The following is a 40,534-nucleotide window of genomic DNA, read 5'->3' as shown; positions in this document are numbered from 1 at the left end:
TTTGGGGGCAGCTTTTTCTTATATTTACCTTGCTACGAATGTCGGTATTTGTCGGTAAGTCGATATATTCGAAAAATCGCTGATATAAATGGAGTTGCGCTGATATATTTGGGAAATCGCCGATATAATTTCAGTTGCGCTGATATATTTGAAAAATCGCTGATATAAATTGAATTACTTTTGTACTTTGTTAGAGTAGATGTTTAATGAGACGTTTTTTCTAAAATTTGTAAAGATATCTTTACTTATAGTTGGAAAATATTTATAATTAAAGTAAAGATATCTTTACTTTCGAAGGTGGAGCCTATGGGTGTAAAAAATAAAATTAAAGAATTAAGAAAGCAACATCATATAACACAAGTTGAAATGGCAAAGGCGATGCAGGTGACACGGCAGACAATCGTGGCGATTGAAAACCATCATTACAATCCGAGTCTAGAGTTATCCTTAAAAATCGCCAAATATTTTGGAGTGAAGGTGGAAGAAATATTTACGCTGGAGTTATGACAAGCTTCGTTTTCTTATTCATTATGTATCTTTGTGTAAATAAATATTTAGACAGGCCAGTAGTACATGTAAATGAGTTATTATATATTGCTATTTTTGGTCTATTAATAAGTATGGCATCGACGAGCGTGTTAGCAACAAGGAATAGATAGAAAAAGGGGAACTGGGATGGGATTACCGGTATTATGTGTCGCTACAGCTATTTTTGCTTTGTTTTGGGGAATGCAGAACTTCTCTCATAATCCAGTGCCGAGTATTTGTATTATGCTTGGTACTGTAGGTTTATCGTATTATTTATTAGTTTCAGCTCATTATCATAAAACAGCAACGAGCGTTGTTGTCGGAGCACTTATTTTATTTTGTGGTCGTGCTGTGCAAAAGGGGTTATTTTCGTAAAGGCTGTTTATACGAAGCGTATAAACAGCCTTTTGTATTTTTTTTACAAAACACTTGAAAGTTACGTAACGTCATCTTTTATAATGAAGGAGAAGAGGTGATGATAGTGATTTCAATTCAACAATTGACGAAAGAAACAGGGATAACAGTACGCACATTACGTTATTATGATCAAATAGATTTATTAAAGCCGAGTGGTAAAACAGAGGGTGGACATCGGTTATATAGTGAAGCGGACGTTATTCGTTTGCAACAAATTTTATTTTTAAAGGAAATGGGATTTTCGTTAAAAGAAACTGCGAATATGTTAGTAAAAGGTGAGTTGGATTTAAAGAATTCTCTTGAAAAACAACTTCGATTTGTACAGGAAGAACAAAAGAAATTTAATCGAATGGAGCGTGTTTTACAAGCGGTTGTTTATTCGGTAGATGTAGAGGGAGAGCTCGATTGGAAAGTTATGTTTGAATTAATTCAGCTTTCGAAACAGTCTCCTCGTATACGTGAAATATTCCAAAATGAAGTGTTTTCAAAGGAAGAACAAAAATTGCTTCAGAATTTGCCGAATATGAGTGAAGAAGATCCGAATGTTTTAGAGTGGGTAGATTTATTAAAGCAATTTCGCACTTTTATGAAAGATGGTAAAGAAGCTGCAAATGATGAGGTACAAGGGGCAACGAAGAGATTAATGCAGAAGTGTTTAGAAATGGCTAATGGTGACGAAGCGTTTTTAGATAAGTTATGGGAAGTTAGAAAATCGAAAGAAGATTCACAGAAAATGAGCATGTATCCAATCGAAGAAGAACTTTTATTATATATGGATGAAGCTTGTCGTATTTATGATGAAAAGGAGAAGGATAAATGAGTATGCTCGCAGAATATCGTTGGTATTTTTTAATTGGGGCAGAGATTGTATTTTGGTTATCGGCTATCGGTTTCTTTTTACTCCGTTACGGATTTCGTTTGAAAAAGACGAGTTTTATTATGGGGATTGTACTACTTATAAATGAAGTGTTTATTTTAATTTTAGGAGTAGTGGATTACTATCAAACAGGAAAGTTCTCTAACTTTCAAATCATTACTGTAATCATTTTATTGTATGCAGTCTTTTACGGGAAAAAGGATTTGAAGAAGCTTGATATATTTGCGCAAAAGCTAGTTGCGAAATGGCGGAATGAGCCGGCGCCTATTATAGAAGAACAGGTAGAATTAACAGGTATGGCTTATGCGAAGCAAGAAATAAAAAATTGGGTATTGCACCTTAGTTTGTTTGTTGTTGTGCATATTTTCTTTTTCTTTCTGTACGGTCTTGCCCCGGTTGAACAATGGCATAATTGGTTAGAAACGGGAATTGTTTTAAATAAAGCAGCGAGTCGGGTTAGCCAAGTTTGGGCGATTATACTTTTAGTGGATGCAGTTATTTCATTTTCATATGTTCTTTTTCCAAAGAAGGAGAAAGGGAACAAGAAGCTACTTTCTTAGGGGAAAGTAGCTTTTTTAGTATGCCAATAGTTTTGTATAGGAGAGGATGACAGTAGGAAAAAGAGCTGATTTTAAATGAAGTGGAATCTTAATCAGTGTGGTGCTTACTGTTTGTTCATGCGGAAGAAGATTTGATAAGGAAGGAAGTGTACTCTCCTTCCTTTTTCTATATATTGTCGAAAACTTTACCGAATATCTGTTCGTTTTTTTAGGTTTTTTATAGGCATTCGTGGTAAAATAATAATACAGATTTTTATGAGGAGGTCGGATTTTCTTGGAACGTCAATTTGAAATTGTCTCAGCGTATTCCCCGCAAGGTGATCAGCCGGTAGCTATAGAGAAGCTTGTAGAGGGAATTAATAGCGGAAAGAAAAAGCAAGTGTTGCTTGGAGCGACAGGAACGGGTAAGACATTTACGATTTCAAATGTCATTAAAGAAGTGCAAAAGCCAACACTTGTCATGGCTCATAATAAAACGTTAGCAGGACAGTTATATAGTGAGTTGAAGGACTTTTTCCCAAATAATGCAGTTGAATATTTTGTTAGTTATTACGATTATTATCAACCAGAAGCGTATGTGCCGCAAACAGATACGTTTATTGAAAAAGACGCACAGATTAATGATGAAATTGATAAATTGCGTCACTCGGCAACGTCTGCATTATTTGAACGGGATGATGTAATTATCGTTGCGAGTGTTTCGTGTATATATGGTTTAGGTTCTCCAGAAGAATACCGCGAGTTAGTTGTTTCACTTCGAGTTGGTATGGAGAAGGATCGCAATCAATTGCTTCGTGAACTTGTTGATGTGCAGTATGGACGTAATGATATTGATTTCAAGCGCGGTACATTCCGTGTGCGCGGAGATGTAGTTGAAATCTTCCCTGCATCACTTGACGAGCATTGTATCCGAATTGAGTTTTTCGGTGATGAAATTGATCGTATTCGCGAAGTAAATGCGTTAACAGGGGAAGTATTAGCAGAACGTGATCATGTAGCAATTTTCCCAGCATCTCACTTCGTTACACGTGAAGAAAAAATGAAGGTCGCTATTGAAAATATCGAAAAAGAACTAGAAGAGCGTTTAAAGGAATTAAATGATAACGGCAAGTTGTTAGAAGCGCAGCGTATAGAGCAGCGCACACGTTATGATTTAGAAATGATGCGCGAGATGGGCTTTTGTTCAGGTATTGAAAACTATTCCCGTCATTTAACACTCCGTCCAGCGGGGGCAACGCCGTATACGTTATTAGACTATTTCCCGAAAGATTTCTTAATCGTTATGGATGAGTCGCACGTATCAGTGCCGCAAGTAAGAGCGATGTATAACGGGGACCAAGCGCGTAAGCAAGTGCTTGTGGATCATGGATTCCGTCTGCCATCAGCTTTAGATAATAGACCGCTCACATTTGATGAGTTTGAAGAGAAAACGAATCAAGTTATTTACGTTTCAGCAACACCGGGACCGTACGAATTAGAGCAGTCGCCAGAAGTAATAGAACAAATTATTCGTCCAACAGGGCTTTTAGATCCGCCAATTGATATACGACCAATTGAAGGGCAGATTGACGATTTATTAGGAGAGATTCAAGATCGCATTGCAAAAAATGAACGTGTATTAATTACAACTTTAACGAAGAAGATGTCAGAGGATTTAACAGACTACTTAAAAGATGTAGGGATTAAGGTGAATTACCTGCATTCTGAAGTGAAAACATTAGAACGTATTGAAATTATTCGGGATCTTCGTCTTGGTAAGTTTGATGTTCTTGTCGGTATTAACTTATTACGAGAAGGGTTAGATATTCCAGAAGTATCACTTGTAGCTATTTTAGATGCTGATAAGGAAGGATTCTTGCGTTCAGAACGTTCATTAATTCAAACAATCGGTCGTGCAGCACGTAATGAAAACGGCCGCGTTATTATGTACGCAGATCGCATAACGAGATCGATGGAAATTGCGATTGAAGAAACGAAGCGTCGTCGTAGTATACAAGAAGCTTACAATGAAGAGCATGGTATTACGCCAAAAACGATTCAAAAAGGTGTGCGTGATGTAATTCGTGCAACGACAGCTGCTGAAGAAACAGAAACGTATGAAGCAACGCCAGCTAAGAAGATGACGAAAAAAGAGCGTGAAAAGACAATTGCGAAGATGGAAGCAGAAATGAAAGAAGCAGCAAAAGCGTTAGACTTCGAGCGTGCAGCTGAATTAAGAGATTTACTATTAGAATTAAAAGCGGAAGGGTGAAAAGAGTGAGTAAGAGCAAGGATTTTATCGTTGTAAAAGGTGCTAGAGCACATAACTTAAAAAATATTGATGTAACCATTCCGAGAAATCAGCTTGTCGTTGTAACGGGATTGTCTGGTTCGGGGAAATCATCATTAGCATTTGATACGATTTATGCAGAAGGGCAGCGTAGATACGTAGAATCGTTATCTGCGTATGCACGCCAGTTTTTAGGACAAATGGATAAACCGGATGTAGATACGATTGAAGGATTGTCACCAGCAATTTCAATCGATCAAAAAACGACGAGTCGTAATCCGCGTTCAACTGTTGGAACGGTAACGGAGATTTATGATTATTTACGTTTATTATTTGCGCGAATTGGTACGCCAATTTGTCCGAATCATGGCATTGAAATTACATCACAAACAGTAGAGCAGATGGTAGACCGCGTCCTTGAATATCCTGAACGTACGAAATTACAAGTGTTAGCTCCTATCGTTTCTGGCCGTAAAGGTGCACATGTGAAAGTACTTGAAGATATTAAGAAGCAAGGATATGTTCGTGTACGTGTTGATGGTGAAATGCTTGATGTGTCTGAAGATATTGCGTTAGATAAAAATAAGAAGCATTCCATTGAAGTTGTAATAGATCGTATTGTTGTAAAAGAAGGAATCGCAAGCCGTCTTGCGGATTCACTTGAAAGTGCATTAAAGCTTGGCGGGGGACGAGTGTTAATCGATGTTATGGGAGAAGAGGAACTTCTATTTAGTGAGCATCATGCTTGTCCGCATTGTGGTTTTTCAATCGGAGAATTAGAGCCGCGTATGTTCTCATTCAATAGTCCGTTCGGTGCATGTCCTTCTTGTGATGGACTTGGCTCAAAGCTAGAGGTAGATTTAGAACTTGTTATTCCGAACTGGGATTTATCATTAAATGAACATGCGATTGCGCCTTGGGAACCGACAAGTTCACAATATTACCCACAGCTTTTACAATCTGTATGTAATCACTACGGCGTTGATATGGATGTGCCTGTGAAAGATATACCGAAAGATTTATTTGATAAAGTGTTGTACGGAAGCGGTGAAGAGAAAGTTTATTTCCGCTATGTAAATGAATTTGGTCAAGTAAAGGAAAATGAGATTTTATTTGAAGGTGTTATTCCAAATATTGAACGTCGTTATCGCGAAACGAGTTCTGATTACATTCGTGAGCAAATGGAAAAGTATATGGCAGAACAAGCTTGTCCGAAGTGTAAAGGTGGACGTTTAAAACCTGAGAGTTTAGCTGTTTTCGTTGGCGGAAAAACGATTGCTGATGTAACGAAATATTCTGTTCAAGAAGTACAGGAATTCTTCTCAAGTGTGGAGCTAACAGAGAAACAACAAAAAATTGCTCATTTAATTTTAAGAGAAATTCAGGAGCGCGTTGGGTTCTTAGTGAACGTCGGTTTAGATTATTTAACGTTAAGTCGTGCCGCAGGAACTTTATCAGGTGGTGAGGCGCAACGTATTCGTTTAGCAACGCAAATTGGTTCTCGTCTTACTGGCGTACTTTACATTCTTGATGAGCCTTCTATCGGTTTGCATCAGCGCGATAACGATCGTCTTATTCGTACATTGCAAGAAATGCGTGATTTAGGTAATACGTTAATTGTTGTTGAGCATGATGAAGATACGATGATGGCAGCTGATTATTTACTTGATATCGGGCCTGGCGCAGGTATTCACGGTGGACAAGTCGTATCAGCAGGTACACCAGCTGAAGTGATGCAAGATGAGAATTCGCTAACAGGGAAGTATTTAAGCGGTAAAGAGTTTATTCCAGTTCCACTTGAAAGACGTAAAGGTGACGGACGAAAAGTGGAAATTGTCGGTGCAAAGGAGAATAACTTAAAGAACGCGAAAATGTCATTCCCGCTTGGTACGTTTGTAGCGGTAACAGGTGTATCTGGATCAGGTAAAAGTACGATGATTAATGAAGTACTATATAAATCGTTAGCGCAAAAGTTATATAAAGCGAAAGCGAAGCCAGGTACGCATAAAGAGATTAAAGGTCTTGAGCATTTAGATAAAGTAATCGATATTGATCAATCACCAATCGGTCGTACACCACGTTCTAACCCTGCGACTTATACAGGTGTGTTCGATGATATTCGTGATGTGTTTGCCCAAACGAATGAAGCGAAAGTGCGCGGATATCAAAAAGGACGTTTCAGCTTTAACGTAAAAGGTGGACGTTGTGAAGCATGCCGTGGTGATGGAATTATTAAAATCGAAATGCACTTCTTACCAGATGTATACGTGCCGTGTGAAGTTTGTCATGGTAAACGTTACAACCGTGAAACGTTAGAAGTGAAATATAAAGATAAGAACATTTCTGAAGTGTTAGGGATGACGATTGAAGATGGGGTAGAGTTCTTCGCTAATATCCCAAAAATTAAGCGTAAACTTCAAACGCTTGTAGATGTTGGACTTGGTTATATGAAATTAGGGCAACCAGCAACGACGTTATCTGGTGGTGAAGCACAGCGTGTGAAATTAGCTTCTGAATTACACCGTCGTTCTACAGGTCGTACATTATACATTTTAGATGAGCCAACGACTGGTTTACATGCGCATGATATCGCACGTCTGCTAGAAGTGTTGCAACGTCTTGTTGAGAGCGGTGAGACGGTACTTGTAATTGAACATAATTTAGATGTGATTAAAACAGCGGATTATATCGTTGACCTTGGACCAGAGGGCGGAGACAAAGGTGGACAAATCGTTGCTTCCGGAACGCCAGAGCAAGTAGTGAAAGAAGAGCGCTCGTATACAGGTAAGTATTTAAAAGAGATTTTAGATCGTGATAAAGCAAGAATGAAAGAGAGAATAAAAGAAGTAGAGTTATCACAATAAGTTTAGTAATAAAAACCGAGTTGAAATGACGCTCGGTTTTTATTGTATAGGGGGAGAAGATGGGGTTTTAAGAAATTTATAAGGTATCAAAATGGAATTGTAATGGAGGGGGATTATGTCAATTAATCATAAATCACTTGCCCAATTTATTGTAGAAGCGAAAAGAAGGACATATGCATCTCAGGGAGATGACGCATCGGTTCAGGCGTTATTAAACGGATCGAAACAACTTGAGTACAGTAGCGGTGATTATTTTTATCGAGATATTTATTTTGGTTCAGCTTTTTTTATTGGACAAGAAACTGTAGAGTTTGAGAATCGTCCCATTTGGTCAATGGTCTATTCAGGTGGTGTCACTAACCCAAACTCAGATTGGGATATCATGGGTCCAATTTATAACTTTCTTCGCCAAGCATTAAGGTCAGTTGATACGAATTCTATCTATCGTGGTCCAAATTACTATAAATCAGGTACATATATTTTCAAGAATGAGTATGAAGGCACTCTTGATTGTTTTCAAGGTAAAGAAATTATTCTCATAGGTGATGAAAAGGTGTATGAATTGAAATATAGCGGTGGAATAGTACGATAATTATTTTAATAGAACCACAATGTGAAAAGAGAAAAAGAAATACTTAAAGGGGAAAGAAGCAGAAAACGCGTTTCATAATGAAGTGAAAAAGGAGTGCTACATCTTCTATCAACACTGTAATGATGTACTATTAATAAAAGATGCAAGTGTATTAAGTATGGATGATATATTACGTGAAACAGATGATATGTATAAAGGCGATATTTACATTATAGATAAAGATTTCACTTGGACCTTTGTGAAAACGCATGAGCATAGATGGTGTGGGCCTTATTTCCCAAAGAAGTGTTAGTAGGTATACAAGCATGAAGAATCGAATAAATTGATATAAGTGTTTGTATCGTGCTTGCGTTTATTATTGATTAGCGTATGATGAAAGATATATGTTTAAAAGGATGTGTAAGAAAATGAGATGGATTGTATCACTTCTTGTAAATAGTGTTGTGTTAATCGCTGTATCGGGACTTTTAAAAGGGATTGCACCAGACGCGTTTTACGTAGCAAATATACAAACTGCAATTATTGCGAGTATTATTTTGGCTGTTTTAAATGTGTTCGTAAAACCGTTTTTAATTTTAATTACGCTACCAATTACTGTTGTAACTTTCGGTTTCTTCTTAATTGTTATTAATGCAATTACGTTAAAGATAGCAGATTCATTATTAGGAGACGCATTTAATATATCAGGTTTCGGTGTAGCGATTGTTGCGGCAATTTGTATTTCAATTTTTAATATGATTATTGAGAAGGCAATTGTGGAACCTTTATATGAAAAAAAGAGAAAATGACAAAAAGAAAAACATTTCATGATATGTATGAAATGTTTTTTTCTATTTATTAGAAACCGTATTTCTTGTTTCCAGAAAAAAATGGTACAATATCCGGTAGAATGGAATTTTACATCAAATGAGACTGAACCCGCAGCGGAGTGGAGGTTTATACATATGCCGAAAGTAAGGACAAAAGATTTAATTGAACAATTTCAATTGGAGTTAATAAGTGGTGAAGAAGGAATTCATCGTCCGATTGATACAAGTGATTTATCACGACCTGGTATTGAAATGGCAGGATTTTTTACATATTATCCAGCTGATCGCGTGCAGCTTCTTGGAAAGACGGAGCTGACGTTCTTTGACACGTTAACGTCAGAGCAAAAACAAGAGAGAATGAAAGCGCTTTGTACTGAGGAGACGCCATGTATTATTGTAACTCGTAATCAAGATGTACCAGATGAGTTGCTGCAAGCATCGCGTGAATCGGGCATGCCTTTATTACGTTCTTCTCAAACGACAACGAGATTATCAAGTCGTTTAACAAATTATTTAGAAGGTAAGTTAGCACCAACAACAGCTGTTCATGGTGTGTTAGTAGATATTTACGGCGTTGGCGTTTTAATTACAGGACAAAGTGGTGTCGGTAAAAGTGAGACAGCTCTTGAGCTTGTAAAACGTGGTCATCGCCTTGTTGCGGATGATAGTGTAGAAATTCGCCAAGAAGATGAAGACATGTTAGTTGGAAGCTCGCCAGATTTAATTGAGCATTTATTAGAAATTCGTGGTCTAGGCATTATTAACGTTATGACGTTATTCGGTGCAGGGGCAGTGCGAAATTATAAGCGTATTACACTTGTTATTAATCTTGAAATTTGGGATCAAAAGAAAAATTATGATCGCTTAGGTCTTGATGAAGAGAAGATGAAGATTATTGATACAGAACTTACGAAGATTACACTTCCAGTTCGTCCTGGTCGAAACTTAGCTGTTATTATTGAAGTGGCAGCGATGAACTTCCGTTTAAAACGTATGGGAGTCAATGCAGCACAGCAGTTCTCAGAACGATTAATGAGTGCGATTGAGTTAGGAAATCAGGAGTAAACATTGGAGAGGGAGGTCATACATATGCTGTTAGGTTCTGTACCACAGCTTGACCGCGTAGCTATCCAACTTGGACCGTTTCCTGTTTATTGGTACGGGATTATTATCGGTACAGGTGTGCTATTAGGTCTTTGGCTAGCAACTCGCGAAGGAGAAAGGCTAGGTATTCCAAAAGATACATTTGTTGACCTTGTATTAATTGCAGTACCGATCGCTATTCTATTTGCGAGAATGTACTATGTTATTTTTGAATGGGAATATTACGCGCAAAACCCGAGTCAAATTATTAATATTCGTCAAGGTGGCTTGGCGATTCATGGTGGCTTAATCGGGGCTGTTATTACAGGGATTCTTTTTGCGAAACGCCGCGGAGTTTCATTCTGGAAGTTGGCGGATATTGCTGCGCCAAGTATTTTACTAGGACAAGCAATTGGCCGATGGGGGAACTTTATGAACCAAGAGGCACATGGTGATGAAGTAACGAGACAGTTTTTAGAAGGCCTTCATTTACCGGATTTCATTATTAATCAAATGTATATTGATGGTGTGTATTACCACCCGACGTTTTTATATGAATCATTATGGAATTTCGCGGGGGTAATTTTACTACTTGCATTACGAAAAGTGAATTTACGACGCGGGGAGTTATTCTTCACATATTTAATTTGGTATTCAATAGGACGATTCTTCGTAGAAGGGTTACGTACAGATAGTTTAATGCTAGGACCACTTCGTATTGCACAAGTAATGTCAATTGGACTTGTTGTTATTTCTGTTATTTTCATTATTGTGAGACGAAAAATGGGGCAAGCTGATAAAAGATATTTAGAAAATTAGAGAAAAGTAGCATCTTATTATAAGATGCTGCTTCTTTCATATTCAGGAAAGAGAAAGGACTAAGGCAATGAAAATAAATACAGTGTTATTTGATTTAGATGGAACGTTAATTAATACAAATGAACTTATTATTTCTTCTTTTTTACATACTTTACATACATATTATCCAAATCAATATAAGCGTGAAGATGTATTGCCATTTATCGGTCCATCTTTACATGATACTTTCAGCAAGATTGATGAAAGTAAGGTTGAAGAGTTAATTACAAGCTATCGTCAATTTAACCATGATCATCATGATGAATTAGTAGAAGAATATGAAACTGTATATGAAACAGTTCAAGAGTTGAAGAAGCAAGGCTATAAGGTTGGTATTGTTACAACGAAAGCGAGACAAACCGTTGAAATGGGATTAAAGTTTTCAAAGCTTGATGAGTTCTTTGATGTTGTTGTGACAATTGATGATGTCGAGCATGTGAAACCACATCCAGAGCCACTTCAAAAAGCGCTTCAGTTATTAGATGCGAAACCGGAAGAAGCATTGATGGTTGGGGATAATCATCATGATATTGTTGGCGGACAAAATGCCGGTACGAAAACAGCTGCAGTTTCATGGACATTGAAAGGTAGAGCGTATTTAGAGGCTTATAAGCCAGACTTTATGCTAGATAAAATGAGTGATTTATTGCCGATTTTGTCCGACATGAATCGTTCGTAAAGATAAGTAGAGGAGCGAGTGAAGTGCGACGGACAACGCGCTATCCTGTTTCAGGAGAGAATTCATTATGGAATGTGTATAAAACAGTGTCTTTTTGGAAGGTAATGAAAAACTTTATGATTATCCAAATTGCACGTTATACACCTTTTTTATCGGTCAAGAATTGGTTATACCGCACATTTTTGCGGATGAAAGTAGGAAAGAAAACATCGTTTGCGCTTATGGTAATGCCAGACATTATGTTCCCGGAAAAGATAGCTGTGGGAGAAAATTCGATTATAGGCTATAATACAACGCTTTTAGCACATGAATATTTAATTCGAGAATATCGACTTGGAGAGATCGTTATAGGAAATGAAGTGATGATTGGAGCGAATACGACTATATTACCAGGTGTGAAAATTGGAGATGGTGCGATTGTTTCAGCTGGCACACTCGTTCATAAAGATGTACCAAGTGGTGCTTTCGTAGGTGGAAATCCAATGCGTGTTATTTATACAAAAGAAGAAATGGATGCTAGAGAAGGTTGATGCTAAAAATGTAACATTTCTCTTCTTTTTTAATGAATAAAAAGGAAATAATTGAGTATAATATACTGTTTTGTTTTTTACGGAATCGTTTATACTTATAGATAGAAGAATGTGTGAACGAAGAAAACAAAAAACTGGAGGATATATGGGGAAAAATCAAAGAATATATAAGGAGAACGGACAAGTTATCTCTTTTAATCAATTAGCGGACTTCTTTTATAAAAAAGGGATGAGGGCTTACAAAGGACAAAAATTGCAAGATGCAATTAAATATTTTCGAAGAGCGGCACAAAGTGAGAAGGAGCCGTTTATTTTATGTCAATTAGCAACAGTATTATCTGAGGCTGGTGAATATCAAGAGTCAAATCAAACCTTCTTTAAGCTTGTTAGATCTAATCCAGAACTTGAACAGTGTTATTATTTTATTGCAAATAATTATGCATATATGGGGCTATTTCAGCAGGCGAAGAAGTATGCGGATCGCTATTTAGAAGTTGCAGAAGAGAAGGAATTTGTTGAAGATACATTAGAATTACTTGAAATTATGGAAGAAGAAGCGATGGGTGCGGAAGAGATTGAGGATGAAGATGATTTAATTGTTATGCAGGAAGAAGCCAATCGTTATATTCGTAACGGACAATTGGAAGAAGCAATTGCTACATTAGAAATTGTTACGAAAGATTATCCGGAATTTTGGTCGGGGCATAATAATTTAGCGATTGCGCATTTTCAATCTGGTAATGTAGATAAGGCGCTGAAATTAACGGAAATGATTTTAGAGAAAAATCCTGGTAATATACATGCGCTTTGTAATACACTTATTTTTCTATATTCAATTGGAGAGCATAAACAAGTAGAGGCGTTAGCTGCTCAGTTAGTTTCGGTATATCCGATTTCGTTTGAACATCGTTTGAAACTTGGGACGACACTTGCAACAATTGGTCATTTCGAGCCTGCATATAAATGGTTCAAATTATTAAAGCGTCAAGGATACGAGGGAGACGTTAGTTTTTATTATTGGTTTGCATATTCTGCGTATATGGTAAAAGATCAGCAAGTAGCTGAAAAAATGTGGCAACATGTTGTAGAATTGCACCCTGATAAAAAGGGAAAAGAACCGTGGAATGCATTGAATTTAGTGGATGAAGGACAAAACGTGTTATTTGAAGAATTACGAAAATCATTTCAGCAAAGTGCGACGCTAGAGGAACAAATGCTAGCTTTATATTTAATGAATGAATTATCAACGCCAGAGAAGGTTGGATTCTTCTTTGATGTAACGCAGGCGAAGAATGGTGTTCCGATCGTATCGCAACTTGCAAAGTATTTCTTTTTACTGAATAGCCATAAGAGTATTCCAGCTGATTTACAGCAATTTGAACAGTGCGCGCGAATCGCGGATGCTTTATACAATTATACGAAAAAAGATGATGAATTAATCGAAGAGTGTTTACAATTTTGGTTTTGTACGTTCATACGTTTATATACATCTGGGGCAGTTTTTACAAATGTATACGGCTGGTCAGCTGCGGTTGAATATATCGTACGCAGTGAACAAGGAAATAAGATGACACAGTCGGAGCTCGGAGATGTGTATAATGTATCTGTAGCGACTGTTCGAAAGTATGTGCAAGCTGTTAAGCGTACGCACACATAGATAAGCAAATCATTGGGAAAAAAATGATGCGAACAGTATAATGAGGGTAACTTAATTGTGTAGGAATGGATAGGAGTGAATAGTGTGTCGGAAGAAAAAATTTATGATGTCATTATTATTGGTGCAGGACCAGCTGGTATGACAGCTGCAGTATATACATCTCGTGCGAATTTAAGCACATTAATGCTTGAGCGTGGTATTCCAGGCGGACAAATGGCAAATACAGAAGATGTAGAAAACTACCCAGGTTATGAGTCTATTTTAGGACCAGACTTATCAAATAAAATGTTCGAGCATGCGAAGAAATTTGGTGCTGAATATGCATACGGTGATGTGAAAGAAGTCATCGATGGTAAAGAATACAAAACAATTATTGCTGGCAAAAAAGAATATAAAGCACGTGCAATTATCGTTGCAAGTGGTGCAGAGTATAAAAAAATTGGTGTACCAGGTGAAACAGAACTTGGCGGCCGCGGTGTATCATATTGTGCGGTATGTGATGGCGCATTCTTTAAAGGTAAAGAACTTGTAGTTATTGGCGGCGGAGATTCTGCTGTTGAAGAGGGTGTGTTCTTAACACGCTTCGCATCAAAAGTAACGATCGTTCACCGCCGTGACACGCTTCGTGCACAGAAAATTTTACAAGATCGTGCTTTCCAAAACGAAAAAGTAGACTTCATTTGGAACCACACGATAAAAGAAATTAACGAAGCAAATGGTAAAGTAGGAAGTGTAACACTTGTAGATGTAAACAGTGGAGAAGAGAAAGAAGTCAAAACTGACGGCGTATTCGTATACATCGGTATGTTACCACTATCAAAACCATTTGTTGAACTAGGTATTACAAATGAAAATGGTTACCTTGAAACAAACGAGCGTATGGAAACGAAAGTTCCTGGTATTTTCGCAGCAGGTGATGTTCGTGAAAAAATGCTACGTCAAATTGTAACTGCAACAGGTGATGGTAGTATTGCAGCACAAAGTGCACAACATTACGTAGAAGAATTATTAGAAGAACTAAAAACTGTATCAGAAAAATAAGGGATAATATACCTTTTGAGAAGAAAGCTACCGATAGGAGCTTTCTTCTTTTTTTGTGTGAAAATGTCAAAGTTTTGTCAAAAAATATTGGGATTATAAGCTTTCTTATTGATATACTGGACTTTACGGAAAAAATCACTATAAGAAATGAGGAATTTATTCAGTATGGAATGGCGTAATATATATCGTGGATTTTGTATGGGCGTTAGTGATTTAATTCCTGGTGTGAGCGGCGGTACAATCGCTGTTGTGTTAGGGATTTATGAACAATTGCTTGCGGCAATTAGCGGATTCTTTAGTCGTGAATGGAAAAAACATTTAGGATTTTTAATTCCACTTGCAGCTGGTGTGGCAGCAGCGTTTTTAACGTTAAGTCACGTTATTAAATATTTACTTGCAAATCATTATGAACCGACTCAATTTTTCTTCCTCGGTTTAATTATTAGTATATTACCGATGTTAATGAGAGAAGCTGATGCAAAGTCATCGTTTAAAGGTAAGCACATTGTTTTATTAATAGTTGCAGCAATTCTTGTTGCGATTACAGCTTTCTTTAAACCAGATAAGACAGCAGACCCAATTACAACGTTAACAATTTTAAATGCAATTGGTTTATTTTTCGCAGGATGGATGGCTAGTATGGCGATGTTGCTTCCTGGAATTAGCGGATCGTTTATTTTATTAATTATTGGTGTGTATCCGACAGCAATTAATGCTTTAACTACACTCAACTTACCTTTAATCGCAGTTATTGGTGCTGGTGTTATGGTAGGGTTCGTTGTAAGTAGTAAAGGAATTAGTTTCTTATTAGATCGATATAAAAGTATGACATTTGCGGCAATTATTGGACTAGTTATCGGTTCGATTGTAATTGTGTTCCCTGGTATTCCAACTGGAGGATTTTCAATTATAAGTTCAATTATTACCTTTATTTTAGGATTTGCGATTGTTACTTATTTCGGTAAGAAGTAAGGGCTGGAGTCCCCTTGGCGATAAAAGTCGTTAAGGGGATTTTTCATGCTATTCACGGAAAGTCCAGGCATTTACATTGCTTGTTATAAAAAGCTTTTTTAAAATTGTTGAGTAGCAGTGCTTAGCGAAAGGGGGACTGGCTCCTTCGTTGTAGCAAACTGTTTTTGATAGTATAATGAAATGAGTATGCAGTGAGAAATTTGCTGCAAGTAGCTGAGGTGAAGAAACATGCAAAGAGTGACAAACTGTGTGTTAATTAGAGATAATGAAGTACTCTTACTCCAAAAACCTCGCCGGAATTGGTGGGTTGCACCAGGCGGGAAAATGGAGCGTGGTGAGACTGTAAGAGATTCCGTTGTTCGCGAGTATCGTGAAGAAACAGGTATTTATTTAAAGAACCCAGCGTTAAAGGGGGTCTTCACCTTTGTCATCCAAGAAGGTGATAAAGTTGTTTCTGAATGGATGATGTTCTCCTTTTTAGCGACAGATTTTGCAGGAGAAAACAAACTAGAGAGCGAAGAAGGCATCATTGGTTGGCATACATTTGATAAAATTGATGATTTAGCAATGGCACCAGGAGATTATCACATTATTGATTATTTAATTAAAGGAAATGGCATAATCTACGGTACATTTGTATATACCCCAGATTTTGAGTTGCTTTCATATCGATTAGATCCGAGTTAAACCGTCAAGGAGAGGATACGATGACAGAGAATAATGATATAAAAATGGTAATTATTACAGGAATGTCTGGAGCTGGAAAGACAGTAGCTTTACAAAGTTTTGAAGATTTAGGATATTTCTGTGTGGATAATTTACCACCGATGTTATTGCCGAAGTTTATTGAGCTTATGGCGGATTCAAAAGGAAAAATGAATAAAGTAGCACTTGGTATTGATTTACGTGGCCGAGAGTTTTTCGAACATTTATGGGAAGCGCTTGATGATTTATCAGAACGTACATGGATTATTCCTCATATTTTATTCTTAGATGCGAAAGATAGCACGCTTGTAACTCGTTATAAAGAAACGAGACGCTCGCATCCACTTGCACCAACTGGTCTGCCGTTAAAGGGAATCGAAGCAGAGCGTAATTTATTAACAGATATGAAGGCACGCGCGAATATTGTGCTTGATACATCGGATTTAAAACCGAAAGAATTACGTGAAAAAATTGTTCACCTATTTTCAACTGAAACTGAGCAAGCATTTCGTGTAAATGTTATGTCATTTGGATTTAAGTACGGTATTCCCATTGATGCAGATTTAGTATTTGATGTTCGTTTTTTACCAAATCCATATTACATTCCACATATGAAGCCATTAACAGGACTAGATGAAGAAGTTTCATCGTATGTGCTGAAATTTAATGAGACGCATAAGTTTTTAGAGAAATTGACTGATCTTATCACTTTCATGCTGCCTCATTATAAAAGAGAAGGCAAGAGTCAACTTGTAATTGCAATTGGATGTACAGGTGGACAGCATCGTTCTGTTACGCTTACAGAATACCTTGGGAAACATTTGAAACCAGAGTATAGCGTTCATGTATCTCATCGTGATGTGGAGAAGAGAAAGGGTCATTAAGGGATGAAAAAAGAGAGAAAACCTAAAATTGTTATTATGGGAGGCGGAACGGGACTTTCTGTTTTATTACGAGGATTAAAACAATATCCGGTTGATATTACAGCAGTTGTTACAATCGCTGATGATGGTGGCAGTTCAGGTAGATTACGTGATGAGCTAGAAATTCCACCCCCAGGTGACATTCGTAACGTACTTGTTGCGTTATCAGATGTAGAGCCACTGGTGGAAGCTTTATTTCAGCATCGTTTCACAACGGGAGATGGGCTGAAAGGTCATGCGTTAGGAAATTTATTATTGGCAGGTATGACCTCGATTACAGGAGACTTCTTCCATGCTATTACAGAAACGAGTAAAGTTTTAAATGTTAGAGGACGTGTATTACCAGCAGCGAATCAAAGTGCAGTACTACATGCGGAACTAGAAGACGGAGAAATTGTAACAGGTGAATCAAAGATTCCTTATTTCGGAAAGAAAATTAACCGTGTCTTTTTAACTCCAGAAGATGTAGAGCCGTTACATGAAACGTTGACTGAAATTAAACGAGCTGATTTACTTGTTTTCGGTCCAGGAAGTTTGTATACGAGTATATTACCGAATTTAGTTGTTAACAAAATTGGGGACGCTGTTCTTGCTGCAAAAGCGAAGAAGGTATATGTGTGTAATGTTATGACGCAAGCTGGTGAAACGATGGGATATACTGCGTTTGACCATGTGCAGGCGTTACATGATCATTTAGGTGAACCATTTATCGATACTGCAATTGTAAATAACCGTGATATTCCTTGTGAATTACGTCAGTTATATGAGGAAGAAATGTCGGTGCCAGTTGTAGTAGATGAAGAGCGTTTTACTGAAAACAATATTAATGTGATTCAAGATCAATTAGCGAAGTATGATGACCGTGTTGTAAGACACGATACATTAAAACTAGCTTCTATTTTATATTCACTGTTGTAGATGTGCGTTGCCTCGTTTGAGGTAACGCTCCTCATTTCATATAGGACAAGATTTTTGTTCCACAATAATCGTATAAGGAGGTGTTGACTGTGTCATTTGCATCAGAAACAAAGAAAGAGTTGACGAATCTGGAGATGAAGGAATGCTGTGAGAAAGCAGAATTATCAGCGTTACTTCGCATGAACGGATCGCTTTCTTTTTCAAATCGTCGTCTATCAATCGATATTCAAACGGAAAATGCGGCAATTGCAAGAAGGATTTATACGCTTTTGAAAAAAGGATATGACGTGACGGTAGAATTACTTGTTCGTAAAAAAATGCGATTGAAGAAAAACAATGTATATATCGTAAGGCTTGTTGAGAAGTCGCGCGAAATATTAGCTGATCTTCATATCGTTCGAGACGACTTTTCATTTATTCGAAATATATCACAAGAATTAATTGAGAAGAAATGTTGTAAACGATCGTATTTACGCGGTGCATTTTTAGCAGGTGGTTCAGTAAATAACCCAGAAACATCATCTTATCATTTAGAGATCTTTTCGTTATATAAGGAACATAATGATGCTATATGTGAACTGATGAACGGATTTGATTTAAATAGTAAGACGTTGGAAAGAAGAAAAGGGTACATTACGTATTTGAAAGAAGCAGAAAAGATTACAGAGTTTTTAAATATTATAGGTGCTCATAATGCACTTTTAAGATTTGAAGACATTCGAATCGTACGTGATATGCGTAATTCTGTAAATCGCTTAGTGAACTGCGAAACAGCTAATTTAAATAAAACAATTGGTGCAGCGCTAAGGCAGATTGAAAATATCCGTTATATTGATGAGACGGTTGGTCTTGATATATTGCCGGATAAACTACGAGAAATTGCGCAACTACGAAGAGATTATCAAGATGTAACATTGAAAGAGTTAGGTGAGATGGTATCCGGGGGGAAAATTAGTAAATCGGGTATTAATCATCGTTTGCGTAAAATCGATGATATTGCAGAGAAATTACGCGCGGGGGAAACGGTAGCAAAAAAATAAGAGGTTAAAGGGGAAATGGAGCTGTGGTTCAAAAAAGAGTTCAGGTTTCATTAAAAAACGGTTTACAAGCACGTCCGGCTGCGTTGTTTGTACAAGAGGCCAATCGCTTTCATGCAGATATTTTCATCGAAAAAGATGGGAAGACAGTAAATGCAAAGAGCATAATGGGGATTATGAGCTTAGCAATTGGAACTGGTAGCATGATAACAATTACAACAGAAGGTTCAGATGCAGAAGAAGCTTTAGAAGCATTAGCTGCATATGTACAATAAGAAGCTATCGCGTATGTGCGATAGCTTTTTTGTTGTTTGGGGCTTGTTGGTGGGGGTATGTGGGGTGTGCGTTCTTGTCGAGAATTGTCGGTAAGTCGATAAGTTGTGTCGAAACGTCGATATATTAAAATAATCGCCGATATAATTGGAGTTACGGTCGATATATTTGAAAAATCGCCGATATATTTCGGTTGATACTAGGTGGGGTATGCGGGCGGAGAACAGCATATAAAAAAAGCGCCCTGTTATAGGGCGCTTCTGCTTTAAATATCTATTAACGATTTGTAAAGATCTTATCGATTAAACCGTATTCTAAAGCTTTTTCTGCTGTCATGAAGTTGTCGCGGTCTGTGTCGCGTTGTAGTACTTCAAGTGGTTGACCTGTGCGGTCAGCAAGAATTTGGTTTAGTTTTTCACGTAAGAATAGGATACGTTTAGCAGCGATTTCGATTTCAGTCGCTTGACCTTGTGCACCACCAAGTGGTTGGTGAATCATTACTTCACTGTTTGGAAGTGCATAACGTTTTCCTTTTTCACCTGCTGCAAGTAAGAATGCACCCATAGATGCAGCCATACCGATACAGATTGTTGATACTTGCGGTTTAATAAACTGCATTGTATCGTAAATTGCCATACCTGCTGTGATAGAACCACCTGGACTATTGATGTATAGGTGAATATCTTTGTCTGGATCTTGAGATTCCAAGAATAAAAGCTGGGAAACGATTGAGTTAGCTACGTTGTCATCAATTGCGCTACCAAGCATAATGATGCGGTCTTTTAATAGTCGAGAGTAAATATCGTAAGCGCGTTCTCCACGATTTGTTTGTTCAATTACTGTAGGAATTAAATTCATCTGTTATTTCCTCCTTATAAAGCTTTCTTAGTCTTATAATACAATTATGGTCAATAAAGGTCAAACGAAACCACTTTAAATCAAAAAAATATGTAGTTGTACCATGAAATATTCGCTATGTTTTTGAAATTCCCTGCTTATGTATCTTCAACATCATAACCGAATTACATAAATTTAAACGTTATAAAAACTGTAGAAAAAAAGAAAAGAACGCCTTTTGACTGAAGCGTTCTTTCGATATCTATTCTTTTAAAAGATAGGTTACTTTATTTAAAATCTTTTCGATTTGTTTCGCGTTTTTACTATACATTTCGCTCGCTGATTTCGACTTTGTTTCTAGGGAAAATAGTTCGAGATCAGCATGACATTTTTTTAATGATGCTAATAATAAAGGTTTGTTTTGAGGAGAAGGCATTTGTAGTTTGTCATTATAAATGTCGATAGTCAGTTGTCCGTATGAATCAACTTGACCGAGAAAGACATTTTCGATAACAACACCGAGCTTTTCTAGTTCAGCATGTAGCCAAGCGCGGTTATGTCCACTTGCGGATAGCGGTTCATCTAAGACATTGCCATCCATAATAACAGTTTGTGGTTCTTTTTCGTTCGGCACTTTTAAACCGATGTCTTTTGCTGTGAGTGGTTGGCGATCTTTCTTTAATAATACATTTAATTCTCCGCTCGGTTCTAATACAGCAAATTCAACATCAGCTACGCTGAAAGCATCTTTTCCACGGAGAAGTTCCAGTAATTCGTCACTTGTATATTTTTCTTTCTTTAAATTATCTTCGAGTATCTTTCCATCTTTTATTAATACGGTAGATTTCCCTTCAAAGAAGTCCCGAGCTGTTTTGTTCTTTAAAGAAAGGATTCCTGTTAAAAAAGGTACCACAGCGAAAATGAGTATCGCAAAGACGCCGTGAAAAAATTTTGAATCGAGCCCTGTAGATACTTGGGCAGCGATGTCACCGATTGTCATTCCGGCTATGTATTCAAAAAAGGAGAGCTGAGAGATTTGTCTTTTCCCTAACCATTTCGTAATAGCGAATAAAATAATTAATATGAATACAGAGCGAAGAATGACAAGTGTCCATTCCGGCAGGTGAGACATAGTCATTTCCTCCAGTCTACTTAAAACCCTTTATATTGAGGTTCTTCACGTTCTAATACTGAAACTCTATTTTGTAAATCAGCGATGATGCTGTCCATTTCTAACATACATTCATGAAATACACGTTTTGATTCTGCGTCCTGTGAATGTAGTGAAAGGGAGCTTAAACTTGCTTGAGCGCCCCTTACACTAGCAAGGCAGGTTTTGACGCTAGCGATAACTGTCATACGAACACCTTATCCTTTCGGTTTGAATAGCAATGCTCCGATGAAGCCGAAAATAATAGCTGCGGATACACCGGCGCTTGTTACTTTAAACATGCCGGTAATAACGCCAACGATGCCATGTTTTGCGGCTTCCTCCATTGCGCCGTGAACGAGGGCATTACCAAAGCTTGTAATAGGTACGGTTGCCCCAGCTCCAGCGAAGTCAATTAATGGTTCATACAAATTGAATCCATCTAATATAGCTCCAGCAACAACGAGTGTTGCCATTGTATGAGCGGGCGTTAGCTTGCCGACATCAAACATAAGTTGGCCGATTACACATATGAGTCCGCCAATGACGAAAGCCCAGAAAAAAATCATTGCGTTGCACCTCCGAATTCAATTGAAACGGCGTGAGCGATGCACGGAATCGTTTCTTCTTGTTGGAATGTAAGTGGAGATAGTAAAGCGCCTGTCGCAACGACAAGTATTTTTTTGAACTCTCCTCTTTTCATTCGGTTTAATAAATGACCGTACACGACTGTTGCGGAACATCCTGGTCCGCTAGCCCCAGCTATGACAGGTTGCCCTTCTCTATAAATGAGTAGCCCGCAATCTTGAAACTGTTCGCTCGTTACTTTCGTTCCGTGTTTATGTAGTAAGTCATAAGCAATTTCACGTCCTACATGCCCGAGGTCACCGGTTACGATTAAATCGTAGTAAGAGGCGTCAATTTGACGTTCGCGTAAGTGAGCTTCAATTGTATCGACGGCGGCTGGAGCCATTGCGCCTCCCATATTAAACGGATCTGTTAATCCCATATCAACCACTTTTCCGATTGTTGCGGATGTTACCCTAGGGCCATGTCCAGTATCGCTTAAAATAGCGGCTCCTGCTCCAGTTACTGTCCACTGTGCGGTAGGTGGCTTTTGTCCACCATATTCGGTAGGGTAGCGGAACTGTTTTTCTACAGCGGTGTTATGGCTTGATGCCCCGGTTAATAAATATTTTGCGCCTTTTGCATTTACGATACTCGCCCCAAGTGCTAAACCTTCCATAGAAGTAGAACAAGCGCCGAATAATCCGAGATAAGGAGTGCCCAGTGTACGGCAAGCAAAGCTTGTAGGGGTAATTTGATTAATTAAATCTCCTGCGAGTACAAATTGGATATCATCTTTACGAAGTTCTGCTTTTTCAGTGGCGCGGCTACAAGCTTCTTCGAATAAAATTTTATGTGCTTTTTCATAGGAATCTTGTCCGAGCCATAAATCTTCATGAAGGATATCGAAGTCTTCTGGGATTTTTCCTTTTGCTTCAAACGGCCCGCCGACGACTCCTGTCGAAATAATAACTGGTTTGTTTTCAAATACCCACGTTCGGTGTCCTTGTAACATTTATAGCCCTCCCCATTGAACGAGAATCGTTTTAATAAGTGCGATGACGAAAGCTGAAAATACACCAAATAAAATAACGGAGCCGGCTAATTTAAACATGTTAGCTCCAACACCAAGGACAAATCCCTCTGTTCGGTGTTCGATGCATGCTGCGATAACAGAGTTACCAAATCCAGTGACAGGTACAGCTGTTCCAGCACCTGCAAATTGACCGAGACGATCATATACACCGAATCCAGTTAGTAACATCGAGATGAAAATAAGAGTTGCTACTGTTGGATTCCCTGCTGAGCGTTCAGTGAAATCGAAATACGTAATATAAAAAGTAGAAATGAGTTGCCCAATTAGGCAAATGAAACCACCAACGAAAAAGGCTTTTATACAGTTTTTTAAGACAGGACGCTTCGGTTCGCGTTCTTGCTCGAATTTTTTATATTCCTGTTGTACAGGGGTTAAGTTTTTATCTTTACTAGACATTTAAATCCTTCCTTTTCTATTCGAAAGCGTTAAGTGTTAGATTCCATTTCTGATCCGATAAGTTTTAACTGTTTTTTGATTTCATCTTTAGATATTTCTTTTTTCTTGATTCTGTTTTCAAGCTTTTCGAGTAACATAAAGATTTTTTTATCGGTGCTAACACGAACATCGAAAGTGGGATATTCGTCACTTAGTTGCTTTTGAAGTTTCTTGCGTAAAGGTTTTAACCCAAATCGTTCATGATGCTCAGGCTTAACTGCTATGTAGAGATCTAAATTTGAATTCACAGCTGCGCTCTTTATAATTTCATCCATAGCGAGAGCTCTTTTCTTCGCTCCCTGTGATATAGATTGATTAAAGGATTCCGTACTCGTCTTTGTTAATTTGGGACCTTTCTCTTTCTCTGTTCGTTTTGCTTCTTCTTTTTTTACCTTTTTATCTAATGGGCTGTGATCACAACCGGTAAAAGAACTAAATAGAAGTATAAATAACGCGGTAATGAGTCCGATCTTTCGCATAATCATCATTCCATTTCTATTGCAATATGTAATGTGATAGAAAAAGGATGACTGCATATCACCCTTTTTCTATTTCACAGCAAGACTGATTCGTTATTGCTGTGAGTATTGTGGTTCTTCTTGTTGGACTTCTTCAACACGTGGGTTTAAAGAATCGATAATTGTTTGTGTTTGCTGCGCAGCTGTTTGGAAAAGTTGCTTAGCTTGTTGGTTATCCGTATCAAGAGCGAATCCCTCTAAGCTAGCTTGTGCACTTTTTAATCCAGAAACAGTTTGCTTTAATTTCGTAATTACAGTCATTGAATGAAGCCCCCTTTGGAATATCAATTCAAAGATTATAATTTGTGAGTTGGAGTGAATTTATGATTGGGAATTTTAGGGATGAAGCATCTGAGCATTACAATTTTGTAATGAACATGTAAGGAAAAGCGATAGTGACAAAAACTTTTTTCTCCTAGAATAAAGAAGGTAAAATAAGTTAAAAGCATATTTTAAGGAGAGAAAAATGAAGAAATTATTATTGGGTTTAATTGGAGTTTTTATATTAGTTATTGGTGTGGCAAGTGTTTCTCATAATGAGATAACAGATAGATACAATCCGCTTGTGAAAGAGGACTTTGTATATGTAAAAGCGAAAGAATCTGGCCGACTATCCAAAATTGGAGAGGTAGCTGGGGATTATAAACTAATGGGTTATTATACTTCAGGTGAAGAGAGAGATGTTAAGTTTTATGCACCTCGTGGACTTAGAGAGGGAGCGTATGTAAAGGTTAAAACAAAAGGTGAATATATTGAAACATATCAAGAAGTACAGCCTAATGAAATTCCAAAAGAGATTAAAGAGAAACTAGATAAATAAGACCGTTAAGAATTGCCTCCTAAATATAGAAATTAGGGGGCTTTTTTATGTGAAAAATAGTGTATATATAAAGTGCAATCAAAGAGTTTTTATTGATTTAAATGGTTTTTATTGCTATTATTATGAAGAGAAAATGAAGTGTATTTTATAATCATGCGCCCATAGCTCAGTCGGATAGAGCGGTGGTTTCCGGTACCACGTCTGCCGGGGGTTCGAATCCCTCTGGGCGCGTCAAAAAGTCCTAACTTACGTTTTGTAGGTTAGGACTTTTTTTATTTCCCTCTTGTTATATCTGATAATAAGATTTACTATTAGTACTTGGTTATAATTAAATTCCGTTATTATTTTCTTTCAATATTATTCAAATTTCGGTTTTAAGTTGTAAATCTCATTAATACATATAAATTAATAATATTTTGGAATGGGTGTCTGTGATAGCATTCTCCTTTTACCAAACTTATTGTACAATAGAAACAAGGGGGAGATTAGTTTGAAGGCAAGTCTTTTACAAGAACAAAGCTTACGTTTGGCAATGACACAAGAGTTAAGGCAAGCGATTACAATGCTCCAGTATAATGTACAAGAATTATCGGAGTTTTTGTATGAGCAATCGTTAGAGAATCCCCTTATTGAGTTAGGTGGTTTTGAGAGGGAGAAGAAAAAGAGCTCTAACAACAGTAAAAGTACCAGCAAACAAGTCGAGAATCAGATGGAAATCTACAGTGTGGATTCTACAACGATTCAGCAACATTTATTAAATCAAATACAGTATTATAAAATAGAGGAAGAAGAGCGAAAAGTAGCTTCTTTCATTATTATGAACATGGATGGAAATGGGTATTTACAAGAAACGAACGAGGAGTTAGCAAATCTCCTTTCCGCACCGCTACATGTAGTTGACCGCTCTGTAGAGCTTGTCCAATCACTTGAGCCAGCAGGGGTAGGGGCGCGTAATATTCAGGAATGTCTAACCTTACAATTGAAGCGCTTACAAAGGCGGAATGGATTAGCAGAAGAGGTTGTAGAAGACCATTTCGCTTATTTCGTAAAGAAAGATTGGCGAAAGCTCGTTCAAATGCTGAAGTGTAGTAATGAGGAATTGCAATCGGCGGTGAACTGTATAACGTCATTACAACCAAAACCAGGTCTTGCGTTTTCTTCTGATAAACCACTTTATATTGTGCCTGATATGGCGGTGAAAAAAGATGGTGATCGTCTCGTTTTACAAATGAATGAGAGAAATATGCCGAGAATTGAAATTCATTCTGAATATAGTGCGCTTCTTAATAATAGTGAAAGTGAAGTAGCATCTTACGTTTCAGAAAAGTATCAGCATGTACAGTGGATTATGCGTAGTTTGAAACAGAGAAAACAAACGCTTTTGCAAGTGATGACCATTATTATGGAAAAACAACGTGATTTCTTCTGGAAAGGTCCGGAGTATTTAAAGCCACTTGCTTTAAAAGAAGTAGCAGAAGAGTTAAGCGTCCATGAATCGACAATTAGTCGGGCAACGCGAAATAAATATGTGCAAACACCACACGGTTTATTTGAGATGAAATCGTTCTTTAGTAATGCCGTTTCGACTACTGAAGATGAAGCGGTTTCTACAAAGCGTGTAAAACAATTTATTCAAACGCTTGTTGAGGCGGAGAATAAGAAAAAGCCACTTTCAGACCAAAAGATTTCAAAATTGTTAGAAGAAGAGCATGAAATCGTTATTTCTCGAAGAACAGTGGCGAAGTATAGGGAGCAAATGCACATCCCAGCGTCGTCATTACGAAAAACGATCGGATAGGTGAAGAAGATGAAAGTTGTACTGTATACAAAAAATGATTGTGGCCTTTGCGTGAAGGCGAAGCAAGTTTTACAGGAAGTACAATGTGAATATTCTTTTCAAATTGAGGAAATAGATATATATGAAGATAATGACCTTTTAGAAAAATATCACCTAATGATTCCGGTTGTAGAAATAGACGGAAAACAAGTAGAATATGGTAACATTCACAAAGGTGTCATAATAAACTATATAAAGAATGCAGTTAAGAGTTGAATAAGTTTCTATCTCCTGTTACAATAATACACGTAGCAGGGATTATTTTTTTAACCTATGTGGGACACAAAATGTCACTATGGGACGTAAAGTGACCACGAGGGAAAATGAACCGATGTAGTGAGGAGAAAAGATATGCGCTCATGGATTCAGAACACAAAAAAATTATTACCTGATCTGCTACCTGTTATGCAAACGAGAATGCAAATTCTTCAATACATTAGGCTTATGCAGCCAATTGGAAGAAGAAATTTATCAGCAAGTCTCGGTATGACAGAACGAGTATTGCGAAGTGAAGTTCAAGTTTTGAAAGAACAAAACTTAGTTCACGTCGCTTCTTCTGGAATGACTTTGACAGAAGAAGGAACAGCTTTAGTTCTTGCTTTGGAAGACTTTATGAAAGAAATTTCCGGGTTAAAGGTTTTAGAAAAGCAACTTAAGGAAACATTAGACTTGGATGAAGTTTTCGTTGTCCCTGGTGATAGTGATGAATCGCCTTGGGTCAAACTGGAGATGGGCCGTGCTTGTGTGACTTGTATAAAAGACCGTCTGACAGCGAATAATATCGTTGCTGTGGCTGGAGGAACTACGCTAGCTGCTGTTGCGGACATGATGCAGCTTGATTGCAAAGATTTACATATGCTATTTGTCCCAGCACGTGGTGGAATTGGAGAAGGCGTCGAGTTAGAAGCCAATACTATTTGTGCCAAGATGGCGCAAAATACGATGAGTAATTATCGCTTATTGTATGTTCCAGACCATGTTAGCAGCGAAGCATATGCGTCTATTGTGACAGAGCCTTCCGTGAAAGAAGTTCTTGAGTTGATTCGATCTTCCAATATCGTCATTCATGGAATAGGTGATGCGTTAACAATGGCACGTCGCAGAAATACTTCAGAAGCAGATTGGTTAAAGATTCAGGCAAGCGAAGCAGTTGGCGAAGCTTTCGGTTACTACTTTAATGAACAAGGAAATGTTGTTCATAAAGTAAGAACAGTTGGTATGCAACTAGAGGATTTACAAAATGTATCTCACGTTGTTGCAGTCGCTGGAGGTTCTTCAAAGGCAAAGGCAATACAGGCTGTAATTAAACAAGGGCACACTTCAATTCTAATTACAGATGAAGGTGCAGCAAAACAATTAACAAAGGGTATTACCCTTTAATATAATCCCCCAAGGAGGAAATTCAAATGACTAAAATTGGTATTAATGGATTTGGACGTATCGGACGTAACGTATTCCGCGCAGCACTTAACAACCCAGAGGTAGAAGTAGTAGCAATCAACGACTTAACAGATGCTAAAACTTTAGCTCACCTTTTAAAATATGACACAGTTCACGGAACTTTAAACGCAGAAGTATCTGCTAACGAAAGCAGCATCGTTGTTAACGGTAAAGAAATCAAAGTTATCGCTGAGCGTGACCCAGCACAATTACCATGGAGCGACTACGGAGTAGAAATCGTAGTAGAATCTACTGGTCGTTTCACTAAAAAAGCAGACGCTGAAAAACACTTAGGTGGATCAGTTAAAAAAGTTATCATCTCAGCTCCAGCTTCTGACGAAGATATCACTGTAGTTATGGGTGTTAACCACGAACAATACGATGCAGCTAGCCACAACGTAGTATCTAACGCTTCTTGTACTACAAACTGCTTAGCTCCATTTGCTAAAGTATTAAACGAAAAATTCGGCGTAAAACGCGGAATGATGACAACAATTCACTCTTACACTAACGACCAACAAATCTTAGACTTACCACACAAAGATTTACGTCGTGCTCGTGCAGCAGCTGAAAACATGATCCCAACATCTACTGGTGCAGCTAAAGCAGTAGCATTAGTATTACCAGAACTTAAAGGTAAATTAAACGGTGGCGCTGTACGTGTTCCAACTGCTAACGTTTCTCTAGTTGACCTAGTTGTTGAACTTGACAAAGAAGTAACAGTTGAAGAAGTAAATGCAGCATTCAAAGCAGCAGCTGAAGGCGAATTAAAAGGTATCCTTGGATACAGCGAAGAGCCATTAGTATCTATCGACTATAACGGATGTACAGCTTCTTCTACAATCGATGCATTATCTACAATGGTAATGGAAGGTAACATGGTTAAAGTACTTTCTTGGTACGATAACGAAACTGGTTACTCTAACCGCGTAGTAGACCTAGCAGCTTACATGACTTCAAAAGGTCTTTAATTCTTAATTATATAAGTTATCAATGACAAAACGAGGGAGAGGGTTTGTTCCCTCTCTCTCTTCTTTCGTTTTAAAAGCAAATGTGTTAAGCTTTTGAGTGGGTTTTGTCAATCCTAACTAGTAGTCGGAGGGAAATCCAATGAACAAAAAATCAATTCGTGACGTAGATTTAAAAGGTAAGCGTGTATTTTGCCGCGTTGACTTCAACGTACCTATGAAAGAAGGCAAAATTACAGATGAAACTCGTATCCGTGCAGCTCTTCCTACAATTCAATATTTAGTAGAGCAAGGTGCGAAAGTTATTTTAGCAAGCCACTTAGGCCGTCCAAAAGGTCAAGTAGTAGAAGAAATGCGTTTAACTCCAGTAGCAGCACGTTTAGGCGAGCTTCTTGGTAAAGACGTTAAAAAAGCAGACGAAGCATTCGGACCAGCTGTACAAGAAATGGTTGCAGCAATGAACGAAGGCGACGTATTAGTTCTTGAAAACGTACGTTTCTATGCGGGCGAAGAAAAGAACGATGCAGAACTTGCGAAAGAATTTGCAGCTCTTGCTGACATCTTCGTAAACGATGCATTCGGTGCAGCTCACCGTGCTCACGCTTCTACAGCAGGTATCGCGGACTACCTACCAGCAGTATCTGGTTTACTAATGGAAAAAGAGTTAGATGTTCTTGGAAAAGCACTTTCTAACCCAGATCGTCCATTCACAGCTATCATCGGTGGTGCGAAAGTAAAAGATAAAATCGGTGTAATTCGTCATCTATTAGACAAAGTAGATAACTTAATCATCGGTGGCGGACTTGCTTACACATTCGTTAAAGCTTTAGGTCATGAAATTGGTCTATCTCTATGTGAAGACGACAAGATTGAACTAGCTAAAGAATTTATGCAACTTGCAAAAGAAAAAGGCGTAAACTTCTACATGCCAGTTGATGTTGTAATCACTGAGGAATTCTCTGAAACTGCAACAACTAAAATCGTTAATATCGATTCTATCCCTTCTAACTGGGAAGGCGTGGACATCGGTCCTAAAACACGTGAAATTTATGCAGATGTAATTAAAAACTCTAAGCTTGTTGTATGGAATGGACCAATGGGTGTATTCGAAATGACTCCATTCGCAGAAGGTACAAAAGCAGTAGGACAAGCATTAGCAGATGCAGAAGGTACATACTCTGTTATCGGCGGTGGTGACTCTGCAGCAGCTGTTGAAAAATTCGGTATGGCTGATAAAATGAGCCACATTTCTACTGGCGGCGGTGCGTCATTAGAATTCATGGAAGGTAAAGAGCTTCCAGGTGTAGTTTGTCTTAACGACAAATAAGTAGCAGCCAAAGAAAAAGGACGGTGCAAAGCATGCGTAAACCAATTATCGCAGGTAACTGGAAAATGAATAAAACTCTATCTGAAGCAGTTAGCTTCGTAGAGGAAGTTAAAGGTCAAATCCCAGCAGCTTCAGCTGTTGATGCAGTAGTTTGCTCTCCAGCTCTATTCTTAGAGCGCCTTGTAGCAGCGACTGAAGGAACTGATTTACAAGTAGGTGCACAAAACATGCACTTCGAAAAAAATGGTGCATTCACTGGCGAAATTAGCCCAGTAGCACTTAGCGACTTAAAAGTAGGCTACGTAGTACTTGGCCACTCTGAGCGTCGTGAAATGTTTGCTGAAACAGATGAGTCAGTAAACAAAAAGACTATCGCAGCATTTGAACATGGTTTAACACCAATCGTATGTTGTGGTGAGACTTTAGAAGAGCGCGAAAGCGGAAAAACATTTGATCTAGTAGCAGGTCAAGTGACAAAAGCACTTGCAGGTTTAACTGAAGAGCAAGTTAAAGCAACTGTTATCGCTTATGAGCCAATCTGGGCTATCGGTACAGGTAAATCTTCTTCTTCTGCAGACGCAAACGAAGTATGTGCGCACATCCGTAAAGTTGTTGCAGAGGCTGTTTCTCCAGCTGCTGCAGAAGCTGTTCGTATTCAATACGGCGGTAGCGTAAAACCAGAAAACATTAAAGAGTACATGGCACAATCTGACATCGACGGCGCTTTAGTTGGCGGTGCTAGCTTAGAGCCTGCTTCGTTCTTAGGTCTTCTGGAGGCGGTAAAATGAGAAAGCCAACAGCTCTAATTATTCTTGACGGTTTCGGACTTCGTGAAGAAACTTACGGGAATGCTGTAGCACAAGCTAAGAAACCTAATTTTGATGGTTACTGGAACAAATTCCCTCACACAACGCTTACAGCTTGTGGTGAGGCAGTAGGTCTTCCAGAAGGTCAAATGGGTAACTCTGAGGTTGGTCACTTAAATATCGGTGCTGGCCGCATTGTATATCAAAGCTTAACACGCGTAAACGTTGCAATTCGTGAAGGTGAGTTCGACAAGAACGAAACGTTCCAAAGTGCAATTAAAAGCGTAAAAGAAAAAGGTACTGCACTTCATTTATTCGGTTTACTTTCTGACGGTGGTGTGCACAGTCACATGAACCACATGTTTGCTCTTCTTCGCTTAGCAGCTAAAGAAGGCGTTGAGAAAGTATACATTCATGCATTCTTAGATGGCCGCGATGTTGGACCAAAAACAGCACAAAGCTATATTGATGCGACAAATGAAGTAATTAAAGAAACAGGAGTAGGACAATTCGCGACTATCTCTGGTCGTTATTACTCCATGGACCGTGACAAGCGTTGGGATCGCGTAGAAAAATGTTACCGTGCTATGGTGAATGGTGAAGGCCCTACTTATAAATCAGCAGAAGAGTGTGTAGAAGACTCTTATGCAAATGGTATCTACGATGAATTCGTATTGCCGTCTGTAATTGTTAACGAAGATAACACGCCAGTTGCAACAATCAATGATGATGATGCAGTTATCTTCTATAACTTCCGTCCAGACCGTGCAATTCAAATTGCTCGTGTATTTACAAACGAAGACTTCCGTGAGTTCGATCGTGGTGAAAAAGTACCTCACATTCCAGAATTCGTATGTATGACACACTTTAGTGAAACAGTAGATGGTTACGTGGCATTCAAGCCAATGAACCTTGATAACACTTTAGGTGAAGTTGTTGCGCAAGCGGGATTAAAGCAACTTCGCATCGCGGAAACTGAAAAGTATCCGCACGTTACATTCTTCTTTAGCGGTGGTCGTGAGGCTGAATTCCCAGGAGAAGAGCGTATCTTAATTAACTCACCGAAGGTTGCAACGTATGACTTGAAACCTGAAATGAGCATTTACGAAGTAACGGACGCTTTAGTAAATGAAATCGAAAATGATAAACATGATGTTATCATTCTTAACTTTGCGAACTGTGATATGGTTGGCCATTCTGGGATGATGGAACCAACAATTAAAGCAGTAGAAGCAACTGACGAATGTTTAGGAAAAGTTGTAGAAGCGATTCTTGCAAAAGATGGTGTAGCACTTATTACTGCTGACCATGGTAATGCTGACGAAGAATTAACTTCTGACGGAGAGCCAATGACAGCTCATACAACTAACCCGGTTCCTTTCATCGTTACGAAGAACGACGTAGAATTACGTGAAGGTGGTATCTTAGGTGATATCGCTCCAACAATGCTTACACTTCTTGGTGTTGAGCAACCGAAAGAAATGACAGGTAAAACAATTATTAAATAATTTGCTTATATAAAAAGGAGAGAATTTATTATGTCAACAATTATTGATGTTTATGCTCGCGAAGTCCTTGACTCTCGTGGTAACCCAACTGTAGAAGTAGAAGTTTACACAGAAAGCGGCGCTTTCGGACGCGCTATCGTACCAAGTGGTGCATCTACTGGTGAACACGAAGCAGTAGAATTACGTGACGGTGACAAATCTCGTTACCTTGGTAAAGGCGTTGTTAACGCAGTAAACAACGTTAACGAAATTATCGCTCCAGAAATCGTTGGTTTCGACGTAACTGACCAAGCTGGTATCGACCGTGCTATGATCGAATTAGATGGCACTCCAAACAAAGGTAAACTAGGCGCTAACGCTATCCTTGGTGTATCTATGGCAGTAGCTCACGCAGCAGCTGACTTCGTAGGTCTTCCATTATACCGTTACCTTGGTGGATTCAATGCAAAACAATTACCAACTCCAATGATGAACATCATCAACGGTGGTTCTCACGCTGATAACAACGTTGACTTCCAAGAGTTCATGATCTTACCAGTTGGTGCTCCAACATTCAAAGAATCAATCCGTATGGGTGCTGAAGTATTCCATGCACTTAAAGCTGTATTACATGACAAAGGTCTTAACACTGCAGTAGGTGACGAAGGTGGATTCGCTCCAAACCTTGGTTCTAACCGTGAAGCATTAGAAGTAATCATCGAAGCTATCGAAAAAGCTGGTTACAAAGCTGGCGAGAACGTATTCTTAGGAATGGACGTTGCTTCTTCTGAGTTCTACAACAAAGAAACTGGTAAATATGACCTTGCAGGCGAAGGCCGTACTGGCTTAACTTCTGCAGAAATGGTTGATTTCTACGAAGAGCTTTGCAAAGACTTCCCAATCATCTCTATCGAAGATGGTTTAGACGAAAACGACTGGGATGGTCACAAATTATTAACTGAGCGTCTTGGAAGCAAAGTACAATTAGTTGGTGACGACTTATTCGTAACTAACACTCAAAAACTTGCTGAAGGTATCGAAAAAGGTATCTCTAACTCAATCTTAATTAAAGTTAACCAAATCGGTACTTTAACTGAGACTTTCGAAGCTATCGAAATGGCTAAACGTGCTGGTTACACAGCAGTTGTATCTCACCGTTCTGGTGAAACTGAAGATGCTACAATCGCTGACATCGCAGTTGCAACTAACGCTGGCCAAATCAAAACTGGTTCTATGAGCCGTACTGACCGTATTGCTAAGTACAACCAATTATTACGCATCGAAGACGAACTAGGCGAAATCGCTGTTTACGATGGTATCAAATCTTTCTACAACATCAAACGATAATTGTAGAAAATAACGACAGACCGTGAGAAATCACGGTCTGTTTTTTTTTGTTAAAATTCTTCCCCCGTCATAAGTGACATGAAATGTTTAAAGAAGCGGTTATAATCAAAATCAATTGCGATTTGATGAATCGGCCGATCAATAAATGGTTTAGATTCTTCTAAAGAGCGGAATTCCCCAATGCTTGCCCCTTGTGCATAAGATTCGGTCATGATAACGATAGGTGATTTGTGATACGTAAACATAGAGTTATCAAGTAAAGCGAGTATTGGCATTGTGTCATGGAAGGGGCTACCCTTTAAATGTGGTAGAGCATTTTTATAATAACTATAGTAATAATGATCGAATAAAGGTTTGACGAGTGGGGCTTTTCCTTTTGCTTCAATATATTCAGCCATTTCTGGTGTAATGATGGAATATTGGGTGACGTTTAATGGATAGATGTACATGTTAGGTGAGGATTGAAGGACTATATTAGCGGCAGCAGGATCACCATAAAAGTTTGCTTCAGAAATAGGGGTAACATTACCCGGGTGTAAAAAGGCACCGCCCATTATGTAGTAAGATTTAATTTGCTTCATTAACTGTTTACATACGATGAATAAAATTGCGAGGGAGGTAAGTCTTCCTAAACTTACAATGATTACTTCATCTTTATACTGTTCAATAAGAGGAATAACTTCGAAAAAATTCTCCATTTCCCCGTTAGTTACATTCCCTTTTGGAATAATTGGCCCGAGCCCTTGTTTCCCATGTACATCGGTAAAAAAAGCAGGTGGGGCACCAGTAAGTGGACGCTCTGACCCACCAAATATCTTAATATTTCTATTCATTGTTTCATTCTTAAGAAAATGAGCATTTTGTACGGCCATCTCTTTTGGAACATTGCCGTAATCAGCAACAATGCCGATGATTTCTATTTCATCAATAAAGAATGCTAAGAGGAGAGCCATCGTATCATCAATCCCAGGATCACAAAAAATGAGAACTTTTTTGGGCATATGTTCACCACCTATCTTGTTTATCCCACTTTAATGGGCAGTAAGACCCCCACCTCGAAATACAGCAATAATCAGTGGGGGATAAAGAACCCCCACTGATTAAAGTTTCACTTTATATATATGTAAGCGTAAGGATAAAAAGATTATTTTATTGAAATAACAACCTTTAAAATTCAGAAAATAAAAACTTCTTATATTAGGTCAAGGTTTTTGACTTAATTTTCTTTTAGAAATGTAGTCATATCAAGGTTGTAAGCGTATAACATAGGCGTTTTTTGCTGTCAAGTTGATAAATTGCAGCTTTTTACAATTTATACTATGATAAAGATATTAACAGAAGATCGTATAAACAAGAGGGATGATGAACATGAAATTTACAAAGATTCTTGTCCAAATTGCTGCTCTTTACGTTTTTTATATGGTTGGAACTTGGGTACAAGAAATGTTAAATATTCCGATTCCAGGAAGTTTGATTGGAATGTTCCTCTTACTTGTTTTACTTAGCCTAAAAGTTCTTCCAGTGAAATGGTTCGATTTAGGAGCAGAAACACTCGTTGCTATTATGCCGTTTTTATTAATTCCGCCAACACTTGGCCTAATGAATTACGGTGCTTTTTTTATGAGTAAAGGAATTTCTCTTTTCATTACAATTGTAGCGAGTACATTTTTAATTATTATTGTCGCAGGACATACAGGACAATATCTTGCGAATAGAAAGGAAAGAGAGTCGCGATGAGCCAAATATTGATCGGAATCGGTTGGGTTATTTTTACGGTGCTATTATACCAATTATCTAAAAAAATCTACAAATTATTTCCAACACCATTCACCATTCCAATGCTTGTAGCAACAGGATTAATGGCTTTCTTATTTATTATGCTTGATATACCGTATCAACATTATATGGAAAGTGGTGGCGGCTGGATTGCAAAACTGCTCGGACCCGGTGTTGTAGCATTTGCAATTCCTCTTTATAAACAACGCCACGTTCTTCAAAAATATGTTGTACCGATTGCCGGCGGGGTACTAGTAGGTACAACAGTTGCCATTGCAAGTGACTTTGCTATTGCGTCACTTATGGGAACAGATAAAAGCTTAATTTTATCTTCTTTACCAAAATCAGTGACAATGCCAGTTGCGATGAGTGTTTCAGAGCAAGTTGGTGGTGTGCCGTCATTAACAGCAGCCTTCGTTGTTATTGCAGGTATTACTGGAACGATTACCGGCCCGCTTTTATTAAAATGGAGCCGCGTTACAAACTCAGTTGGTAAAGGTATCGGATTTGGATGTGCTTCTCATATTATGGGCGTGATGAGAGCGATGAAAAATAATGAACATGAAGGTGTTATTGGATCGGTAACAATGACATTAACAGCGATTTTAACATGTTTGCTCGGGCCGCTATTTGCAATGATGTTCATGTAATAGAAGAAAAGCGGGAGCAACCTTATAGCTCTCGCTTTTCTATAGAATTTATGCTACAGTTACAATAACTGAATCTTTGTAGGAGGTACGCCAAGTGCATACGTTATTATCCGTTTTACTTATTATTGTATCGATTTTAATGATTGTTATGGTACTTATGCAGTCTAGTAATAGCTCAGGCCTTTCAGGTGCAATTTCAGGCGGTGCAGAGCAATTATTTGGTAAGCAAAAAGCACGTGGAATTGAAGCGGTATTAAACCGTATTACAATTGTTTTAGCTGTATTGTTCTTCGCATTAACAATTGGTGTTACGTACTTAAACTTATAGAATTGAAAGAAGAAGCGTTAGTAAGATGTACTAATGGTTCTTCTTTTTTTGTTTTGTCATTTGAAAGATGTTTCTAATTAGATTATAGAAATATAAATATGGTACACTAGATATAGAAAGAATACGACTAGATTACAGAAGAGAAAGAGGAGAAGTACATGATGAAATTAGCATCTCCGAAACCATTTACATTTGAGGGTGGAGACCGCGCTGTTTTATTACTACATGGATTCACAGGAAACTCAGCTGATGTACGTATGTTAGGGCGTTTCTTAGAAAAGAAAGGCTACACTTGTCATGCCCCAATTTATAAAGGGCACGGTGTACCACCAGAAGAGCTTGTTCATACAGGTCCTGAAGATTGGTGGCAAGACGTAACGGAGGCATATCAGCTTTTAAAAGATAAAGGTTTTGAGAAAATTGCTGTCGTTGGATTGTCACTTGGCGGCGTATTTTCTCTAAAATTAGGTTATACAGTACCGGTTTTAGGTGTAGTACCAATGTGTGCACCGATGTATATTAAGAGTGAAGAAACGATGTACCAAGGTATATTGGCATATGCCCGCGAATATAAAAAGCGTGAGCAAAAATCACCAGAGCAAATCGAACAAGAAATGTTGGAATTCCAAAAGACACCGATGAATACATTAAAAGCATTACAACAATTAATTGCTGACGTACGTAACAATGTGGACATGATTTATGCCCCAACATTTGTTGTACAAGCGCGTCATGATGAAATGATTAATACAGATAGTGCGAACATTATTTATAACGGTGTAGAATCAACGTTAAAAGACATTAAATGGTATGAAGACTCTACGCATGTCATTACACTTGATAAACAGCGTGACGAGCTACATGAGGATGTATATAACTTCTTGGAGCAACTAGATTGGTAAGATCTAGTTGCCTCTTTTTTTCATAAGGGAATTTTTTATGGAAGCTGTAAAAAAATCATTGGGAGATGATTGAAGTTTCGCTTTATACATCCCCCATCTTTCGGATACACTAAATAATATAAGGGTTTAAAGGAGGTATTTTTGCTTGGAAGAAATCATACAAGAACATATTGATAAGTTGTTATTATTTATGAGAGAAGAAGCGTATAAACCGCTAACGATACAAGAGTTAGAAGAGGCGTTTGGGATTGAAGGTTCTGAGGGCTTTAAAGATTTTGTAAAGGCGCTTGTAACGATGGAAGAGAAGGGACTTGTTATTCGTACTCGTAGCAACCGTTACGGTCTTCCTGAAAAAATGAATTTAGTACGTGGTAAGTTAATTGGACATGCACGTGGCTTTGCGTTTGTTGTACCAGACGAGAAGAAAACAGGAGACGATGATCTTTTCATTCCGCCTACAGAATTAAACGGTGCGCTTCATGGTGATACAGTATTAGCCCGCCTTAGTTCTCAATCGAGTGGTTCGCGTCAAGAAGGTTCCATTGTACGCATTTTAGAACGCGGAACGAAAGAACTAGTTGGTACATATACAGAGTCCAAAAACTTTGGATTTGTTATACCTGACAATAAGCGCTGGACAAGTGACATTTTCGTATTGAAAAGCGCATCAATGGGCGCTGTAGAAGGTCATAAAGTAGTTGTGAAAATTACGAGCTATCCAGAGAATCGTTTAAGTGCAGAAGGTGAAGTTATTCAAATTCTAGGTCATAAAAATGATCCAGGAGTAGATATTTTATCTGTTATTCATAAACATCATTTGCCTTTAGCGTTCCCTGAAGAAGTGATGGAGCACGCAAACAGTGTACCAGAAACGATTTCAGAAGAAGATTTAAAAGATCGCCGTGACCTGCGTGACCAAATGATCGTAACGATTGACGGTGCAGACGCAAAAGATTTAGATGACGCTGTTACAGTAACGAAGCTCGAGAACGGTAACTATAAACTTGGCGTTCATATTGCGGATGTAAGTCATTACGTTCAAGAAGGTTCTCCAATTGATGTAGAAGCAGCGGAGAGAGCGACGAGTATATATCTTGTTGACCGTGTAATTCCGATGATTCCGCATCGTCTATCGAACGGTATTTGCTCATTAAATCCGAAAGTAGACCGTCTGACATTGTCTTGTGAAATGGAAATCAACAACTTAGGTGACGTCGTAAAACACGAGATTTTCCAAAGTGTAATTAAAACGACAGAGCGTATGACGTATGCTGACGTAAGAAGCATTTTAGAAGATGAGGACGAAGAGTTAATGAAACGCTATGAGCCGCTCGTACCGATGTTTAAAGAGATGGGGCAATTAGCACAAATCCTACGTGAAAAACGTATGCGCCGCGGTGCAATCGACTTTGACTTTAAAGAAGCAAAAGTATTAGTAGATGAAGAAGGAAAACCGACAGACGTTGTTATGCGTGATCGTTCTGTATCAGAGAAGTTAATTGAAGAATTTATGCTTGTCGCGAACGAAACAGTAGCAGAGCATTTCCACTGGATGAACGTACCATTTATGTACCGTGTCCATGAAGATCCGAAAGAAGATAAGTTAGAGCGTTTCTTCGAGTTTGTAACGAACTTCGGATATGCGGTAAAAGGACGTGCAAATGAAGTACACCCTCGTGCGCTACAACAAATTCTTGAAATGGTTCAAGGGCAACCAGAAGAAGTAGTTATTTCGACAGTAATGCTTCGTTCTATGAAGCAAGCACGTTACGATGCAGAAAGCTTAGGACATTTTGGTCTATCAACTGAGTTCTACACGCATTTCACATCACCAATTCGTCGTTACCCAGATACGATTGTTCACAGATTGATTCGTGAATATATCATTAACGGTAAAGTTGATAATGAAACACAAGCAAAATGGCGTGAAAAATTACCTGAGATTGCAGATCATTCTTCTAATATGGAACGCCGTGCTGTTGAAGCAGAACGTGAAACAGACGAAATGAAAAAAGCAGAGTATATGGTCGATAAGATCGGCGAAGAGTATGATGGTATGATTAGCTCTGTAACAAACTTCGGTTTATTCGTAGAGCTTCCAAATACAATTGAAGGTCTTGTACACGTTAGCTACTTAACGGATGATTACTACCGTTATGATGAGCAGCATTTCGCAATGATTGGAGAACGTACAGGTAACGTATTCCGCATCGGTGACGAAATTACCATTCGCGTTATTAACGTAAACAAAGACGAGCGGGCAATCGACTTTGAAATCGTTGGCATGAAAGGTACGCCTCGTCGTAAGTTCAAAGATCGTCCAGTCGTGATCGAACAGCCAAGAACAGGCAGAAAGAAACGCGGCGGACGTAGCGAACGCAGTAATGAGCGCGGCGGAGAACGTGGCACAGGTAGAAAATTTGACCGTGGTGGCAAAGGTAAAGGAAGAGGATCTGCATCCGCGTCCGCTAGCCAACCAGGGAAAAAAGATGGTAACGGCAAGAAGAAAAAAGCATTCTTCGAAAACGTACCAGGATTCAAGAAGAAAAAGAAAAAGCGTAAGTAAGAAAAGGATGGCTTCGCTTTGATAAAAAGCGAGGCTTTTTCTTTTTTCTTAGTGGCTTGAGAACGAGCCACTTTCGCTTTTTATG

43 protein-coding genes, 1 tRNA gene and 2 pseudogenes are annotated in these 40,534 nt (G+C 38.3%); 37 read left to right on the top strand and 9 right to left on the bottom strand.

What is annotated here, in order from left to right; translation table 11 throughout:
• Positions 1–306 precede the first annotated feature (306 nt).
• The 22 genes and pseudogenes from MR083_RS17120 to MR083_RS17015 all read left to right on the top strand — a co-directional run bounded on the left by MR083_RS17120 (position 307) and on the right by MR083_RS17015 (position 19,594).
• Complete coding sequence (locus MR083_RS17120; RefSeq protein ID WP_000538360.1) at positions 307–507, top strand: helix-turn-helix transcriptional regulator; 201 nt, start codon at positions 307–309, stop codon at positions 505–507.
• Positions 495–659, top strand: a pseudogene (locus MR083_RS17115) (ATPase); the annotation flags it as partial. The gene MR083_RS17120 and the pseudogene MR083_RS17115, both read left to right, overlap by 13 nt.
• A 16-nt stretch (positions 660–675) precedes the next feature.
• Complete coding sequence (locus MR083_RS17110; RefSeq protein ID WP_000524120.1) at positions 676–903, top strand: hypothetical protein; 228 nt, start codon at positions 676–678, stop codon at positions 901–903.
• Between the two features lie 100 nt (positions 904–1,003).
• Positions 1,004–1,765, top strand: coding sequence for a MerR family transcriptional regulator (locus MR083_RS17105; protein WP_000635519.1), 762 nt, complete (start codon positions 1,004–1,006; stop codon positions 1,763–1,765).
• Positions 1,762–2,382 carry a hypothetical protein gene (locus MR083_RS17100; RefSeq protein WP_242269618.1) on the top strand — a complete coding sequence of 207 codons (621 nt, stop codon included), beginning with the start codon at positions 1,762–1,764 and terminating at the stop codon, positions 2,380–2,382. Before MR083_RS17105 ends, MR083_RS17100 begins: the two co-directional genes overlap by 4 nt.
• 274 nt (positions 2,383–2,656) lie before the next feature.
• Entirely contained in the window at positions 2,657–4,633 is a 1,977-nt protein-coding gene (gene uvrB, locus MR083_RS17095) for an excinuclease ABC subunit B (protein ID WP_000441061.1), read from the top strand.
• A gap of 5 nt (positions 4,634–4,638) precedes the next feature.
• Positions 4,639–7,515 carry an excinuclease ABC subunit UvrA gene (uvrA, locus tag MR083_RS17090; RefSeq protein ID WP_016718906.1) on the top strand — a complete coding sequence of 959 codons (2,877 nt, stop codon included), beginning with the start codon at positions 4,639–4,641 and terminating at the stop codon, positions 7,513–7,515.
• A 115-nt stretch (positions 7,516–7,630) separates the two neighbouring features.
• Complete coding sequence (locus tag MR083_RS17085) at positions 7,631–8,107, top strand: DUF5680 domain-containing protein (protein WP_000026297.1); 477 nt, start codon at positions 7,631–7,633, stop codon at positions 8,105–8,107.
• A 28-nt stretch (positions 8,108–8,135) separates the two neighbouring features.
• A pseudogene (locus tag MR083_RS17080) lies at positions 8,136–8,399 on the top strand (DUF4275 family protein); the annotation flags it as partial.
• Between the two features lie 115 nt (positions 8,400–8,514).
• On the top strand, positions 8,515–8,895 hold the full coding sequence (locus MR083_RS17075) for a phage holin family protein (protein WP_001267308.1): 381 nt from the start codon (positions 8,515–8,517) through the stop codon (positions 8,893–8,895).
• Positions 8,896–9,051: 156 nt separating this feature from the next.
• A complete protein-coding gene (gene hprK / locus MR083_RS17070) occupies positions 9,052–9,981 on the top strand; it encodes an HPr(Ser) kinase/phosphatase (protein WP_001127250.1) in 930 nt (309 codons plus the stop codon).
• A gap of 24 nt (positions 9,982–10,005) precedes the next feature.
• Positions 10,006–10,818, top strand: coding sequence for a prolipoprotein diacylglyceryl transferase (lgt, locus tag MR083_RS17065; protein WP_000924231.1), 813 nt, complete (start codon positions 10,006–10,008; stop codon positions 10,816–10,818).
• A 67-nt stretch (positions 10,819–10,885) separates the two neighbouring features.
• On the top strand, positions 10,886–11,536 hold the full coding sequence (ppaX, locus tag MR083_RS17060) for a pyrophosphatase PpaX (RefSeq protein ID WP_000700954.1): 651 nt from the start codon (positions 10,886–10,888) through the stop codon (positions 11,534–11,536).
• A gap of 23 nt (positions 11,537–11,559) precedes the next feature.
• Positions 11,560–12,066 carry an acyltransferase gene (locus tag MR083_RS17055; RefSeq protein ID WP_001255078.1) on the top strand — a complete coding sequence of 169 codons (507 nt, stop codon included), beginning with the start codon at positions 11,560–11,562 and terminating at the stop codon, positions 12,064–12,066.
• A gap of 145 nt (positions 12,067–12,211) precedes the next feature.
• Positions 12,212–13,723 (top strand): tetratricopeptide repeat protein, encoded by a 1,512-nt coding sequence (locus tag MR083_RS17050; RefSeq protein WP_000517734.1) that lies wholly within the window; start codon positions 12,212–12,214, stop codon positions 13,721–13,723.
• A gap of 84 nt (positions 13,724–13,807) precedes the next feature.
• Positions 13,808–14,764: a thioredoxin-disulfide reductase gene (gene trxB, locus MR083_RS17045; RefSeq protein WP_001288072.1), complete on the top strand. Its 957-nt coding sequence runs from the start codon at positions 13,808–13,810 to the stop codon at positions 14,762–14,764.
• A gap of 165 nt (positions 14,765–14,929) precedes the next feature.
• Positions 14,930–15,736, top strand: a complete 807-nt coding sequence (locus tag MR083_RS17040) for a DUF368 domain-containing protein (RefSeq protein ID WP_000455203.1) — start codon at positions 14,930–14,932, stop codon at positions 15,734–15,736.
• Positions 15,737–15,964: 228 nt separating this feature from the next.
• Positions 15,965–16,423, top strand: coding sequence for an NUDIX hydrolase (locus MR083_RS17035; protein ID WP_001190080.1), 459 nt, complete (start codon positions 15,965–15,967; stop codon positions 16,421–16,423).
• Positions 16,424–16,443: 20 nt separating this feature from the next.
• On the top strand, positions 16,444–17,325 hold the full coding sequence (gene rapZ / locus MR083_RS17030) for an RNase adapter RapZ (protein WP_000138457.1): 882 nt from the start codon (positions 16,444–16,446) through the stop codon (positions 17,323–17,325).
• A 3-nt stretch (positions 17,326–17,328) separates the two neighbouring features.
• Complete coding sequence (locus MR083_RS17025) at positions 17,329–18,282, top strand: gluconeogenesis factor YvcK family protein (RefSeq protein ID WP_000712176.1); 954 nt, start codon at positions 17,329–17,331, stop codon at positions 18,280–18,282.
• An 89-nt stretch (positions 18,283–18,371) separates the two neighbouring features.
• Positions 18,372–19,322 carry a DNA-binding protein WhiA gene (gene whiA, locus MR083_RS17020; RefSeq protein WP_000006561.1) on the top strand — a complete coding sequence of 317 codons (951 nt, stop codon included), beginning with the start codon at positions 18,372–18,374 and terminating at the stop codon, positions 19,320–19,322.
• 23 nt (positions 19,323–19,345) lie between these two features.
• Entirely contained in the window at positions 19,346–19,594 is a 249-nt protein-coding gene (locus MR083_RS17015) for an HPr family phosphocarrier protein (protein ID WP_000250307.1), read from the top strand.
• Positions 19,595–19,868: 274 nt separating this feature from the next.
• On the opposite strand, the gene clpP is transcribed toward MR083_RS17015, so the two are convergent.
• The 8 genes from clpP to MR083_RS16975 all read right to left on the bottom strand — a co-directional run bounded on the left by clpP (position 19,869) and on the right by MR083_RS16975 (position 24,456).
• A complete protein-coding gene (gene clpP / locus MR083_RS17010; protein WP_001049154.1) occupies positions 19,869–20,450 on the bottom strand; it encodes an ATP-dependent Clp endopeptidase proteolytic subunit ClpP in 582 nt (193 codons plus the stop codon).
• A gap of 241 nt (positions 20,451–20,691) precedes the next feature.
• Positions 20,692–21,561 carry a DUF421 domain-containing protein gene (locus MR083_RS17005; protein ID WP_000018910.1) on the bottom strand — a complete coding sequence of 290 codons (870 nt, stop codon included), beginning with the start codon at positions 21,559–21,561 and terminating at the stop codon, positions 20,692–20,694.
• A gap of 20 nt (positions 21,562–21,581) precedes the next feature.
• A complete protein-coding gene (locus tag MR083_RS17000; RefSeq protein WP_000215900.1) occupies positions 21,582–21,788 on the bottom strand; it encodes a DUF1657 domain-containing protein in 207 nt (68 codons plus the stop codon).
• A 9-nt stretch (positions 21,789–21,797) separates the two neighbouring features.
• Positions 21,798–22,148 carry a stage V sporulation protein AE gene (gene spoVAE, locus MR083_RS16995; protein ID WP_000575919.1) on the bottom strand — a complete coding sequence of 117 codons (351 nt, stop codon included), beginning with the start codon at positions 22,146–22,148 and terminating at the stop codon, positions 21,798–21,800.
• Entirely contained in the window at positions 22,145–23,161 is a 1,017-nt protein-coding gene (gene spoVAD, locus MR083_RS16990) for a stage V sporulation protein AD (protein ID WP_000938952.1), read from the bottom strand. The genes spoVAE and spoVAD overlap by 4 nt, the downstream gene beginning before the upstream one ends.
• The gene (gene spoVAC / locus MR083_RS16985; RefSeq protein WP_000095406.1) at positions 23,162–23,638 is read right to left on the bottom strand and encodes a stage V sporulation protein AC; all 477 of its coding nucleotides are present in this window, start codon (positions 23,636–23,638) and stop codon (positions 23,162–23,164) included.
• Positions 23,639–23,667: 29 nt separating this feature from the next.
• Positions 23,668–24,156 (bottom strand): YhcN/YlaJ family sporulation lipoprotein, encoded by a 489-nt coding sequence (locus MR083_RS16980; protein WP_001226063.1) that lies wholly within the window; start codon positions 24,154–24,156, stop codon positions 23,668–23,670.
• Between the two features lie 93 nt (positions 24,157–24,249).
• The gene (locus MR083_RS16975; RefSeq protein WP_000216166.1) at positions 24,250–24,456 is read right to left on the bottom strand and encodes a DUF1657 domain-containing protein; all 207 of its coding nucleotides are present in this window, start codon (positions 24,454–24,456) and stop codon (positions 24,250–24,252) included.
• A gap of 205 nt (positions 24,457–24,661) precedes the next feature.
• Here MR083_RS16975 and MR083_RS16970 point away from each other — a divergent pair, with 205 nt between their 5' ends.
• The 10 genes from MR083_RS16970 (at position 24,662) to eno (ending at position 34,227) form a co-directional block, all read left to right on the top strand.
• Positions 24,662–25,015 carry a YxeA family protein gene (locus tag MR083_RS16970; protein ID WP_000734942.1) on the top strand — a complete coding sequence of 118 codons (354 nt, stop codon included), beginning with the start codon at positions 24,662–24,664 and terminating at the stop codon, positions 25,013–25,015.
• 155 nt (positions 25,016–25,170) lie between these two features.
• Positions 25,171–25,246: transfer RNA gene (locus tag MR083_RS16965), tRNA-Arg, on the top strand.
• Positions 25,247–25,505: 259 nt separating this feature from the next.
• Positions 25,506–26,813 (top strand): RNA polymerase factor sigma-54, encoded by a 1,308-nt coding sequence (gene rpoN, locus MR083_RS16960; protein ID WP_000647968.1) that lies wholly within the window; start codon positions 25,506–25,508, stop codon positions 26,811–26,813.
• 9 nt (positions 26,814–26,822) lie between these two features.
• Entirely contained in the window at positions 26,823–27,068 is a 246-nt protein-coding gene (locus MR083_RS16955; protein ID WP_000869738.1) for a glutaredoxin family protein, read from the top strand.
• Positions 27,069–27,203: 135 nt separating this feature from the next.
• On the top strand, positions 27,204–28,232 hold the full coding sequence (cggR, locus tag MR083_RS16950; RefSeq protein ID WP_001258187.1) for a gapA transcriptional regulator CggR: 1,029 nt from the start codon (positions 27,204–27,206) through the stop codon (positions 28,230–28,232).
• Between the two features lie 26 nt (positions 28,233–28,258).
• Entirely contained in the window at positions 28,259–29,263 is a 1,005-nt protein-coding gene (gene gap, locus MR083_RS16945) for a type I glyceraldehyde-3-phosphate dehydrogenase (RefSeq protein ID WP_000161231.1), read from the top strand.
• Between the two features lie 139 nt (positions 29,264–29,402).
• Positions 29,403–30,587 carry a phosphoglycerate kinase gene (locus MR083_RS16940; RefSeq protein WP_001036347.1) on the top strand — a complete coding sequence of 395 codons (1,185 nt, stop codon included), beginning with the start codon at positions 29,403–29,405 and terminating at the stop codon, positions 30,585–30,587.
• Positions 30,588–30,619: 32 nt separating this feature from the next.
• Complete coding sequence (gene tpiA, locus MR083_RS16935; RefSeq protein WP_001231036.1) at positions 30,620–31,375, top strand: triose-phosphate isomerase; 756 nt, start codon at positions 30,620–30,622, stop codon at positions 31,373–31,375.
• Positions 31,372–32,901 (top strand): 2,3-bisphosphoglycerate-independent phosphoglycerate mutase, encoded by a 1,530-nt coding sequence (gene gpmI, locus MR083_RS16930; protein ID WP_001231150.1) that lies wholly within the window; start codon positions 31,372–31,374, stop codon positions 32,899–32,901. Before tpiA ends, gpmI begins: the two co-directional genes overlap by 4 nt.
• A gap of 30 nt (positions 32,902–32,931) precedes the next feature.
• Positions 32,932–34,227: a phosphopyruvate hydratase gene (gene eno / locus MR083_RS16925; protein WP_000103957.1), complete on the top strand. Its 1,296-nt coding sequence runs from the start codon at positions 32,932–32,934 to the stop codon at positions 34,225–34,227.
• A 50-nt stretch (positions 34,228–34,277) separates the two neighbouring features.
• On the opposite strand, the gene MR083_RS16920 is transcribed toward eno, so the two are convergent.
• A complete protein-coding gene (locus MR083_RS16920; protein WP_001125025.1) occupies positions 34,278–35,228 on the bottom strand; it encodes a nucleoside hydrolase in 951 nt (316 codons plus the stop codon).
• A 367-nt stretch (positions 35,229–35,595) separates the two neighbouring features.
• Here MR083_RS16920 and MR083_RS16915 point away from each other — a divergent pair, with 367 nt between their 5' ends.
• From MR083_RS16915 to rnr, 5 genes are all read left to right on the top strand, one after another.
• A complete protein-coding gene (locus tag MR083_RS16915) occupies positions 35,596–35,964 on the top strand; it encodes a CidA/LrgA family holin-like protein (RefSeq protein WP_000673220.1) in 369 nt (122 codons plus the stop codon).
• Entirely contained in the window at positions 35,961–36,653 is a 693-nt protein-coding gene (locus tag MR083_RS16910; RefSeq protein ID WP_000078293.1) for an LrgB family protein, read from the top strand. The genes MR083_RS16915 and MR083_RS16910 overlap by 4 nt, the downstream gene beginning before the upstream one ends.
• Before the next feature lie 94 nt (positions 36,654–36,747).
• On the top strand, positions 36,748–36,981 hold the full coding sequence (gene secG, locus MR083_RS16905; RefSeq protein ID WP_000557262.1) for a preprotein translocase subunit SecG: 234 nt from the start codon (positions 36,748–36,750) through the stop codon (positions 36,979–36,981).
• 161 nt (positions 36,982–37,142) lie between these two features.
• Entirely contained in the window at positions 37,143–37,883 is a 741-nt protein-coding gene (estA, locus tag MR083_RS16900; RefSeq protein ID WP_000761976.1) for a carboxylesterase, read from the top strand.
• 145 nt (positions 37,884–38,028) lie between these two features.
• A complete protein-coding gene (gene rnr / locus MR083_RS16895) occupies positions 38,029–40,449 on the top strand; it encodes a ribonuclease R (protein WP_098921259.1) in 2,421 nt (806 codons plus the stop codon).
• Positions 40,450–40,534 lie beyond the last annotated feature (85 nt).

This window comes from Bacillus cereus group sp. BfR-BA-01408, assembly GCF_022663305.1.
GTDB classification, from domain to species: domain Bacteria; phylum Bacillota; class Bacilli; order Bacillales; family Bacillaceae_G; genus Bacillus_A; species Bacillus_A pacificus.
This window is presented reverse-complemented; position numbering and strand designations above follow the sequence as displayed.

Bases quoted from the DNA above. Each gene is read 5' to 3' on its own strand.
- MR083_RS17120 (WP_000538360.1), top strand. From the start codon at position 307: ATGGGTGTAAAAAATAAAATTAAAGAATTAAGAAAGCAACATCATATA.
- MR083_RS17110 (WP_000524120.1), top strand. From the start codon at position 676: ATGGGATTACCGGTATTATGTGTCGCTACAGCTATTTTTGCTTTGTTT.
- MR083_RS17105 (WP_000635519.1), top strand. From the start codon at position 1,004: ATGATAGTGATTTCAATTCAACAATTGACGAAAGAAACAGGGATAACA.
- MR083_RS17100 (WP_242269618.1), top strand. From the start codon at position 1,762: ATGAGTATGCTCGCAGAATATCGTTGGTATTTTTTAATTGGGGCAGAG.
- MR083_RS17085 (WP_000026297.1), top strand. From the start codon at position 7,631: ATGTCAATTAATCATAAATCACTTGCCCAATTTATTGTAGAAGCGAAA.
- MR083_RS17075 (WP_001267308.1), top strand. From the start codon at position 8,515: ATGAGATGGATTGTATCACTTCTTGTAAATAGTGTTGTGTTAATCGCT.
- hprK (WP_001127250.1), top strand. From the start codon at position 9,052: ATGCCGAAAGTAAGGACAAAAGATTTAATTGAACAATTTCAATTGGAG.
- lgt (WP_000924231.1), top strand. From the start codon at position 10,006: ATGCTGTTAGGTTCTGTACCACAGCTTGACCGCGTAGCTATCCAACTT.
- ppaX (WP_000700954.1), top strand. From the start codon at position 10,886: ATGAAAATAAATACAGTGTTATTTGATTTAGATGGAACGTTAATTAAT.
- MR083_RS17050 (WP_000517734.1), top strand. From the start codon at position 12,212: ATGGGGAAAAATCAAAGAATATATAAGGAGAACGGACAAGTTATCTCT.
- MR083_RS17040 (WP_000455203.1), top strand. From the start codon at position 14,930: ATGGAATGGCGTAATATATATCGTGGATTTTGTATGGGCGTTAGTGAT.
- MR083_RS17035 (WP_001190080.1), top strand. From the start codon at position 15,965: ATGCAAAGAGTGACAAACTGTGTGTTAATTAGAGATAATGAAGTACTC.
- rapZ (WP_000138457.1), top strand. From the start codon at position 16,444: ATGACAGAGAATAATGATATAAAAATGGTAATTATTACAGGAATGTCT.
- MR083_RS17025 (WP_000712176.1), top strand. From the start codon at position 17,329: ATGAAAAAAGAGAGAAAACCTAAAATTGTTATTATGGGAGGCGGAACG.
- clpP (WP_001049154.1), bottom strand. From the start codon at position 20,450: ATGAATTTAATTCCTACAGTAATTGAACAAACAAATCGTGGAGAACGC.
- MR083_RS17005 (WP_000018910.1), bottom strand. From the start codon at position 21,561: ATGTCTCACCTGCCGGAATGGACACTTGTCATTCTTCGCTCTGTATTC.
- MR083_RS17000 (WP_000215900.1), bottom strand. From the start codon at position 21,788: ATGACAGTTATCGCTAGCGTCAAAACCTGCCTTGCTAGTGTAAGGGGC.
- spoVAE (WP_000575919.1), bottom strand. From the start codon at position 22,148: ATGATTTTTTTCTGGGCTTTCGTCATTGGCGGACTCATATGTGTAATC.
- spoVAD (WP_000938952.1), bottom strand. From the start codon at position 23,161: ATGTTACAAGGACACCGAACGTGGGTATTTGAAAACAAACCAGTTATT.
- spoVAC (WP_000095406.1), bottom strand. From the start codon at position 23,638: ATGTCTAGTAAAGATAAAAACTTAACCCCTGTACAACAGGAATATAAA.
- MR083_RS16980 (WP_001226063.1), bottom strand. From the start codon at position 24,156: ATGCGAAAGATCGGACTCATTACCGCGTTATTTATACTTCTATTTAGT.
- MR083_RS16975 (WP_000216166.1), bottom strand. From the start codon at position 24,456: ATGACTGTAATTACGAAATTAAAGCAAACTGTTTCTGGATTAAAAAGT.
- MR083_RS16970 (WP_000734942.1), top strand. From the start codon at position 24,662: ATGAAGAAATTATTATTGGGTTTAATTGGAGTTTTTATATTAGTTATT.
- MR083_RS16955 (WP_000869738.1), top strand. From the start codon at position 26,823: ATGAAAGTTGTACTGTATACAAAAAATGATTGTGGCCTTTGCGTGAAG.
- cggR (WP_001258187.1), top strand. From the start codon at position 27,204: ATGCGCTCATGGATTCAGAACACAAAAAAATTATTACCTGATCTGCTA.
- gap (WP_000161231.1), top strand. From the start codon at position 28,259: ATGACTAAAATTGGTATTAATGGATTTGGACGTATCGGACGTAACGTA.
- MR083_RS16940 (WP_001036347.1), top strand. From the start codon at position 29,403: ATGAACAAAAAATCAATTCGTGACGTAGATTTAAAAGGTAAGCGTGTA.
- tpiA (WP_001231036.1), top strand. From the start codon at position 30,620: ATGCGTAAACCAATTATCGCAGGTAACTGGAAAATGAATAAAACTCTA.
- gpmI (WP_001231150.1), top strand. From the start codon at position 31,372: ATGAGAAAGCCAACAGCTCTAATTATTCTTGACGGTTTCGGACTTCGT.
- eno (WP_000103957.1), top strand. From the start codon at position 32,932: ATGTCAACAATTATTGATGTTTATGCTCGCGAAGTCCTTGACTCTCGT.
- MR083_RS16920 (WP_001125025.1), bottom strand. From the start codon at position 35,228: ATGCCCAAAAAAGTTCTCATTTTTTGTGATCCTGGGATTGATGATACG.
- MR083_RS16915 (WP_000673220.1), top strand. From the start codon at position 35,596: ATGAAATTTACAAAGATTCTTGTCCAAATTGCTGCTCTTTACGTTTTT.
- MR083_RS16910 (WP_000078293.1), top strand. From the start codon at position 35,961: ATGAGCCAAATATTGATCGGAATCGGTTGGGTTATTTTTACGGTGCTA.
- estA (WP_000761976.1), top strand. From the start codon at position 37,143: ATGAAATTAGCATCTCCGAAACCATTTACATTTGAGGGTGGAGACCGC.